Source organism: Brachybacterium hainanense, assembly GCF_042434575.1.
GTDB lineage: Bacteria > Actinomycetota > Actinomycetes > Actinomycetales > Dermabacteraceae > Brachybacterium > Brachybacterium hainanense.
The window spans coordinates 55,693-109,371 of record NZ_JBHLSV010000003.1 but is presented as its reverse complement, the minus strand read 5'-3'; the positions used below and the strand labels follow the sequence as shown (position 1 = coordinate 109,371).

Genomic DNA, 53,679 nt, shown 5'->3' with positions numbered 1-53,679 from the left:
GCCGCAGCCCCGAGGACGAGGCCGGTCGGCCGTACCCGATCCTCCACCTCCGACGGAACCCGGGAGCGAAGCCGTGAGCACCAGAGGGCAGAACATCGAAGCCATCGAGCGCGCGCTCGGGGAGCCCTGGGCGAGGACGCGGCAGCGGCTCGAAGAAGCCGGCGGCGCGACAGCGACCCACACGGAGCTCGCTGAGGCGCTGTACCCGCAGCTCGCGCAGACGGTGACGAACCACGGCTGGTGGGTGCAGGGCGCCGTGGTCGCCTACGAGCAGGAGATCGGCCGTCGACTGCCCGGCCAGAGGGCCGACGGCACGTTCACCGTCGCCGCCCGACGTCTCCTGCCCGGGCGGCGCAGCGCCGTCATCGAGCGCTTCGCCGCCCTTCTCTCCGGCGGCGCGATCGGATCGATCGTCCTGGCGGGACCGCCGCGCCGCTCCGAGACGCCGAAGCGCTCGTACTGGCGGGCGGAGACGGTCGAGGGCACCCGTCTCGAAGCGGCCGCAGAGCCGACCGAGGACGACCGTGCGCTGCTGGTGCTCACCGTCGCGAAGCTCCCCAGCCCGGAGGCTCTCGAGGAATGGCGCACGCGCGCCAAGGAGCTGCTCGCCCGTCTGTGAACAGCCCGGCCGCGCGGCCGGGGAGGCGCTGCGGCACCGCTCCGCCGTCGATGCCCGGCCTGGGCCCGGCCGCGCAGCCGATGACGGGTCCGGGCGCGGAGCGCGGGCAGGGTCCCCTCAGGCGGCGCCGTCGGCGGCGGGCCATGCGTTGGGCACGCATCCGCCCAGGTCCATGGACTGCTGCAGCATGACCGGGGCGGCGCGTCCCGCCCCCGGGCAGGCCTCGTGCCGGTGCCCCAGGAAATGGCCGACCTCATGGTTGACCATGTAGGCGCGGTAGGTGGACAGATCCGTGTAGGTCGGGGTCATGAGCGTCCATCGGTCCGAGTTCAGGACCACGTCCGGACCGACCCGACAGCTCCAGGTGCCCTGCGTCCTCGCGGGCGCGCAGAGGGCATCGGTCGTCGGCGGGGACGCGAGGGAGATCGTGAACTCCGCCGTCCCCGGATCCGCGACCTGCGTGAAGGCCACGTCCTCGAGCGGTCCCCAGCCGCGCTCGTCCGCGAGGATCCCCGCGATCTCCGCGGCGACCTCCTCGGGCACGAGGCCCGTCCCGTCCTCGATCCGCAGGGCATAGGTGTGCACGGTCCCGGCCGACCCCGGGGTGCCCGCCGGGGCGGCGAGGGTCCAGGTGCCCGCGCCGACCAGCCCGGAACGCGGCATCTCTCCCGGATCGGTCCCCGTGCCCTCTGTCCCCGTGCTCTGCGTCGTCGTTGCCGTCCCCGCATCCGTCGTCGCGGCGACCGACGACGGCGACGCGACGGACGGGGACCCCGAGACCGGAGCGGAGCTCTCCAGGCTCCGCACGCCCAGCACCCCGAGGCAGACCAGGGCGAGGAGCGCGAGAAGCCCTGCCGCAGAGCGGAGGAGGCGTCCCCGCCGCGTGAGGACGAGGCGAGGACGGGGCGCGGAACCGTGGGGCACAGGGACACGGTAGAGCGCCGTGAGCCCTCCGGGGGCCGATGCCCGAGAACCGGGGCGCCCTCGGCCGCCGGGCTCGGCACGCCCCGGCATCATCGTCGTCGGACTCTCCGCGAGCCTCGCCGTCCACCCGGGGCATCCGCCCGGGAACCCGGGCGCCGCGCCCTGGTGCCCGGGACGCCGGTCCGGGGAACCTCGAGGTCATCGCCCCGCCGATGTGGCCGGGGCACGACCCAGGAGGAGCGCACATGTCCATCCCACCGATCGAATCCGCCGCTCTGGCGCCCGCGCCGACGCGGGTCGCCGCGCGCCGACCGCGCGCCTGGGCATGGGCCGGGGTCGCCGCCGGCGGGCTCGGGATCGCCACCATCCAGGCGAGCATGCTCACCTCGGTGAACTGGGAGCTCACCGCCGGGGACGCCGAGGCGATGCTCGCCGACGCCGCGGAGAACCAGCCGGCCTTCCTCGCCTTCCACCTCCTGGCCGTGCTGACGATGCTCGTCCTGCCCGTCTTCGGCGCCGGGCTGGGGCGGCGCCTGGACGCGCAGAGCCCCGCGGGCTCCCTGCACGGGCCGGTGGCCCAGGCGGGCATCCTGCTCACCGCGGTGGCGCTGCTGCTGGGCAGCGGCCTGGACACGCAGTTCGCCCTCGGACTCTCGGAGCCCGATCTCTTCGTCCCGGAGTCGGCGGCCTTCTACACCGACTGGGTCGCGACGATCCCCTGGCTGTGGGTCGGCGTCGGGCTCTCCGCCCTGGCTCTCGCGGTCTCCTCGCTGAGGCACCGGTCGGCGCCGCGCTGGCTGGGCGTCGTCTCCCTCGTCCTCGGCCTGCTCGTGCTGCTCACGGGCGCCTCCCCGCTGCAGTACCTGGCCGGCTTCATCGGCCCGGTCTGGGTCCTCGTCGTGTCGCTGGGCTTCGCCCTGGGCGACCGTCGCTGACGCCGTCCCGCAGGCGTCGCGTGCGCATCGCCCCGGAGCTCCCCGCCCCGTCGCGGGGAGCTCCCCAGCATCGGCACGCGGGTTATCTTCTGTCCATGACAACGCCGTCGGACCGGTTCCCGGCCCGTCCCCGCATCGCGGTCCTGGTCGTCGTGCTCGCCGCGCTGCCGGCCCTGGCCGGAGTGCTCTGGCAGGTGGCCAGCCGGGTCGAGCTGACGCCGGACGCCCTGTTCCTCGTCGTGGATGCCATGGTCGGGCTCGTCTACGGGGCGGTAGCGGCCGTCGTCCTCTCCCGTCGCAGCCATCCCGTCGTCTGGCTCATCGCGCTCGCGGCGCTCGGCGGCGGGCTCTCCGCGCTGGGCGGCGGCTGGGCGCAGTTCGCCGCCTCCCGCTCCCTGCCGATGGGCGAGGCGGCCATCAGCGCCTTCGGCACGGCCTGGGTGCCGGGAACCCTGGGCCTGTTCCTCGTCCTGCCGTGGCTGGTGCGCGAGACCCCGCTCCCGGCGCGCTCGCGGGTCGGCCTCGTCGTGGGTGTGCTCGTCACGGCCGCCTTCACGATCCAGCGGCTCGCCTTTCCGATGGCCGACAACCAGGCGCTGCTGCTCCTCGTGGTCGTCTGGGGCCTGGTCGCCGGTGCTGACGTCGCCTGGCGGGCCCGGTGCGGTCCCGAGGCCGAGCGTCCGGGTCTCGGGCTGCTCGCGGCGGGGACCGCGGTGATGGCGCTGTCGTTCCTGCCGCTCCTGCTCGTGCCGTACACGTCGGCAGGGGTCGTGCTGCTCGTCCCCGTCCTGCACCTGGTCTGCCAGGCCCTGTTCCCCGGCGCGCTGCTGGTGACCCTGCTGCGCAACCGCCTGTGGGGGATCGACCTCGCGGTGAGCCGCGCCGTGCTGGGCGGCCTGCTCGTCCTCGGCATCGCCCTGGTCTATGCCGCGCTGGTGTGGGCGGTGACCGTGACCGTAGGCAGCGCCGCGATCGCGCAGCTGGTCGCCGCGGTCGGGGTCGTGATCGTGGTGCAGCCTCTGCGGAGCGTCCTGGAGCGGCGGGTGCGCCGGATGGTGTGGGGCGAGGCCGCCTCGCCGGGGCGGGCCGCGTTACGCGTCGGGGAGTCGTTGGCCTCGGTCCAGGACGCGCACCTGCTGCTGGACCGCCTGGCCGCGGCGATCGGCGAGTCCCTGCGTCTCGAATCGGTCTCCCTCGCCCTCGCCGAGGCCCCCGACATCCCGCTCGGACGCTGGGGCGAGGCGACGAGCATCCCGATCGAGCAGGCCGTCCGGGAAGGCGGCGCGGGACCTGCCGTGCTCGGGATCCTCGCGGTCACCCCGAGGCCGGGGGAACGCCTGGACCGCCGCTCCCTGGAGACGCTCGATGGGCTCCAGCCGATCCTGGCCGCGGGATTCGCCCTCGTGCGCTCGGCGCGGGAGGTCGGGCGGGCCCGTGATGCTGCCACCGGGGCACGGCTGGCGGAGCGGCGGCTCATCCGCCGGGAGCTCCATGACGGGATCGGCCCCTGGCTCTCGGGCCTGCGGCTCGGACTCCAGGGCGCGCGCAACCTCCTGCGCACCGATCCGGCGGCGGCGGACAGGGTCCTCGAGGCCCTGCAGGACGAGGCCGCCCGGCGGGTGCAGGACGTCCGGATGCTCTCCCGCAGCCTGCTCCCCCCGATCCTCGAGGAGCAGGGGCTGGGCGCGGCCCTGGCCGAGCTGGTCCGCGGGCATGCCGAGCGCGGCTTCGCGGTGGAGGTGACGACGGCGCCCGGACCCGACCCCGACGGGGCCGAGCCCGCTGCGGCATGGCTGCGCGGGCTCGACCCCCGCGTCGCGGCCGCCGCCTATGCGGTGATCTCCGAGTCCGTGCTCAACGCCGCCCGGCATTCGGGCGCGCGGCGATGCCGTGTCGAGGTGTCCCTGGCCGGGGACACCGCGACGCTCCCGGAGGCGCGGCTGATCCTCCGCTGCTCGGACGCCGGTTCCGGCAGACCCGACGACGTCGCCGACGGCGTCGGCACCGCCTCGATGCGCGAGCGTGTCCACGAGCTCGAGGGAACCCTCGAGATCGCCGCCGGGGATCGCGGGAGCGGGACCATGGTGCACGCCGAGCTGCCCCTGCATCCCGCCGAGGTGCGGGGATGAGCGCGGCGAGCGTCCATGCCGCGGAGCCGGGGCGCCCGGGCACGGTCCGGGTCGTGCTCGTCGATGACCATCCGGTGTTCCGGATCGGCATGGCGGCCCTGCTCGGATCCCTCGACGGGATCGCGCTGGTGGGAGAGGTGGAGAGCGCCCGGGCGGCCCGGGGGCTGTTCGCCGGTCCGCTGGCCGCGGACGTCGTGCTCATGGACATCGACCTCGGCGACGGCTCGGGCATCGACCTGACCCGGGACCTGCTGCGGGACCGTCCCGGGCTGCGGGTTCTCATGGTCTCCATGCATGAGGACGACGACTCCGTGGTCGCAGCCGTGCGGGCGGGGGCCCGCGGCTTCCTCGTGAAGTCCGCGCCGCCGGACGCGGTCGAACGGGCCCTGCGGGCGGTGGCCGCGGGAGAGATGATCCTCTCGCCGGCCGTCGCCGAACGGGCCATGGCCTATCTCGTCGGCGGAGCCCCGGCCGTGCGTCTGCCGTTCCCGCAGCTCACGCCTCGGGAGCGCGAGGTGCTCGACCTCGTCGCCCGCGGCCTGGACAACGCGAGGATCGCGCACAGGCTCTCGCTCAGCCCCAAGACGGTGCGCAACACGGTCGCCACGGTGCTCGCCAAGCTCTCCCTGCGCGACCGGGCGGATGCCATCGTCAGCGCCCGGGCGGAGGGGCTGGGCGGGGGAGCGGACGGGCCCGCTGGATGAGGACCGGTCCGAGGCTCGCTGCTCCCGGGGCCCGGGTCCTGAGCGGTGCTGACCGGATCACGGTCCCGGCAGGCACGGTCCCGTCACCGCCGTCCGGCGGATGCCGATGGATGTCAGTCGATCGGCAGGGCGGTGATGACGAGCAGCGCGATCACCAGCACACCGAGGAGCACCGAGGACGCGCACCCCAGGCCCAGAAGGGTGTTCCCGCCCTGGTGGGAGGAGCGGCGGGGATCTGCCGGATCGACCCGGACCTCGAGCGGGGATCCCGGGACCGGCAGGGTCCGCACCGGCAGGTCCGAGGTCCCGGCGTGCACGGGGCCGTCCGGGCGGGTGCGGTAGGCGTAGGTGGCGAAGTACCGGCGGCGGTTGATCCTGTTGAGCGACCCGAGCAGGCGCCTCTCGCTGCCGGTCACGACGGCGCGGACGATCGGCCAGCCGACGGTGATCCGGTCGTGCCGCCACGTCCTCCACAGCGTCGACCCGGTCGCGGAGACCACGGCGAGCGCGAGGCCCGCCCAGATGATGACCAGCACGAGCTTCACGAGTCCTCCAGGATGATGCGGGCCGCCATGGATCCGCTGCCGCGTCCACGTCCGGCGCCAGCATAGGGCGTCCGCGAGCGCACCGCGCAGGGCCCTCCGGGTAGGGTCGGTCCTCGGAACTCAGGCAGCGGGCACCGGCCCCGGAGGGGAGCGGACCATGACGGCGACGCTGGTGGCATCGGCCCTGGCCGGAGGGCACGGCCATCGCACCCTGTTCGAGGGTCTCGACCTGACCGTCGCCCCGGGCGAGGTGATCGGCGTGGTCGGGGCGAACGGGGCGGGGAAGTCGACGCTGCTGCGCCTGCTGGCCGGGGTCGAGGCCCCGCTCTCGGGCCGCGTCTCCCTCGCCCCGTCCGACGCCTTCGTCGGCTTCCTCCCTCAGGAGCACGAGCGGATCTCCGGGGAGAGCGTGGCCGCGTTCATCGGCCGGCGCACCGGATGCGCCGCCGCGACCGCGGCGATGGACGCGGCCGCCGCTGCGCTCGCGGATCCCTCCGCTCCCGCCGCGGCGGCCGACGCCTACTCCCTCGCCCTGGACCGCTGGCTCGCGAGCGGCGCCGCGGACCTCGAGGACCGCATCCCCCGGGTGCTCGCGGAGCTCGACCTCGACCTCGGGAACGCGCCCGAGGCCGTCATGATGACCTCCCTGTCCGGAGGCCGGGCCGCCCGGATCGCTCTCGCCGCCCTGCTGCTGTCCCGCGTCGACCTCGTGCTGCTGGACGAGCCCACCAACGACCTCGACCTCGACGGCCTCGTCCGCCTCGAATCCTTCGTCCGGGGCCTGCGCGGCGGGGTCGTGCTGGTCAGCCACGACCGCGAGTTCCTGGCCCGCTGCGCCACGAGCATCCTCGAGCTCGACCTCGTCCAGCGCTCCCACCGTCTCTACGGCGGCGGCTACGAGTCCTATCTCGAGGAGCGCGCCACCGTACGCCGGCATCGCCGCGAGCAGTACGAGGAGTTCGCCGCGCAGAAGGCGGACCTCGTCGCCCGCGCCCGCACCCAGCGCGAATGGTCCAGCCAGGGCGTCCGCAACGCGATGCGCAAGAACCCGGACAACGACAGGATCCGCCGCCGCGCGCAGAGCGAGTCCAGCGAGAAGCAGGCCCAGAAGGTCCGGCAGATGGAGAGCCGCATCGCCCGGCTCGAGGAGGTCGAGGAACCGCGCAAGGAATGGCGTCTGGAGTTCACCATCGGCGCCGCGCCCCGCTCGAGCACCATCGTCGCGACCCTCGACGCCGCCGAGCTGCGCCAGGGCGACTTCACCCTGGGCCCCGTCTCCGTGCAGGTCGAGGCCGGGGACCGGATCGGGATCACCGGCCCCAACGGTGCCGGCAAGTCGACCCTGCTGCGCGTCCTGCTGGGAGCTCAGCTGCCTGACGCAGGACGGGCGAGCCTTGGAGCGAGCGTGCGGATCGGCGAGATCGACCAGGCCCGCTCCGCGCTTGCGGAGGGGCTCCCGCTCGCCGAGGCCTTCGAGGCCGTCGTGCCCGAGATGACCGCGGCCGAGGTCCGCACCCTGCTCGCGAAGTTCGCGCTCACGGCGGATCACGTCGCGCGCCCCGTCGGGCAGCTGTCCGCGGGGGAGCGGACCCGCGCGGGCATGGCGCTGCTGCAGGCCCGCGGCGTGAACCTGCTTGTCCTGGACGAACCCACCAACCACCTCGACCTGGAGGCCATCGAACAGCTCGAGCAGGCCCTCGACTCCTACACGGGCACGCTCCTGCTGGTCACCCACGACCGGCGCATGCTCGAGACGGTGCGCCTGGACCGCCGCTGGCACGTCGAGGCGGGGACGGTGCAGGAGCGATGACCTGGCGCGAGGATCGGGTCGGCGCCGCGCTCGCCGGCACCAACCCGACCGTGCTCGCGGAGCTCGACGCCGCCTTCGCGGTGATCGGCGACGTCCAGTTCCTGCCCGGCTACACCCTCGCGCTGACGAGGACGCCCGGTGCGGACCGGCTCACCGACCTGCCCCGAGCGGAACGCCTGCAGTACCTCTCCGATGTCGAGCTGATCGCCGCCGCCGTCGAGGCGGTCTGCGCCGGGCGCGACCCGGCCTTCCGGAGGGTGAACATCGAGATCCTCGGCAATGCCGACGCATTCCTGCACGCGCACATCTGGCCCCGCTACGACTGGGAGCCGGCGGAGCTCGTCCGCCGCCCGGTGTGGCTGTACCCGCGGGAGCGCTGGGCGGACCCTGCGCAGATGCTCGGTCCCCGGCACGAGGACGTGCGATGCTCGCTCGCCGCAGAGATCGGGCGGCTCAGCGGGCGGGACGAGCGAGGCCCGTCCGATGCGCCCACACGGCGACCTGCAGACGGTCCCGCAGACCCAGCTTCGCGAGCACCCGCCCCACATGGGTCTTGACCGTCGCCTCCGAGAGATGGACGCTGGCGCCGATCTCCGCATTGCTGAGCCCGTCGGCGAGCAGCCGCACGATCTCGATCTCACGCTCGGTCAAGGACGTGGCCGCCTCCGGGACGGTGTCGGCGGCAGCGGGCGGAGGGGCGGCGAGCAGCTGCTCCACGAGCCGGGCGGTGATCGCGGGGGAGAGCACGGAGTCGCCGCGCGCGGCGGCCCGCACCGCCCCGACGAGCTCGGCGACGGGAGCGTCCTTGACCAGGTAGCCGCAGGCGCCGGCCCGCAGCGCCGCGTGCACGAGCTCGTCCGCGTCGAAGGTGGTCAGCACCAGGATGCGGGTGCGGGGCGCAGCCTGGAGGATGCGGTGCGTCGCGGCGATGCCGTCGAGGACCGGCATCCGCACGTCCAGCAGCACCACGTCCGGTTGCGTGCGAGCGGAGGCCCGCACCGCCTGGGCACCGTCGGCCGCCTCGCCCACCACCTGCAGGTCCTCCTGCGTCGCGAGCGTCGCCACGACCCCGGCCCGCACCAGATCCTGGTCATCGACCACGAGCACCCGGATCATCGCACGCTCCTCTCCCGGACCGGGGCCGGGACCCGCAGATGGAGCGTGAAGCCGTCGTCGGCGTCGATGCTGAGCGCGCCGCCGATCGCGGCCAGACGCTCCCGCATGCCGGGCAGCCCTGCGCCCGTCCCGGCGGTCGATCCCGCGGAGGCGGGGATGTCGTTGCTCAGACGGATCACCAGCTGATCCTCTCCCCAGACCTCCGTCCACAGGAGCACCCCGCCGCCGTGTCGCAGCGCATTGGTGAGCGCCTCCTGGAGGACCCGGTGCACGGCGAGCTCCGTCGCGGTCCCCAGGGCACGCGGCGCGCCCTGCACGTGTCGATCCACGACCAGCCCCAGACCGCGCATCCGGCCGAGCAGGTCGTCCACCTCGGCGAGACCCGGCGGGGGGATGCGCGCGTCCTCGGCGGAGCGCAGGGTCCGCAGCGTCCCGCGCAGATCGCGCAGAGCGTCCCGGGCCGTCTCCTCGACCCGGTCGAGGGCGGTCTCCGCCTCGGGGCGTGCGGCGGCGAAGCGGGCCACCCGCGCCTGCGCGACGACCACCGTGAGCGCGTGGGCGAGCACGTCGTGCAGGTCACGGGCGATGCGCGCCCGCTCCGCCGCCTCCGCCTGCTCGATGCGCAGCTGTCGTCCCCGTCGTTCGAGACCGAGCGCCTCCGCGGTCAGGCGCGCGCTGCGCAGCTCCGCCCGGCGCTGCAGCCCCATCGCCACGGCCGCGCTGCACAGCGCGAGGAGCAGGAGGGCGAGCATCCACGCAGACGGGCCGAAGGCGGAGCGCGCGATCATGGGATCGCGCCCGTAGAGCAGCGCCGCACCGCACGGGGCCAGCACCGCCACCACCAGGGCGAGGCGCCGGTCGCCCTGCGCGGCGGCGGCCTGCAGCGCCACCAGGAGCAGCAGGGCGGACGGCACCAGCACGGCGAGCCCGCTCATCGCCGCGGCTCCGGCCAGACAGGCCAGCACGACCGGCAGGACGACCCCCGGACGCGTCGAGCGCCAGCACAGCGCCACGTGCGCGGCCGATGCCAGAGCCACGATCACGGGGCCCGCCGGAGAGGAGAGCGGCAGCAGCATCATCACCGCCGTCGGCGGGAGCAGGACGCCCGCGAGCGCGGCGGCCAGGGCGACGTCCCGCCGGGTGGGACGCGGGATCCGATGAGGCATGGGGGCTCCTTCAGCGGGCGAGGGCCGCCGCATCGGGCTCCGCGGCCGAGGGGTCGGACTCCTCGTAGAGCACGGTAGCCGCTGCGACGATCACGCCGAGGGCAAGCCACGTCGTGTACACGCCGAGGACGATGCCGGTGCGCCCGCCGCCCTCGAAGGCGACCGGGGCCGCCGCGACCCCGGTGACCTGGGCGAGGAGCCCGAAGACCATCAGGGCTCCCATGCTCAGCAGGGCGAGGGAGCCGATCCATCCGCATGCGGCGACGAGGCGCGCGGGCCGTGCCCCGTCCCGCGCCGCGGTCAGGACGAGCACGCCGCCCGCCGCGATCCCGAACAGGAGCAGCTCCATGAGCGGGGCCCCTGCCTCGCCGCTCGCCCACCAGACGAGCTTGAGCAGCGGGTACGGCACGCAGGCCAGGAGACCCGCTGCGCGCAGGAGCCTCATCGCCCGCCGATGACCGGCCCCTCGCGCATCGGAGGTGCGGCGCGCGCGACGCAGGGCACGACCGAGCCCGATCGCGCAGAAGACCGCCGCGAGCGATGCCGTCCGGGCGATCGCCCCGGAGACGTCCAGGAGCGCGAAGGATCCGGCGGGGATGCCGGTCACGGCGAAGAATCCGCGGAAGGCGTCGAGCACCGCTCCGCCGGAGCCGCCCAGCAGCAGCACGGCGGCGGTCCACGCCGCTGCGGAGGCCAGGGGTCGCCGCCGCCGGGACAGGAGGACGGCGGCCGCGAGCACGAGGGAGCCGATGCCGGCGAGCCAGGGCGGAGGGAAGACCAGCGCGTAGTCGGCGCCGGGCCCGGCCAGCTGGGCGAGCAGGGAGGCGGTGCCGGCGAGGACGGCACCCCCGGCGGCGAGGGCGCCGGACCGGCGGAGCGCCGGAGCCGGGGCGACGGAGGACGAGGACGGGATGGGGGCTGTGCGAGGAGTCATGGTCCCAGCCTGGGCCCGCGCGGTGGCGGGGGGATCGCTCTCAGGTCGCGGGCGTCGAGACCTGGGTCGCGGGCGTGGCGGGGCCCGTCCGGTCCCCGGTCAGTCCCGGTCGGGGCGTCGGCGCCCCTGCTTGACCTCTCCCCGTCGTTTCTTCGCGGCGAGGCGCCGACGCTGGGAACCGCGGGTCGGCCTGGTCGCCCGGCGCACGGGGGCGGGCATGACCGCCTCGCGCAGCAGGGCCGCGAGCCGCTCCCGGGCGGCGATGCGGTTGCGGCGCTGGGAGCGGTGCTCGGCCGCGGCGACCGCGAGGACGGTGCCGTCCAGACGACGGCCCAGCGCCGCGAGAGCCCGCTCGCGCTGGGTCGCGTCCAGGGCCGTGGTGGTCGCGAGGTCGAGGCGCAGCTGCACGCGGGAGTCGCTCGTGTTCACTCCCTGTCCTCCTGGGCCGGAGGCGTGGGAGAAGGTCTCCTCCAGCTCCGCGGCGGGGATCCGCATGCCGTGCGGGGCGCCGGGACCCGGAGAGACAATCAGATCATCCACGGTCCCATCATGCCGGGAGGCGGTTCCACAGCTGGTGGGTGAGGCCGCTGGGGGAGGCGATCGTCTCCACCTCGAAGCGGTCCTGCACGTTTCCGAGCCCCTCCCACAGGGACGTCCCCTCGCCCAGCACGATCGGCACGATGATCAGGTGCATCATGTCGATGAGGTCCGCGGCCAGGAACTGCCGCACTGTCGTGGGCCCGCCGCCGATGCGGACGTCGAGCCTGCCCGCGGCCTCCTGCGCGAGGGCGAGAGCCTCGGCAGGGGAGGCGTCCACGAAGCGGAAGCTGGTGCCGTTCGCGAACTCCATCGGCGGGCGCGGATGATGCGTGAGCACGTAGACCGGGGTCCGGAACGGCGGCTCCTCGCCCCACCAGCCGCGCCAGCCGTCCTCCGGCCAGGGACCCGTCTGGGGCCCGAACTTGCGCCGCCCCATGATCTCCGCGCCCACGCCCTGCCCCCACAGACTGGTCAGCGCCCGGTCGAGGGTGATCGGGGCATCGGCATGCTGGACGCCGTGGATGACGCGGCCGTCGAACTGGCCGAACAGGGCCCGGGCAGCGCCGATGGGCTCCTCGAGGGTCACGGTCGTCCCCGCGGCGTAGCCGTCGAGGGAGACCATCATGTTGTGAACGCGGGTGCGGGTCATGGGGCGCAGTCTGGCAGGTTCGATGCGCTCGGCACCAGGTCCTGCCAGCGACGTCAGCGGGCGAGCGTCTCGTAGGGCTCCTGCAGGGCAGGGAAGAAGGCGTCCCAGCGCACGGCGTCGGGGTCGGTGCCGGCGAGCGCCCGGGCGAGGCGCTCGAGGTAGTACTCCCATCCGGGGCCGATGCTGCCGAGGGGGTCTTCGCCGACCTCCTGGGCGAACAGCAGATCGGTCCCCTCTCCTGACGGGGTCAGCGCGATCCGCAGGTGCCAGGCGCCGTCCCCCGTGCTCGTGTCCAGGGCGAAGGACCGCTCCGGCACGCAGTCGCGGATCACGCAGTGCTCGGGCTCGACGTCCTCGCCCTCGGCGGTCATGAAGAAGGTGACCTGCCCGGAGGCGGGATCGCCCTCGATGCGGCCGATCCATCGCTCGAGCCGGTCCGAGACGGTCAGCGCCTCCCAGAGCGTGCGGACGTCGACCGGATAGGAGCGGATCAGCTGCAGCTCGGGGCCGCGGGGCCCGTCCTCCAGCTGTCCGTGCAGGGGCGGGGTGCTCGTCATGAGCCGTCCTCCTCGTGATCGTGCTTCCGGGACGCGGTCCGCCGGTGCCGCGCCGCTCGGGCGTCGGCCTGGCGGATCCTCTCCCGCAGCGCCATCCGCTGCTCCTCGGGCCAGGGACCGGACTCGGCGAGCGGGATCTCGGTCATATGGCGACGCTCCTGCTCGGGGATCCGGGCGACCAGCAGATCGGGGTCGCGCTCCGCCGTCGCGTACAGGTCCGGTCCGTCGGCGTAGTACGGATCGGCGAGCACCAGGATCCCGTCGGCGCGGCGCATGACGTTGCTGGGATTGGTGTCCAGGGGGCCGCACCAGGGGAGCGCCGCACGGGCGAGGGCATGCACCCGGTCCACGACGGCCAGCAGCGCCGGATGCTCCCGCGGGAGGGCGGCGAGGAAGGCCGCCGCCTCCCGCGCCGGGACCGGCAGCAGGAGCTCCATGATCTGCAGATCCGCGCCTCCGCGGAGCCGCTCGTGCGTGACCAGGTGCGGCACCCGTCCGCTCGCCGCGGCCTCCCGGTACAGGCGCGCGGTGAAGGGACCCACCGGGTCGAAGGGGCTGATGCGCGCCGCGCGCGTGCCGTCGGGCGAGGCCAGGGCGTATGCCCAGTCGCCCTTGCCGCACGGCGTCCAGCCCTCGGCGCGCAGCTGGGCGTCGACGTCGTGGTGCGTCCGGAACGGTTCCATCGGACCATTGTGTCCCTCGCGGGCGCCGGGCCGACGCGGGATCCCGCGTCCTCGACGGGGCGGGACCCTCAGCCTCGTGCGGCGATGAGGACGAGGAAGTCGGAGTCCTCCCCGAAGGGGCGCAGGTCCCAGGAGGAGAACCGGGCCTGGACCGCGAGCCCCGCGGCCTCCAGGTCCTCCTCGTACCGGGCGAAGGAATATCCGCGTCCGGCACCGAATCCGGTGACCAGGCGCCCGTCCGCGGCGAGCGCGCCGGCGAGGTTCGATGCGACGGCGGGCCGCGAAGCCGGGTCGAGGAAGGTGAGCACCTGGCCCGCGCACACCACCAGGTCGTACCCGGTGCCGAGGTCAGCGGTCGCGAGGTCGCCCACCCGCCATCGCCCAGCCGGATGATCCGACCGGGCGACCTCGATGAGGACCTCGTCGAGGTCGACGCCCGTGACATCGTGCCCGCGGCCGAGCAGGTACCCGCCCACGCGTCCCGTCCCGCAGCCGGCGTCGAGGATCCTCGCGGCGCGTCCCGCCATCGCGTCGACCAGGCGCGCCTCCCCGTCGAGATCGCGGCCCTCCGCCGCCATCCGGACCCAGCGCTCGGCGTAGGCCCGGGAATGCCCGGGATTCGCGCGACGGACCTCGTCCCACAGATGCGAGTAGCTCATGGATCCATTGTGGACCTCGTGCGCGGACTCGGTCCGTCCCGCCCCTGTGGCACGCTGGAGGGCATGAGCATCCTCGACACCGAGCTCCGTCTCCTCGACGGCACCCCCACCACCCTGCGCGAGCTGACCGGCGGTCGCCCGGCTCTGCTCGTGAACGTCGCCAGCCGCTGCGGGCTCACGCCCCAGTACGCCCAGCTCGAGGAGCTCGCCCGCAGCCGCGGCAGCGAGCTCGCCGTCCTCGGCCTGCCCTGCAACCAGTTCATGGGACAGGAGCCGGGCACACCGGAGGAGATCGCGGACTTCTGCAGCACCACCTACGGCGTGACCTTCCCGCTGACCGAGAAGATCGAGGTCAACGGCGAGGGGCGCCACCCGCTGTACGCGGCGCTCACGCGGACGGCGGACGCGGACGGCGAGGCCGGGGACGTGCAGTGGAACTTCGAGAAGTTCCTGCTCGCCGCCGATGGAGAGGTCACGGCGCGCTTCCGTCCGCAGACCACGCCGGACGACCCCGCGGTCACCGCCGCGATCGACGCTTTCACCCCCTGATCCTCGTCGGCGCGAGGCCGGCTGCTCAGAGCATGCGGCGCAGCGTGCGGATGTTCCGGTTGGTGGTCGTGGACCGGAAGCGGGCCGCGGCCAGGCGCCGGGCGAACGGCGTCGTCGTGCTCGTCCCCTTCGTCCCCCGCCAGTACAGGACGCCCTCGCCCGCCGCGACGGGATCGGTCGCATCGGCCGGATCCGTCCCCTCGAGGAGCTCGTCGAGCGAGGACGCGGCGGAGGAGAAGATGACGTACGCGTGATGCTCCGCGTCCTCCGCGAAGGGATAGCCTGCGACGATCGCGGCGAGATCGGCGTGGCGCAGCAGCACGATCCAGGCCTCGTAGCCGAAGCGCTCGGAGAGCGCCTGCTCGATGCGGGCCTTGAGAGCGGCGGGCTGTCCCGCATCGGTCTCGAAGACGACGTTGCCGGAGGCGAGCACGGTGCGGACCTCGGCGAAGCCGAGCTCGCGGAACAGGGCGGCGAGCTCCGCGCTGCGGATGCTCACGCCGCCCACGTTGATGCCCCGCAGCAGGGCGATCCATCGAGTCATGCGACGATGCTACGGTCCCCGGCAGTCCCGGCGAAGGAGCCCCCATGACCCGTGTCACCCTCACCGGGCGTCTGATCTGCGCCGATGCCGCGGAGGCCGGGGCCGTGGCCCGACACCTCCCGCAGCATGTGCAGCTGACCCGCGCAGAGCCCGGCTGCCTCTCCTTCCGCGTCGAGCAGACCGCGGATCCGCTCGTCTGGCAGGTCGACGAGCTCTTCTCCGACGAGGCGTCCTTCCGCGCCCACCAGCAGCGCGTCGCGGCGAGCGACTGGGGCGGCGCGACCGCCGGGATCGTCCGCGAGTACCGGATCGACCCGCCGCAGGACTGACGACGAGCCGCCGGTGGATCCGTCTCGGCAGCGCAGGGACCGCGGGGATGGGGCGCCGGCCGCGCTGTCGACGAAAGTCGCTCGCCCTCCCGGTCCCCTGCATGGTCGGATCGATCCATGGACCATCACGAGGCACCCTCGCCCCGCTCCCTGCCCGCCGCGGCCGGCGCCGTGCTGGGGGGCATCCTCTCCGCCAACAGCATCCCCCACCTGGCGACGGCCGCGGCCGGACGGCGGATGCTGACACCGCTCGCCGGGAAGGACTCGTCCCCCGCGGTCAACGCGCTCTGGGGCGCCGCGAACCTCGCCGCCGGGCTGCTGGTCATCCGCGCCGCGACCGCGAAGGGCGCCCGGTGGGCTCCCCAGCTGCCCCGCATCGCCGCGGGCGCCGCCGCGTTCTCCCTGTGGGCGGTCGTGGGGGAGAAGGTGTTCGGGTTCACCGAGAAGACGGAGGCTTCTGCACCGCGGACCTGACGGCGACGGCGGGAGCCGCGGCGATGGAGCCCCCGATGCCCGGGGCGCCGACCGCGCCGCCGTCCACCTGGCTGTCACCTGGACGTCCCCGCAGGTACGTCTGTGCCACACGATCGTGTCAAACGTTCTGGCTAGCGTCAGCGAGGTCCCTCCCTGCCGACTCCAGGAGTCATCATGTCCCGCCTCCCACGGACCGCCGCGCCCTCCCGATCCACCCTGCGGCGCATCCCGATCGCGCTCGCTCTCGCCGCCGCCGTCGGCCTCACGCCGGCGCTCGCCGCGGCCGGGCCCCTGCCCCGCACTGCCCCCGTCGAGCTGCCGGCCGGGCCGACGGCCCCGCTCGAGCGGACCCCGCTGCCGACCCCGAGCGTCGAGGCTCCCGCCCCCGATGTGCTGGACGTGGACGTCGACGCGAGCGGCCTCGTCGAGCAGACCTCGACGCGGACCATGACCGAGTTCGGGGCCGCCCCGCGCATCGTCGAGGATCCTGCGCTGGGCCGGGAGGTCGTCTCCTACGACGGCACCACCGCGACCCGCTACGACTTCGCCGACGGCTTCACGCGCACCCAGGAGGCCGTCACCCTCGAATGCACCGTCCGCTTCGACGACGGCCTGGGCCCGGGCGACGACGAGGGCCGCGGCAACTTCTGCGGCGCCAAGGAGGGTGGCGGCTACTCGCTGACCGTCTACGGCTCCACGCTGAAGATGATGGTCAACGTCGACGGGACCTATTACGGCGCCGGCACCGAGATCCGGCAGGGAGTCTGGTACCACGTCACCGGCACCTGGGACGGCGAGACCGTCGCCCTGTACCTGAACGGCGAGAAGGCAGCGCAGACCCCGACCAGCGGATCCTCGGTGAAGGCGCCGCCCAGCACCGCCGCCCACCAGTTCTTCCTCGGCGCCGACACCAACAAGAGCGGGGACCCCCAGTTCCACGGCACCGTCTCCGTCGCCGGCGCCGGCATCTTCTCCCGCGCCCTCGGCGCCGAGGAGGTCACCGCCCGCTACGCGCAGGCCCTCGCCGACCGCACGGAGGACCGGCCCTCCTTCGCCCTCGCCGCGCCCGCGGAGGGAGGCCGGCTGTCCGCGCCGACGACCCTCGCCGGGAGCATCGACCACGAGGAGCTGCTCGCGTCGCCGCTGAGCTTCACCCTCGACGGGAAGCCGGTCGGCCTCGGCGACCCGATCGGCCCCGGCCTCGCCGCAGGGGAGCACACGATCGCCTGGAGCGGCCGCGACCAGCTGGGCGAGGAGATCGCCGGGAGCGCCGTCTTCACCTCCGCCGAGCTTCCCGTCCCCGGAGGGATCGCGCAGAGCAGCGGGCGGAAGACCGCTCACCTCACCGCCCGCGCGACCAGCCCCTCCGGCGGCGACCTGCGCACCACCTTCCGCGAGGGCGACGTCTCCGCGGCGCGGTCCGCGCAGCAGGGCGTGCTGGACCCGACCGACCTCGCCGACGACGGATCGATCGCCGCCGATGTCGTCCTCCAGGAGCCGCAGGAGGTCCGCGACGCCCTCGCCCCCGGCGACGGCGCCGACCAGGACTCCCCGGTCACCGCGAAGATCCCCGCGCTGCGCGCGGACATCCCCGCGACCGGCGCCGGCCAGGAGGTGCGGTGGAGCGGCCAGGTCGACCCGGCCCGCTCCGTCAGCCTGCTCCTGCTGGATGAGGAGACCGGCCGCTACGAGGTCGTCGACACCGCCCGCGGCACCTCCGAGGGCGTCACCCGGCTGCGCGCGACCGCGGCGGCCCGTCACGGCTCCGGCGGGAGCATCGACACCCTCGTGATCGGCACCGACCCCTTCGCCGACGACCTCGACAAGCCTGTCGAGGACGGGTTCGAGGACCCCGAGGACTACGACTTCTCCCTCATGCACATCACCGACACCCAGTACCTCAGCCAGGGGGCGACGCAGAAGAAGACCCCGGAGGAGCGCGCCGAATGGGCGAGCGCCTACGAGGAGTCCTACCGCTGGGCCGCGGAGAACGCGGAGGATCGCAAGATCGCCTATGTCGCCCACACCGGCGACATCATCGAGGACTGGAACGGGGGCGCGAAGAACCGCGACAGGGCGGAGACGGAGATGCAGTTCGCCTCCCGCACCCAGAAGATCCTCGAGGACACGGGGCTGGTGCACTCGGTGCTCCCCGGAAACCACGACAACCTCGCCGGCGACGACACCGGCAGCGACAGCCTCTACAACGAGTACTTCGGTCCGCAGCGCTACGAGACGCTCGCGCAGCAGGACTCCTGGAAGCAGGCCGGCGCCGAGTACCACCCCTGGAAGCCGGGCGACAACGACAACAGCTACACGATCTTCACCGCGGGGGGCCAGGACTTCGTGGCCCTCAGCCTGGGGTACTCGGTCACGCAGGAGGAGACCGACTGGGCCAGCGGCGTGCTCGACCAGTACGCGGGCCGCGACGCCATCATCCTCACCCACGCCTACGCCAAGCCCAGCTCCTCCCCGGACGGCCGCGGCGCCCCGTTCTCGCAGGACGGCGCGATCATCCACGACCAGCTGCTGGAGAAGCACCCCAACGTGGCGATGGTGCTGTCCGGGCATGAGCACGGCGTGAGCATCGGTGTGCGCAGGGACGTCGGGCAGAAGGGGAACAACGTCGTCGAGCTGCTGGCCGACTACCAGTTCTACGAGGTCGGCTCCGATCAGCTGGGCCTCGCGGGCGTGGGCGGCTACGACGGCGACACGGGGCTCCGCTTCGGCGCCGCCTTCTTCCGGCTGCTCCAGGTCGACCTGGACCGCGGCGAGGTCTCCGTGGACACGTACTCGGCATACCTCGACGAGTTCGGGGCCACCGAGTACGACACCAAGCACCGCTACGACGGACGCGAGGACGACTTCCGCCTCCCCGTCCAGTTCCAGGGCCGCTCGACGGCGTTCTCCACGGAGTCGCTGCTGGGCCTGACTCCGACCGACCGGGTGATCGGCGAGGTCGTCCACCCCTCGGGCGAGGACGCCGCGGTGGACTGGACGGGGCTGAAGAACAAGCGGGTGTACGGCTGGTTCGCGACGACGCAGGACGCGGCCGCCACGGATCCGCGCGAGGGGATCGTCCAGAGCGGCGCTCTGACCGCCTACGCGAAGCCGCTCGCGCCCGGGAAGCCGGACACGGCGGGCTGATCCCGGTTCCCGGCGCGACGACGCCGGCCCGCCCGGTCACCCGACAGGGCGGGCCGGTCTCGTTCCGGGGCCGATCTCGCGTGCTCTCACCGCCGCGAGGAGGGGGCCGCGTCGTCGTCCGAGGGCGCCGAGGCCCCGTCGGGGAGCTCCAGGCGCTGCAGCCGCGCAGGATCCAGGATCGAGGTGAGCGCTCGGATGCGGCCGCCGGACACGGTGCAGGCCATGAGGGCGAGGGGGCGGCCGGAGGCTTCGGACACGAGGATCCCGGGCTCGCCGTCGACGCCGATGCGCCGCGCGCGCACCTGCGGACCGGGGTCGCGGCCGATCGCCGCGAGCACCTCCTCGCGGCCCGTCCCGGTCGCGGTCCCGCGGCGTGTGATCCGGGTCCACGACACGTCCGGGGCCAGCAGGGAGAGGAGCTCCGTGAACTCTCCGCGGCGCGAGGCCCGGAGGAAGGCGTCGACGACCTCGCGCCGCTGCGCGGGGGGACCGTCGGGCGCGGGCTGCTCGCGGACCCGGCGACGGGCGCGGCTCGCCATCGCCCGCGCGGTCCCTTCCGTGGTGCCGGCGATCGGGGCGACCTCCGCGAAGGGCAGCGCGAACACGTCATGGAGGACGAAGGCGAGGCGCTCGGGCGGGCGCAGCTCCTCGAGCACGACGAGCAGGGCGAGCCCGAGGCCGTCCGCGTTCTCCGCGGCCTGCGCCGGGTCCTCGGCGCGCACCGCGTCCGGCGAGTCGAGGGTGAGCAGCGGATCCCGGGCGATGTCGAGGACCGTGCTCTCCCGGACCGCGCGGCGCCGCAGCACGTCGACGCACAGGCGCCCGACGACGCGGCTCAGCCAGGCCCCCAGGTCCTCGATTGGCGGGCCGTCGTGGCGATCCAGGCGCAGCCAGGCGTCCTGGACCACGTCCTCCGCATCGGCGCGGGAGCCGAGCGTGCGCGCGGCGATCGCGAGCAGACGGGGGCGATGCCTCTCGAACTCCTCAGCCTCCCGAGCAGCGACCTGCGGAGACGTGTCGCGTGTCACACTCCTGCCTCCTGCTGCTGCGTTCTCATCGCCCCGGACATCTCCCTGGTGAACGCCACGATGAAAGGACATGATCATGACCGCTCTCGAATGGTTCCTCTGGATCCTGACCTGGGCCCTCGGGCTCGCCTTCGCCGCCGGGGCCCTCGGCCAGCTGCTCCTGCCCAAGGAACGCTACCGTGCAGTCGGGAAGAGCCAGGAATGGACGGACGACTTCAGCACCGCGCAGCTGCGCGGGATCGGTGCGATCAAGATGCTCGGGGCGATCGGCCTGCTCCTCCCCGCGGTGACCGGGATCCTCCCGATCCTCTCGCCGCTGGCGGCCTGCGGGCTGGCCCTGTTCATGGCCGGCGCCGCGACCGAGCGGTACCGCCGCGGCGAAGGGGCCTTCATGGCCGGGGACGTCGCCTTCGTCCTCGCCTTCGCATTCCTCGCCTGGGGCCGGTTCGTCCTCGCACCCCACGGCGCCTGAGAGGCGCGGTGCGCCGAGGCGCCGTCAGCCGGTGAGCCCGTCCGATTCCGCGAGCAGGCGAGCGAGGGTGCTGCGGCCCAGCTCCGCCATCGGCGGATTCGTGACCTCGTAGTACCAGACCAGCCCCATCGCCTGCGCGAAGGCCCACGCCGCCCCGCGCCGCCACTCCAGCTCCGGGCAGTCCAGGTGCTCCCGCAGCATCGCCCGCGCCGGGGCCTCCAGCAGATGCCAGGCGCAGACCAGGTCGAGAGCGGGATCCGCGGCAGCGAAGCCCCCGGTGTCCAGGACGCCGACCAGGCGGCCGTCCGCGACCAGCAGGTTCGCGGGGATCAGGTCGGCGTGGCTCATGACATCGGGGTCCTCGCGCGGCAGGGCTCGCAGGCTCGACCACAGCGTGCGCAGCTCCGACATCGCCAGCATCCCCTCGCTGCGCTCGAAGCACTGCGTCATCCACGCGTCCTGTCCGGTGAGGTCCCCGCCGCGACCGGTCCCGCCGAAGCTGCGGCCGAGGGTGCCCGCCTCCCGCAGCGCGCCGATCAGCCGCGCCAGATCGTCGGCGAAGCCTGCGGAGCCGGCGACGGAGGTGGGGGTCGCGACCTCGCCGGGGACCCAGGTCTGCACCGAGAACGGCAGCGGATACCCCCCGTCCCCCTCGCCGATGGTGACGGGGCGCGCGGAAGGGAACGGGCTGACCCGTGCGAACTCGGTCATGGCCGTGTGCTCCGCGGCGATCGCGGCGCGCACCTGCGCCGGGTCCCGGCCCTGCATCGGGAAGCGGGCCAGCAGATCCTCGCCCACGCGCAGCACGTAGCTGGTGGTGCCCGCACCGGACAGGAGCCGGATGTCCCGGTCGCCCGGAAGGCCCGCGACCAGGAGCGCCCGGCCGATGAGCCGCCGCGCGACCTCGGGCCGGAGGGACAGCTGGTCCTGGTGCATCTGCATGAGGACCACGGTAGAGGAGCGCGGCCGCGCATCGATAGGCTGAGGCGCCGCGCACGCGCGGCTCTCCGACCGAGGACGTTCCGATGAGCCCGACCACCGACCCGCCTCCACCCTCCGGCCCCCACGTGCTCCTCCTGGTCACCGACGACCAGGGCGCCTGGGCGCTCGGCTCGCGGATGCCGGAGCTGCATACCCCTGTCCTGGACCGCCTGCAGCGCGAGGGCATGACCTTCGAGCGGTTCTTCTGCGCCTCCCCCGTCTGCTCGCCGGCCCGGGCCAGCATCGCCACCGGTCGCATGCCCTCGGCGCACGGCGTGCACGACTGGCTGCACCCGGATGCCCTGGCCCGCGCCGGACAACCGCGCGACGCGGCGACGCCCGCCTTCCTCGAGCAGCTGGACGGCGCGGACACGATCGCAGGGATGCTCTCCCGCGGCGGCTACCGCTGCGGGCTCGCCGGGAAGTGGCACGTCGGCTCCTCGGACCGTCCGGCCGAGGGCTTCGAGTACTGGTACGCGCATCAGCTGGGCGGCGGCCCGTACTACGACGCGCCCATCTGGGAGCAGGACCCCGTCACCGGCGTCCCGCACGACCCGGCCCGCGCTGCGACCGAGCCGCGGTACCTGACCGAGGCGATCACGGAGCGCGCACTGGACTTCCTGCGCCGCGGCCAGGACGATCCCCGCCCCTTCTTCCTGCAGATGACCTGGACCGCCCCGCACGACCCCTGGTTCGACGGCAATCATCCGCGCGAGCTCCTGGACCTGTACGCGGACACCGACTTCCCCTCCGTGCCGCGCCCGGAGCGGCATCCCTGGTTCCCGGCGGGATCCTTCCCGCGCGCCGGAGCGGACCGCCGCGGCGCGCTCGCCGGCTACTGCGCGGCGATCAGTGGCGTGGACCGCAGCATCGGCGCGATCCTGGACCGCCTCGAGGAGACGGGCCAGCTGGAGGACACGATCGTCGTGTTCGTGGCGGACAACGGCTTCTCCTGCGGGCATCACGGGTACTGGGGAAAGGGCAACGGCACCTGGCCGCTGAACTTCTGGGAGCCCTCGATCCGCGTGCCGTGCATCGTCCGCTGGCCCGGGCACGTGCCCGCGGGAACGGTCGACCGCATCCCGACCTCCGCGACCAGCCTGCTGGAGACGATCGCCGAGCTCACCGGTGCACCTCCGATCGCGGACCGCTGGCGAGCAGGACGATCCTTCGCCTCCCGTGCCCTCGGCCTCGCCGGGGACGAGGATGCGGAGCCGGTCGTGATCCACGACGAGTACGGAGCGCACCGCATGCTCCGCACCGAGGACTGGAAGCTCGTCGTGCGCCGCGACGGACCCACGGAGCTGTACGACCTGCGGGCCGATCCTGAGGAGGAGAGGAACCTCGCCGCGGACCCGGACCGCGCGGACCGCGTCCGTGGGATGACCCAGGAGCTCGCGGCCTGGTACGACGCCCACACCGTGCCGGCGCTGGACGGCTGGGCGACCGATGTCGACGGCTCCGGACAGCGCGGTCCCCTCGGCAGCGGCTGAGGGGCGGGCCCTGTCCGTGGGGCTCTGCGCGGTGTACCGTCGGCACCCCGAGCAAGGAGGCTCTCATGCCGACACAGGAGCTGCTGGTCGACTACATCCTGTCCCTGGACGGCTGCGCCGCGGCCGAGGGCTGGCCCGGCTGGTGGGGCCTGCAGAGCACCGAGTACCTCGAGTGGCTCGCCTCCGAGCCCGAACGGATCCAGCTCATGGGGGCGAGGACCTACCGCCTCATGTCGCAGATGGCGCGCGAAGCCCGGGAGATCGACATCTCCGCTGAGGAGAAGGCGAGCTTCGAGCAGATGGCGCAGGTCGAGAAGATCGTGTTCTCCTCCACGCTCGAGGCCCCGTTGGACTGGCCGAACAGCCGTCTCATCAGCACCGACGCGATCGAGGCGGTGCGGGAGCTGAAGCAGACCGCGGACAGGCCGCTCACCACCACCGGCAGCATCAGCCTCGCGCATTCCCTCCTGCGGGAAGGCCTCGTGGACCGCTTCCGGGTCGTGCTGTTCCCGGTCATCACGGGGCGCACGGGCCTCGAACGCATCTGGGAGAGCTACGAGGACTACGCGCTCGAGCTCGTGTCCTCCCGTGCCTTCGAGGGCGGGCTCCAGCTGCTCGAGTACGTGCCGGCGCATCTGTCCGCCCCGCCCGGCACCGCCTGGGTGCGCTGACCGGGCCGCTCCCTCACAGCACCCGCAGCCGGTGCTCGCCCTCCAGCGGATCGATGAGCACGCGCGCCCCCTCCCGCAGGATCGAGGCCCGGGCCCCGTCGATGATCAGCTCGACGTCCCGTTCCGGCGGCACCCAGAACTCCGTCGGCGCCGCGCAGGCCCGTCCCGTCCACGCGGCCTTCCAGGAGCCGCCCGCGGAATGTCCGGCGCGCAGCTCGCGTCCGGCGACGGCCACGGGGTGCGGTCGGCGCAGATGCCCGGCTGCCTCGCTGTGCGGGAAGGAGCTCTCCCACGTCCAGTAGAACCAGCTCCAGGACCGCTCGTCGAACATCTCCAGCTGCGTCTCGGCATGCGCGCCGATGCCCACCAGGTCCCCGAAGGCTCCCCATTCCCCGACGACCACGGGGGCCCCGAGGCGCTGCGCGGTCTCCGCGGCCCGGGCGAAGATGGTGCTGATCCGCTGATCGGAGGCGAGGACCATCGCCTCGGTGTCCACGACGAGGTCGTAGCCGTGCGGCGAGTACGCCCAGGGACCCTCGAGCGGCGCGATCGCGGCCGGGACGCCCAGATTGCTGAAGTACCCGTGCTCGCGCAGGATCAGCATGCCGGGCCGCACCTCCCGGATCGCGGCGGCGGCCTGCACGAACAGATCCTGGACGGGGCCCGACTCGAAGGGGGCCAGCAGCCCCGCCACATCGTCGGTCACCGCCCGGTGCAGCGCCGGGTCCTCGAGGCGCGCGAGCTGCGAGAGCCGCCGCCCCGGATCGGCGAGCTCCTCGGCGACGACCCCGGGCTCCTGGCCCGTGCGGGCGGCGAGCGAGCCGAGGAGCGCCTCGAAGGCCTGACCCGCCAGCGCCCCGGGGGCGGGCTCGTTGAGCACGTCGACGGCGATGACCGCCGGGTGCCCTACCAGGCGCCGCGCCACATGCGCCCACATGGCCACGAAGCGGCTGCGGATCCCGACACCGCCCGGGCCGGGGGCATCGGCCCAGAACGCGTCGAGCGACTCCTGCACCGCGGAGGAGGAGAGGTACGCCTCCGACCAGAGCCCCGCGGGCTCGTAGGCGTGCGTCGTGAGCGTCGCCCAGGCGGGCGCGCCGTCGCCGAAGGACTGGGAGAACAGGTCCTGATGCGCATCGAGCACGACCGCGAGACCCGCCCGATGGAGCATGTCCAGCTGCTCCTCGAGATGCGCCAGATGCTCCTCGTCGTAGAGGCCGGGCTCCGGCTCCACCGCCGCCCACATCACCCCCAGCCGGACCGCATCGAGACCCATGTCGACCAGCTGCGCGAGGTCCTCCGCGTCCCAGGCGGCCTGGAACGGCGCCTCCTTCTGGACCAGGTTGATCCCGTGCAGGACCCGCTGGCGGCCGTGCTCGTCGACCAGGACCGCACCCTCGGTGCTCAGCTTCATCGCTCACTCCGCTCCGTCGTTGCGACGAACCTAGCAGCGATCAGGACGTCCGCGGCAGCACATGGCCGAGGAGCCCTTCGAGCACGCGGATCCCGTCGCGGGACAGCACCGATTCGAGGTGCCCCTGCACGGAGGCGAAGCCGTCCCCGCGCAGCGCATGCACCTGCCCGGTGACCGGATCCGCGGCGACCTGCGCAGGTCCGATGTGCCGGATCCCCGGACGCACGTGCGCGGCGAAGGTGTTGTAGAAGCCGATCCTCGCCGGCGTCCCGAACAGGTCCACCTCCAGCGGCACGCCCTGATGGGGAGCGGGCAGAGGCGCGAGCTCGAGCCCCAGGGCGAGGCTCAGCAGCTGGTGGCTCAGACAGACCGCGAGCAGCGGGCCGCCGCTTCCCAGCCGGTCGGACACGAGCTGTCGCATCCGGGCGATCCGCGGATCCGAGGCATGGCGCGGGTCTCCGGGGCCGGGGCCCGCGACCAGCAGCTGCGCGGCCGCCGCGCGGGCATCGGTGACCTCGTCCCAGGGCATGACCTCGACCCCGAGCCCCAGCCGGCGCAGCTGATGGGCGAGCATCGTGGTGAAGCGGTCCTCCGCGTCCACGATCAGGGCCGATGCCCCCGCGAACGGAGCCGCTCCCGGTCCCTGCTCCTCGAGCCAGAAGGCGGCGAGCGTCGCATTGCGGGCCTCCAGCAGCTCGCGCGCGCCCGGGACGGCTGCCAGGTCGGGAGCGGCCCCGGCGGCGATCCCGGTCCGCGGCAGCGCGCCGATCGCGCCGAGCACCCCCGCGGACTTCGCATGCGTCTCCGCGACCTCGCCGTCGGGATCCGAATGCCGCACGAGCGTCGCTCCGACCGGGACGCGCAGCCGTCCCCGCTCGAGGTACGCGGTGCGGATGAGGATCGGCGCATCCAGGTCGTGGCCGCCCTCGCCGTTCGGGGTGAACAGGGCGGCGACCCCGGAGTAGTAGCCGCGCGCGCCCTGCTCGTGCCGGGCGATCACCGCGGTCGCGTTCTGCATCGGCGATCCGGTGACGGTGGGCGCGAACATGGTCTCCCGCAGCACCTGGCGCGGGTCCAGGCCGCTGCGTCCGCGCAGCACGTACTCGGTGTGCGTCAGGCGCGACATCTGCTTCAGGTGCGGTCCGGTGATGCGCCCGCCGTCGGCGCAGACGGCGCTCATCATCTTCATCTCCTCGTCGACGACCATGAACAGCTCCTCGGTCTCCTTCTGTGAGGCGAGGAAGTCGAGGAACGCGGCGGGGGAGGGGGCGCCGTCCCCGTGCCGGAAGGTGCCCGAGATCGGGTTCATCATGACCTCGCCGCCGCGCACCACCACATGGGCCTCCGGGCTCGCGCCCACGAGGATCCGGTCGCCCGCGACGATCGCGAAGGTCCAGTACGCCCCGCGCTCCCGCTCCAGCAGCGCCCGGAACCATGCGAGCGCGGCCCCTCGCGCGCCGGGCTCGTCCCCGGCGCCCTCGACGTCGGCGAGGTAGTCGCGGCGGATCACGAAGTTCGCGCCCTCCCCGCGGCCGATCTCCTCCTCGATCACGGTGCGGACCGTGCGGGCGTACTCCTCGTCGGGCACGTCGAAGCCGCCGCCGGACAGGCCCGGGACCTGCGCGGGGAGCTCCGCGAGGACCTGCCGGCGATCCCGCAGCTCGCGCTCGCGCACGCGCAGGCAGCGCAGGGGCGTGCCGTCGTCGGCCACGGGGTACCCGCGCTCGCGGATCTGCGCGTAGGGGACGAGGGCGAGGACCTCGCCGTCGAGCGGGATGTCCGCGAGCGCGGCGACGTCGAGCACGTCCCCGCGCAGGAGCTCCACCGAGGATCCGGTCGCACCGGGGCGGGAGAGCAGGGCGAAGGGCTCGGTGCTCCGGGCGAGCTGGTCGAGGGGGAGGGTCATGGCGTCTCCTGGGGGTGAGCCCGGGACGGCTGCATCGGCGCGCATACGCGAAGACCGCCCCGGAAGGCGGTCTGAGAGTGGGATGCACGAGTCAGCGGCCGCCTAGGAGGCGAGCCACCAGCTCAGGGTCTCGTGCATCGGATGCATGGGGGCAGAGTACACCGCGCGCGGCGTCACTGCCCCACACGTCCGTCCACGCACTCCCGCAGCAGGTCCGCGTGCCCGCAATGCCGCGCGTACTCCTCGATCAGGTGCACGCGGATCTCCCGGATCGAGCTGCCCGAGGGCTCCAGGCGCGTGCCGAGATCGGGGTACCGGGCGAGCGCCGCATCCGTCTGCGCCTGCTCCCGCGCGAGCGCCTCGCGGGCCTCGCGCACGAGCCCCTCCTCGGGCCGGGCGCCGTCGAAGTCCCCGTCGGGATGTCCGTACAGGGTCGGATGATCGAGGTCCGGCTCGAGCCAGCCCTGCCAGTCCTGCTCGACCTCGGCGAGATGCCGCAGGAGCCCCAGCAGCGACATCGTCGAGGGCGGGACCGAGCGGCGGGCCAGCTGCTCCGCATCGAGCCCCTCGCACTTCATGAGCAGGGTCGCACGGTAGTCGCGCAGATACTCCTCGAGGGTGGCGAGCTCGCCCTCCGGGGCGGGACCCTCGCTGTTGCGGGGGTCCTGGTCCGGATCGGTCCACATGTCGGGGTAGACCGTCGCGGCGGTCCAACGGGCGGGGGAGGGAACGACGTCGTCCATGGCCGCCATTGTGCTCCGTCCCACGAGATCTGCCCAGCGGATCGTCCGTCCGTCCCGATAGCCTCGAGGCGGGCGTCCTCAGCGCCGCGACCCCACGTCCCCGAACCCCCGGAGTGATCCCATGTCCCAGTCCCCGCAGAACCCGTACGAGCAGAACGCCTGGGGCAGCCCGGAGCCCGCCGCGTCGCCTGCACCCGCCTCGGCACCTGCTCCCGCTCCCGGGCCCGTCCCCGCGACGGGAGCGCCGGAGCATCCCGTCTATGGCAGCGCCTCGCCGGTGCCGGGCTACGGCAGCGCTTCTCCGACCCCGGCCCACGGCGGTGCGTCGCCGACCCCGGGCTACGGGAGCACGTCGCCGACCCCGGATCCGGCGGCCTGGAGCGGCGGCACTCTGGGCGCGAGCACCCGCAAGGACGGCGCCGGCTTCTTCCGCGCCATGGTCGACTTCCGCTTCGAGCACTTCGTCACGGTGAAGTTCTCCTCCTTCCTGTACGCGATCGCCTGGATCGTCGCGATCCTCCTCTGGGGCTGGAACATCCTCAGCAGCATCGTCTTCGGGGTCATGATCGGCAGTGCCGGATCGTTCTACTCCGACGAGCCCAGCTTCTCGGTATGGCCCCTGGTCATCGCCGTCCTCCTGGGCTGGATCCCGTCGGTGATCGCGATCATCCTCTTCCGCCTGGGCCTCGAGTTCTCGGTCGCGGTGGTCCGCACCGCGCAGAACACCGGAGCCCTCGTCGAGCACAGCGAGCAGAGCTGACCTCCGCGCGCTCCCACAGCCGTTAGGGTGGCACTCCCCGGCATCGTCGCCCTGGAACCTCCTGCGTGCGGGATCTCTGCGATGCCCGTATGACAGGAGCCGCCGATGCATCCGCCGCCCTCGCCTCCGTCCGCCGCCCCCGAGCCGGCGCGACGCCGAGTCCTCACCGGGCTCGGGCTGCTCGTCTCCGCCGGCGCGGTGGGCACCGCGGCCTATGGGTCCATCACCTCCGCCTCCGCCGGCGGGGACCTCCGCTCCTCCCTGACGGTCATCGCGCCGGCCGCCGCCGGGGGCGGCTGGGACACCTGCGCGCGCGAGCTGCAGGCGGCTCAGCGGGCGCAGAGCATCGTCAACAACACCCAGGTCCTCAACATTCCCGGTGCCGGCGGGACGATCGCCCTGGGCAACCTCACGACCCTCGCCGGGCGCCCGGAGACGATCATGGTCGGCGGCACCGGGCAGCTCGCGGCGACCATCCAGTACGACACCGACGTGACGCTCGCGGATGTCACCCATCTGGCGACGATCGTCGCGGAGATCGGCGTGGTCGTCGTCAAGGCCGATGCTCCCTACGCCACGCTCGAGGACCTCGCGGAGGCCTGGCGCGCCGATCCCGGAGCGGTGCCGTGGACGGGCGGGGGATCCTTCGACCAGCTGGTCGTCACCTCCCTGGCGATCGCCTCCGGGGTCGACCCCATTGACATGACGTACATCTCCTCCGACGGCGGGGGCGAGGCCACGCAGGCCGTCCTCAACGGCACGGCCGTCGCCGCGACCGGGGGATATCCCGACAACAAGGACCTCATCGCATCGGGTCGGTTCAAGGCTCTCGCCCTCGTGGCCGAGGAGCCGCATCCCACGATCGACATCCCCACGACGGTGGAGCAGGGCTTCGACGTGACGCTCACCAACTGGCGCTCCCTCCACGCCCCTCCCGGGATCGCGGAGGAGGCCCGCGCCGAGCTGGTCGGGATCATCCAGGAGACCGTCGCGACGCCGGAATGGAAGGACGCCATCGACCGCTTCAGCTGGATGCCCGTCGAACGCTACGGCGAGGAGCTGCAGGAGTTCCTCGACGCCCAGAAGACCGAGATCACGGCCCTGTACGAGGAGCTGGGAGCATGAGCGCACCGCAGATCGACGCGGTCCCCTCCGAGGGACCCGCCGGAGGCGGGGAGCCGCGCCTGTCCGGCCCCGGCATGGCAGCGGAGCTCGCCATGCCGATCGTGCTCGCGGCCTTCGCGATCTACCTCGGCATCGGCCTGGTGACGATGCGGGTCCCGGAGGGGACCAGCTTCCCCGGACCCCGGTTCTTCCCCGGCATCATCGCCGGCGCCCTCGTCGTGCTCGTGATCGCGCAGGTCGTCGTGGTGCTGCAGCGCCACACTCCGCTCGCTGCCGACCGGCGCCTGCCCGCGGGCCGCGACGAGGCCGAGGGCATCGCAGGCACCGTGACGCGCCGCGCGGGCCTGCACCTGCCGTCCTTCGCCTGGGCCGTGGGCGGCTTCCTCCTGTTCGCCCTCCTGCTCGAGGTGCTGGGATGGGTGATCGGTGCCGCGATGCTCTTCTGGTGCGTCGCCCGCGCCTTCGGGTCCCCTCGCGTCCTGATGGACGTCGTGGTGGGGCTGACCCTCTCCTCGCTCGCGTACATCGTCTTCGACATGATGCTGGGGCTCTCGCTGCCCTCCGGCATCCTCGGATGGGGGTTCTGACATGGACATGCTCACCAGCCTGATGGGCGGTTTCGGCGACGTCCTGCATCCGATCAACCTCATCTGGGTGCTGATCGGCTGCTTCCTGGGCACCGCCGTCGGCGTCATGCCGGGCCTTGGCTCCTCGATGGCCGTCGCGCTCCTGCTGCCGGTCACCTTCGCCCTCGAGCCCACGGCCGCGTTCATCATGTTCGCCGGCATCTACTTCGGCGGCCTGTTCGGCGACTCGACCATGGCGATCCTCATGAACACGCCAGGTCAGGCCTCCGCGATCGCCTCGACCTTCGAAGGACACGCCATGGCGCGGTCGGGCCGTGCGCCGCAGGCGCTCGCGACCGCGGCCATCGGCGCCTTCATCGGCGGGTTCACCGCGTCGGTGATCGTCGTCTTCCTCGCCCCCTGGCTCGCCGAGTTCTCCTCGAGCTTCGGGCCCGCCGAGTACTTCGCCCTCGCCCTGTTCGCCTTCGTCTCCACCAGCTCGATGCTCGCCGAGTCCGCGATCAAGGGCCTCATGTCGCTTGCGCTCGGCCTGGGCATCGCCGTCATCGGGATCGACGGCGTCAGCGGTGCTCCGCGCTTCACCATGGACAGCCCGCTGCTGTTCGACGGCATCAGCCTGGTCACCGTGACCGTCGGCATGCTCGCCCTGGCCGAGGTCATCTACGTCGCCTGCCGGGAGCGCTTCGACCCCACGGTCCAGCCGATCCGCCCCTCCGGCCGGGCCTGGCTGAGCAGGGGCGAGCTGAAGGAGGCCGCTCCTGCCTGGGCGCGCGGCACCGCGATCGGCCTGCCTTTCGGCGTCATCCCCGCCGGCGGTTCGGAGCTTCCCACGTTCCTGTCCTTCGGGCTCGAGAAGAAGCTGGACGCGCGACGGGCTCAGCCCCGCTTCGGCACCGGCGCGATCCGCGGGCTCGCGGCGCCGGAGGCGGCCGGCAACGCCACCACCGGCATGTCGATGGGAGCTCTGCTCTCCCTGGGTCTGCCGGTCTCCGCGACCGCTGCGATCATGCTGGCCGCCTTCCAGCAGTACGGCATCCAGCCGGGCCCGCTCATGTTCGAGCGCTCCGCGGACCTCGTGTGGACCCTGCTGGCGAGCTTCTTCGTCGCCATGGTCGTGCTGCTCGCGATCAACCTGCCCTTCGCGGCGCTGTGGGCGAAGCTGCTGCTGATCCCCAAACCGTACCTGTACGCCGGGATCAGCGTGTTCTGCGGCCTGGGCATCTACGCGACCTCCTCCTCGACCGCGGACCTCCTGATCCTGCTGGGCATCGGCCTGATCGGCTTCGTGATGCGGGTGGCCGACTATCCGCTGGCCCCGCTGATCATCGGCATGGTGCTGGGTCCGCTCGCGGAGACCAGCGTCCGCGACGCGCTCATGAGCGCCGACGGCGACGCGACGGCTCTCGTGGACGGGCCCATCGTGATGCTCATCTACGCCCTGATGCTCGCGGCGATCGGCTTCACCGTGGTCACCCGGGTCCGGGAGATCGCGGCCGCCCGTCGAGCACGTCGTCTGGCTGACGAGGACGGGGCCGTGTGAGGCTCCGGCGGGTGCGGGGACGGGACGAGACCTTCCCCGCATCCGCCGGTTCCTCCCTCGACGCGGCCCGTCGTCCAGCACGCGGCCGGTAGCATCGACGTCACCGCCAGCACCCAGGACCCGAGGACCACGATGAATCTCGCCCACCACGCCGACTCCCGCGACCTTCCGACGAAGGAGGTCCTGGACTGGGAGCTGTTCGGCACCGCCTCTCGCGAGCTCGCGCAGCAGATCGTCGACAGCGACTACCAGCCGGAGATCGTCATCGCCGTTGCGCGCGGCGGCCTGCTGCCCGCCGGCTCCCTGTCCTACGCGCTGGGTCTCAAGCTGGCCGATGCGATCAATGTGGAGTTCTACACCGACGTCCACGAGACCCTCCCGGACCCGGTGCTGCTGGCACCGATGCTGGACGTCGAGGCGATCTCCGGCAAGCGGCTCCTCGTGGTCGATGACGTCGCCGATTCCGGACGGACCCTCGCCCTGGTCCTCGAGCTGCTGCGCGGCCAGGGGGCCGAGGCTCGCAGCGCCGTGCTGTACTCGAAGTCCGCGTCCGTGGTCGCCCCCGATTTCGTGTGGCGGCGCACCGACGAGTGGATCGTCTTCCCGTGGTCGGCCGAGCCGCCGGTCACCCCGTCCGTGCAGGGCTGAGAGGCCCGATCATGCGCAGGCCGTCCCGGTGGAGGAAGCTCGCCGGGGCGGCCTTCGTCGTCGTGGCGGCGACGCATGTGGCCGCCAAGGCGGTCGCGCCGGACAGCGCCGTCTGCACGTTCACCCAGGCGCTGCTCATGCCGGCGCTCGCCGGCGTGCTGCTCGCGCCGCCGGGCCCTGTTCTGTGGGGGACGGACCCGCTGCCTCGCCGGGTGCTCGCGGCTCTCGCCCTGTCGTGGCTGGGCGACACCCTCCCACGCCTCTCCGCCGACCCGGACCGGGCCTTCCTGCTCATGCTCGGTCCGTTCCTCCTGGCCCAGGGCGCCTACATCTCCGCCTTCTGGCCCCATCGCCGCACCGGGATCCCGGGTCTTCGCAGGGGGCGGCGCGTTCTCGCGCTCGCGCCGTATGGAGCGGCGCTGACCGCCATCGTCGCGCTGTGCGCCCCGCGCTCGGGGCCGATGCTGCCCGCGATCCTCGTCTACGGCGGTGCGCTCGTCTCGATGGCCGTGCTGTCCACGGGCCTGGGACCGGTGGCCGGTGCCGGCGGTGCGGTGTTCCTGGCCTCCGACTCGCTGATCGGCCTCGAGGCCTTCGCCGACCTCCGCCTCCCGATGCATGGGGCCTGGGTGATGACCACCTATCTCGCCGGACAGGGGCTCCTGGTCCTCGCCGTACGCCGGCGGTGCCCCCGCGCGGAGTGACCGAGAGGGACCTCGCGGACGAGGCACCGTCGCGCGGAGGGCACGACCGCGCGCCTGGGTGCCGAGGGAGCGCTGGATGAGGACATGGGACATGAGCGGGATTCTTGCACGGCGCGGAGCGGTGGCGACGCGAGGCCGCGCGAAATGTGGATGACTGCGATATGGGGAGGAGGGATCGAGATGGGGAGGACCAGCACTGAGATGTTCATCTATGCAGGTGAAAGGGTGAATTTACCCGGTGTCCACGGGCGATCGGGGTGGCCCTGAAGAAATTTTCCACAGGCCACCGAGGGCCCTTGATGGGAGGGCTCCTCTTCGGTAATCTAGGTTTCGAACGAGCATTCGAAATCGAGTCGATCCCGGGAGGAGGTGACCGTCGTGGCGCAGGCGTACCTTCCAGGGCTCGCGGGCGAGGCGCTGTGCGATGATGCCTCGGCCGCGCGGCGGTCGCGTCGCCTCGGCCTGGTGGGTCCGCAGGGCGCGGCCGCCGGGAACTCGTCCGCTGCTCCGGAGTCCTCATGGGCCTCGGAGGTTTCGGAGGCATCGCAGATCTCGGAGGCATCGCAGGTCCGCCATTCCGCGGCGGCGGAGCTCGGCGTCCTCGCGATCGCGGCAGGAGTCGGCGCGGGGCCGGCCCGGAAGCCGGCGGCCGGGCCGCGGGACCCGCAGGTCGCCGAGGACGTCGCGGCGGTTCTCGAGCGGGTCCCGGATCGGCTCGCGGGCGGTGGACGGCGCGTGCGCAGGACCGTGGACCGCGACAGCCTCCCGGAGGAGGCGGACGTGATGCACCGGCCGGTGCTGTCCGAGGCCCTGCGGGGCCTCTGGGACGTGAGCGTGCTGGAGAGCATCCTGCTGAGCTGGCGGCTGCGGGCCCTGTCCAGGCTGTGGGACGGGGACGAGGAGGCTCCGTTCCCGGATCCGGACGGCGACATCCACGCGCTCGCGGCCGCGGCAGGGCTCCGGGTACCCACAGGGCGCGCGGATCACGCCATCCGGGACGCCTCCCGAGCCGTCTCCACCCTGTCGGCATGCCTGAGCCTGCTGGAGGAGGGTATCTTCCCTGCGCCGTGGTTCACACATCTCCTGCGCCGCTCGCGTCACCTCTCGGACGTCTCGCGCCGGGCGATGGACGAGGTCGTGGCCGGCTGGAACCTGTCGATGACCCCGGAGTCCTTCTTCACGAGGACCAGTGCGCTCGCCGCATGGCTCGAGGAGGCGGAGCGGCTGGTCCGCGAGGAACAGCCACCGGTGCGCCGGGACGTGCATCTCGCGGCGACCGACCAGGGGATGGCACGGCTCGAGGTGTTCGGTCCCGCACCGGAGGTGCTGCAGTGCGCGCACCGCCTCGACGTGGCAGCGCGGGCGGTGCAGGCCGCGCAGAAGTCCGCCCTCGCCGCCGGCTCCGAGATCCCGTGGGACGTGGACGGGAGCGTCTCCGCCTCGGGGAAGCCCTCCCGGCTGGATGCTCTGCGCTTCCTGCTGCTGACCCGATCGGCCCTCGACACCGATGGCGCCGACGTGCCGGCGGAGCGGTTCCGGATCAATCTGACCGTCCCCGCGCTGACCCTCCTGGGCGTCGTGGACGCACCGGGGATGCTGGACGGGACCATGCCTGTCCCGGCGGATCTCGCCCGGGAGCTCGCGGCAGGGGAGTCGACCTGGTATCGGGTGCTGACCGATCCGCGCAGCGGCGCCTTCCTCCCGCTTCCCGCTGACGCGTACCGGCCGACGCGGGCGATGCAGGAGCACCTGCGCCTGCGGGGAGGAGTGTGCGCGGTGCCGGGATGCGAACGGCCCGTGCGGGCCGCGGTCGAGTGCGATCACATCCAGGAGTGGCTCTCCGGCGGCATGACCAGCACCGAGAACCTCCACTGGCTGTGCCGCTTCCACCATCGGGAGAAGACGGAGGGGCGCATCGACCCGGTGAGGCTGCACGGCCCGCGCCGCGAGCCGGATGGGACCCGTGCACCCGGTCGGACCCGATGGCGGATCCGCACCATCCACGGCGACGAGGCGGTCCTCGATGTGGAGGACCAGACCGACCTCGTCGGCACCCTCGCCGTGGATCTGCTCTCCGATCACTACCGGAACCACCTCCGGGACCTCTGCGATGCCGACTGCCGGCACTTCGGCAGGAATCTTCCGCCGTCTCGACCCGACCATGACGACGATCCGGACCCGGACGATCCGGATCCGAGCAGACCCAGGCCCGGGGTCCCCAGAGCGATCAGACGGCGCAGGGAGATGCGAGCGCGGAGAGACGGGCCGGGAACTGCCCCTCCGGATGTCCCGGATCCCGATCCCGGCTCATACGGCGATCCTCCCTTCTGACCTCCGACCGCAGGCCCGGCCGGAGCAGGGGCGGCCGCCGAGGCGACCTGCCGACAGGCGGCGCCGTCATGCCCGGACGACACGGCGCCCCGAGGCGGGAAGCCTCGAGGCGCCGTGTCAGGAAAGGCCGATGTCAGGAGAACCCGACGTGAGGAGAACCCGACGGTCAGATCGCGTGCTCCCGACGGGCATCGCCGGTCATCGAGCCGAGCCCGTTCGACGGGGTCGCCCCGTCGCGCCAGCGCAGCAGCGCACCGACGCCCTCGGGAATCGCGACCACGCCGTCCGCAAGGGCGCTGATCCCGGCATCGGTGCGGATCGCGGTCGTGAGCAGGTCCTCGATCCCGACGGGCTCCTGCCCCGTGACGAAGATCAGCTCCTCGACCTGGCCGCGGCCCAGAGCCTGCCGGACCTCGTCAGCACCCGCGACCGAGGTCCCGCCGCGACCCTGCTCCTCGGTGAAGCGGGCCGCGAGGTCCCGCTGCGTCCGCGCGATGTGTGCGCGGGTCGCCTCGAGCACCGCCTCCCGGAACGAGGGCCGCTCCAGGCTCTGCCCCCGAGTGCCGCCCGGGATCTCCGTGAGCAGCCCCAGCACCTCCGGCCCCAGCTCGTCCTTCAGCAGGGAGAGCGCGCGCACGTCCCCCGTCGCGAGGACCATCTGCGGCCGATGCCGCACCACGAGCCGGCGCACCGTCTCCGCGACGGCCTCCGCATTGCGCTCCCAGGAGTCCTCGACGCGGGCCTCGAAGTTGTCGGAGCGCCAGCCGTGCTGAGAGCCTCCGCCCCGACCGGTCTTGTGCAGCTCGTCGTGGCCGCCGTCGACCCGCGCGTCACCGTCCAGCACGTTCTCGGACTGCGGGATCGAGGGGTTCTCCGGGGCTCGCAGATGCAGATCCGCCCCGGACCGGTCCGCCTCGATGAGCAGCTGCGAGACCGCGAACTGCGTCAGCTGCATCAGCGGCAGCAGGAGGGGACGCTCGGACCAGGTCGCGGACTCCGCCAGCGGCGGTGCCGGCAGCACCCGATCCAGCACGATCCCCTGGTCCGCCGTTGCCAGGACGGCCCGTCCATGGCGGCCCCCGACCCGAGACGGGGACAGCACGGTCTCCTCGACCTCCGCCAGCAGGGCCTCGGGAGCGCCCGCGGATCGGAGGGAACCACGCTGCTGGGCCCAGCGGCTGGCCAGCTCATCGGCCGCTCGCTGATCGGTGCGCGTGGTATCGAGGTACACGGAGAGGTAGGGGCCGTCGGGCTCGAGGGCGGGGGTGAGCCACGGAAGTTTCACGAAGGACCTCCTGCTTGATCGCGAAGTGGCGACGGCGCACCGTCGGCGCCGTCGCCGGGTGGAGGCCCACGATTCCACGGCCCCCGCGGACCTGCAAGCGATATGGAGGATCAGGCGCGGGAGGCCGGGACCTGCTCGCCCGCCTCGACCGCTACCGGGAGCCGGTTCTCCGCGGGCGGCAGCGGGCAGGTCGCATGGTCGGTGTACGCGCAGGGCAGGTTGACGGCGCGGTTGAAGTCGAGCACCGTCGCCCCGTCCTCGTCCGGAGCGGGGACCGCGAGTGAGCGGCTCGCCGCATACGTGGTGACGCCGCTGGTTCCGTCGCGGAATAGGACCTGGAGCGCTCCCTGGTCGCCGGCGGCGAAGGCTGTCAGCCGGTGCAGGGCGCCATCGATCTCGAACTCGAGCGATCCGGGCGAGGAGAACACGTGCTCGAGGCCGTCGACGACGGAGCCGACCGTCGCCGAGCGGGGCGCCTCCTGCGCGATGAACCGGGCGGGCACCCGCCAGCGGGCATCGGCCGGATAGGCGGGCGTGCCCTCGTACGCGACCAGGTAGGGCGCATCGGAGCGGCGCGGACGCAGGATGATCCGCCCGCCGCGATCGGCGATCTCGACCGAGCCCTGGACCTCGCCGTCCCCGAACGCGACGGCGATGCCGGCTCCGGACGTGATCGGGCCGAAGGCGTGACGACCCGAGAGGACCTTCTCGCCCAGCACCAGCTGCTCCCCGGGAGCCAGATCGACCTCGGGCCCGTGCGCGCCCAGACGCCATACCCCGGGTGCCCCGGGCAGATCCAGAGGCTCGGGCCCGAGCCAGAACAGGCCGGTGACGGCGAGGAAGCCGAGGGGATCGGACCGGCGCGCCTCATGCGCTTCGTGCCAGGCGTGCCAGTCGCGGGCGAAGTCGTCGGTGGTGCTCACGGGGTGTCCTTCCGCCAGGGGGAGATGCCCCGCGAGGCTATCGGCCCCGGCGGGCAGCAGCCGAGCCTGCGCGCCACACGGGGACACACGGCCCCGCTCCGGCCGCGCTCACCGCGGCGGCGGGGACGGGAACCACGCGACCTCGGGGATGACCACGCCGTCGGCCGCGGGCTGCGCGGGGATGCCGTGCTCGGCGAGGACGTCCCGGAGGATCTGCGCGGTCTCCGAGACCGGGGAGCCGGGCAGGGCGCCGACATGCAGGCGCAGCGCATCGGAGCCGTCCACGAGACCGAGGGTGTCCTCACGGGAGAAGAACACATAGCCGCGCGGCGGGGCGTCGAGCTCGTCCATGAGCTCGCGGGCGGCCTCCTGCATCTCGGCACGGCCGTCCTCCGCGTCCCGGCCGATGTCCTCGCCCAGGAGGATGCCCTGCTCGAGGAGGTCCTCGAAGGCGGCGCGGATCACCGCGGAGTGCTCCAGGTCCGCGTTCTCGCGGGCCAGGTAGCGGCGCTCCCGCCAGGCGGAGTCGAGGATCTCGTCCGCCTCGGCGGCGCTCGCCCCCTTCTCGAGGCCCTGTTCCCGCAGGATCTCGCGGATCTCGGGGAGCTCGTCCTGGCCGATCGCGAGCTCCGCAAGGGCATGCAGACGCAGCTCCGCGAGCATCTCCTGATGTTCGATGTCCGCGAGCCGCTTGGCGGCCTTGCGCTCGGCCCGGGCGGCGAGGATCGCGGCCCTCTCCTCGTCCTCGGTCATGTCCTGATCATCCCAGGGATCCCGAGCCCTCGGCAACCGAGCCTTCGGCAACCGAGGCCCCGGCCCGCGGCGGCGGGTTGCGACGGGCCCGCAGGGTGAGCTGCGGAATCGCCGGCGCAGGGATCCGGGCGGGTCCGCGATAGCCGCTCACCTCGCCGAACCTCGCCGCCCGCACGGCCGCGTCCTCCCAGTCCTGCCGGGCTCGATGAACCTCTTCGCTCGTGCGGCCCACGAAGTTCCACCACATGATGATGTCCTCCTCGAAGGGGGCGCCGCCCAGCAGGATCATGCGGGCCGCATGCCCGCCGACGTTGCGCACGTGCAGGGTCCGGGCGCCGATGCCGGTGTACCCGAGGGCGCCGCGCGGCACCGGCGTCCCCTCGAGGTCGATCTCCCCGCAGTCCACGAGCAGGCCGTGCTCGAACGCCGGGTCGACGGGGAGCTCCACCTGCGCGCCCGGATCCAGGCGCAGCTCCGCGCCCACGAGCGGGGTGTGCACGGCGACCGGGGAGACCTCGCCCAGCAGGGAGCCGATGAACACGAGCGCGCTGCCGCCCTCGAACAGGGTCTCCGGCGGGGCGTGGTGCTCGAAGGCCCGAGGCGCGCTGCGGCGGTGCTGCTCGGGCAGGGCGAGCCACAGCTGAACCCCATGCAGGATGCGGGTGTCGGCGCTCGAGGTCTCGGAGTGGGCGATGCCCTCCCCGGCCGTCATCAGGTTGATCTCCCCCGGAAGGACGGCCCCGCGGTGTCCGCCGGAGTCGATGTGCGCGATCTCCCCCTCGAAGAGCCAGCTCACCGTCTGCAGGCCGATGTGCGGATGCGGCGGCACATCCATGCCGCCGGTGACCGCGACGTCGTCGGGCCCGTAGTGGTCGGCGAAGCACCAGGCGCCGATGAGGGACCGCCGCATCTGGGGGATCGTGCGGCGCACCGTCATCGCGCGGATCCCGCCGAGCGGCACCTCCCGTGCGGTGAGGATCTCGACATCCATGTCAGACCTCGTCCTCTCCCCACACCTCGCGCCACCGGTCCGCGAGCGAGTCGATCGTCTCGTGGGCGTTGAGCCCGCTCGGCTGGGGGAGCACCCACAGCGCGGTGCCGTCGGGCCAGCCGGGCAGCTCCTGCCGTCCCATGCTCGCGCGCGGGACCCGATAGGCGATGCGGAACGCCGTGATCCCCAGGATCGAGACGGTCCGGGGCGGGCGCTCCTGCACCATCCGGCGCAGGCGCTCGCCGCCCTCGCGCAGCTCCTCCCGGCTCAGCTCGTCGGCGCGGGCCGTGGGACGCGCGACGAGGTTCGTCATGCCGATGCCGCGGTCGACGAGCGCCTGCTCGTCGGCCGGGTCCAGTCCCCGGGAGGCGTCGACGGCGCGGTCGATGATCCCGGCCCGATGCAGGGAGGGCCAGAAGCGGTTGCCCGGGTGGGCGAAGGGCGCGTTCACGGCCGCGGTCCACAGCCCCGGGTTGATCCCGACGATCAGCAGCCGCAGCGCGGCGCCGCCGGGCGGCATGACGTCCTGCAGCGGCGGCGGATCGGCGGCGAAGCGAGCCAGATCCTCCCGGCTCGGGCGGGCACCGGACAGGGGAGACACGCGCATGACCGCACTGTAGCCCGGCTCCGCGGGCCGCGGACGGGCATGACTTCCGTCATGTCCGGGCAAAGCCTTGCGCGCAGGGCGGGTGCGGTGGAGAACGCTTTCAATCCACCCGCTAGGCTCGCCGCATGCTCGTGACCGCCAAGACCCAGCCTCAGGGCGCGACCGGCCCCGTCGGATCGCCCACCAGCAAGGACGGGGCCGGCTTTCTGGCCGCCACCGCCGTGCGCTACGCCTTCGTCCCCGGGGCGCCCGCCCATGCGGCCCTCCCGGACCAGGAGGGGATCATCGGCCGCACCGTCGGCGAGGGTGAGATGCTGCGCACCTACGTCTTCCCGGACCTGGACGCGGACCAGACCTGGGGTGCCACCGCGGTCGCCGTCGACCTCGTCTTCAGCGACGGCAGCTGCCTCGCCGACCTCTCCCCGCGCGATCAGCACGGCGTGGACGCGACCGCCGCCGGGCAGGGCGCGGGGAAGATCCTGTACGCCGACCAGTGGAACGACGTGCAGGTCAGCCTGGATGCCGCCGTGGGCCGGACCATCACGGGGGTGCGCCTGGTGGGCGACGCCCCGCAGACCCGCACCGCCGGAGGCGGGGAGCTGACCGGCTGGATCGACGGGCCGTACCTGGGCACGGTTCCTGCGGACCCGCAGATCTCCGATCCGGTCGCCTGGGTCGACACGCGCCGCGGCACCTACGCCTCCGGGGACTTCTCGCGCGGCAACAACCTGCCGCTGACCGCCTGGCCCAACGGCTTCGCCTTCTTCACCCCGATGACCGACGCCCGCACCCGGCGCTGGGTGTACGAGTACCACCGCCGGAACGGAGAGGACAACCGGCCCCGTCTCCAGGGCCTGGGGATCTCCCACCAGCCGAGCCCGTGGATGGGCGACCGCAACCAGTTCGTGCTGATGCCGCTCAGCGGCGAGCGCCCCGACGCCTCGCCCGAGGGACGTGCGGCCGGCTTCGACCATGCCCGGGAGGTCGCGCGCCCGGACGTGTACCAGGTCTCCCTCGACGGCGGCACGCACCTGCGCCTGGCCCCCACCGATCATGGCGCCTTCCTCGAGATCGGCTTCGACGACGCCGAGGCTCCTCATCACCTGCTGCTCGAGGGCGTCGACGAGCATGCCCGTGTCGACAGCTCCGGCGCCGTCCTGGACGGCACCGTGACCGCATGGGTCGACTCGGGTCTCGCCGAGGGGTACGCGCGTGCCGACGGCGCCACCCGCATGTTCGTCCACGCCCAGATCAGCCCGATCCCGGCCGCGGCCGACGGGGGAGTGCTCAGCTTCGCCCCCGGCACGAGCTCCGTCACGGTGCGGCTGGCGACGAGCTTCATCGGCCGCGAGCAGGCGCGACGGACCTTCGACCTCGAGCTCGCGGGCCGCCGCTTCGAGGAGATCCGCGAGGCCGCGCACGCCGCCTGGACGGAGCGTCTGTCCGTGATCGAGGTCGAGGGGGCAAGCGCCCCGCAGCGGCGCACCCTCGCCGGCAATCTGTATCGCCTGAACCTCTACCCCAACTCGCACTTCGAGAACGCCGGCACCGCCGAGGCTCCCGAGCACGTGCATGCCAGCCCGGTCCTGCCGGTGAGCGGCGAGGCCACCGCCGAGAGGACGAACGCCCAGATCGTCCCGGGCAGGCTGTTCGTCAACAACGGCTTCTGGGATACGTATCGCACCGCGTGGCCCGCCTACGCCCTGCTGTACCCAGAGCTCGCGGCGGAGCTCGCGGACGGATTCGTCCAGCAGTACCGCGAGGGCGGGTGGATCGCCCGCTGGTCCTCGCCCGGCTATGCCGACTGCATGACCGGCACGAGCTCCGACGTCGCCTTCGCCGATCTCGCCGTGAAGGGCGTGCCGCTGCCCGACGCGCTGTCCGCCTTCGAGTCGGGGCTGCGCAACGCCACCGTCGCCCCGCCGAGGACCGAGGTGGGCCGCAAGGGCAACGAGCGGGCGGTGTTCACCGGCTATGTCGACACCGCCACCCCCGAGTCGGTGTCCTGGACCCTCGAGGCCCATATCAACGATGCGGGACTCGCCGCCCTGGGCGAGCTGCTCGCCGAGGACCCGGGGATCGACGCGGCGCGCCGCGCGCGCATCGCGGAGGACGCCGCCTACCTGCGGGCCCGCTCCTCGAACTACACGCTGCTGTTCGACCCGGCCGTCGACTTCTTCCAGGGGCGCCGCCGCGACGGGCAGTTCGCGCAGAGCCCGGCCGAGTTCGACCCGCGCGTGTGGGGCGGGGATTTCACCGAGACGGACGGCTGGAACTTCGCGTTCCATGTCCCGCACGACGGGGAGGGCCTCGCCTCCCTGTACGGCGGCCGCGCGGGGCTGCGCGACAAGCTCGAGGAGTTCTTCGCGACGCCCGAGCGCGCCGACCTGCCCGGCACCTACGGCTCGAGCATCCACGAGATGGACGAGGCGCGGGCCGTGCGCATGGGACAGTTCGGGGTCTCGAACCAGCCCGCCCATCACATCCCCTTCCTCTTCCATCACGCCGGCGCCCCGCATCGGGCGATGGAGATCGTGCGCGAGGTGCATCGGCGGCTGTTCGTCGGCGAGCAGATCGGGCAGGGCTACCCGGGCGACGAGGACAACGGCGAGATGAGCGCCTGGTGGCTGCTGACCGCGCTCGGCATCTACCCGCTGCAGCTGGGCACCGGCCGTTACCACGTGGTGGCACCGCTGTTCGAGACGGCCCGGGTACGGCCGATGGGCGGCCCCGCGTTCACCGTCGTCGCCGAGGGCCAGGGTCCTGCGGCGCAGTACGTGACCGCGCTCGAGCACGACGGGGTCGCGGTGGAGGCGGCGGCGCTGGACCATGCCCAGCTGTGCGGTCAGCTGCGCTTCACCCTCGCCGAGGAGCCCGGCTCCTGGGGTGCCGTGCCGCCGTCGGCGACCCCGGAGGGCGGGGAGCCCCGGCCGCTCCTGGATCTGCTGCCGGCCGATGCCGAGGATCCGCTCGTCGATGACGACGCCCGCACCGAGCGCACCCTCGACCCGGGGCCGGACGGCGAGGTCATGATCCACCTCGCCGCCTTCGACGAGCCGCTCGCGCCCCGCTTCCTCACCCTCACCTCCGGGGCGGAGGAGGGCGGGGACCCCGTCGCCTGGCGGCTCGAGGCCTCCGTCGGGCCCGATGCCTGGACGGTGGTCGACGAGCGGGCGGGGCAGGAGTTCCCGTGGCGGCGGCAGACCCGGCCCTTCCGCCTCCCCGAGGACGCACCGCCCGCGACCCACTTCCGGCTGGCCGTCACGGCCTCGCACGGTCCGCTGGTGCTCGCCGGGATCGAGCTGCTCGCCTGAGCGTCCACGGGAGCGTCATCAGCGCCCAGACCGCGGCTGCGAGGACCGCCTCCGAGACGACGTACCAGGGCCATGGCCCCAGCACGTCCAGCAGGGAGGCGCCCTCGGGGGCGCGGCTGAGGTAGCCGTAGTTCGCGCCGGTCGCGGCGTTCACGCCGAGGGCGAGGCCCGCCCAGGCGAGCGCCGCCCCGTAGGCGACGGCGAAGCCTCGCCAGGTGGGTCGGTGCCCCATGCCCCAGACGAGCACGATGGGTGCGATGAGCGCGGTGCCGTGCGCGAACCAGTACTCGGCGAACTCGAGCGCCGGATGGCTCAGGTAGACCAGGTCCGGGGTCAGCAGCGACTGGGTGTTCAGCGTCAGCCCCCAGAAGTAGCAGATGTCGACCGCCCAGGAGGGGCGACGGATCAGCGCGATCGCCGTGACGTACCGCAGCGCGTCGGAGTAGTGCAGCGGAAGGGACTGATCCACGTCCCAGTTCGCGGGGAGGAGGGCCCACAGCGTCCAGGTCGCGGAGACGAGGAGGATCAGCCAGCCGGCGGCGCGCACGGACCGCTCGAGCCCCGGCGTGCCGCGATGCCGTCGGGCCAGGACCAGGCAGGCGGCCGCGAGCACCGCGATCACCGCGAGCGCGGACAGGTGCTGGAGGCCGTAGGCGGGCATGCTGCCGGGCATGGGGCGTCTCCTGGGGCGACGAGCGGGCGAGGGGCGGTGGTGAGCGGGCGGCCGGAGCGGATGCGGGCCGATCCGTGTCACATGATCTCGTCTGTGACACGGATCGGCCCACCCGTCGCGTGCGGTCCGGCGGTACGCGGTCCGGGCTCAGGCGGCGACGGCCTTCTTCCGCGCCCCCAGCTCCTTGAGCACGGTCACCAGGGCCGCGGCGACGAGGGTCCCGGCGAGGACGGCGATCACGAAGCCCCACAGCGGGCTGATCGCGAAGGCGACGAAGATGCCGCCGTGCGGGGCCTGCGAGCCGACGCCGAAGGCCATGATGAGCGCGCCCGTGACGGCTCCGCCCACCATCGAGGAGGGGATCACGCGCAGCGGGTCGGCGGCGCCGAAGGGGATCGCCCCCTCGGAGATGAACGCCGCGCCCAGCAGCCAGGCGGTCGCCCCGTTCTCGCGCTCGACCTCGGTGTAGAGCTTCCGCCGCACCACCGTGGACAGCGCCATCGCGAGCGGCGGGACCATGCCTGCGGCCATCACGGCGGCCATGATCTCGAAGGAGGCCTGCGTGCCCTGGGACAGCCCTGCGGTCGCGAAGAGGTAGGCCGCCTTGTTCACGGGGCCGCCCAGGTCGAAGCACATCATGAGGCCCAGGATCACGCCCAGCAGGATCGCCGAGGTGCCGGACATGCCGGTCAGCCCGTCCTGCAGCCAGGTCATGAGCGCGGCCAGCGGGCGGCCCAGGAACAGGAGCATGAGGCCGCCCACCACGAGGGTCGTCAGCAGCGGGATGATGACCACGGGCATGAGGCCCGCGAGCCAGCGCGGCGGGCGCAGCGTGGTCAGCCACAGGGCGACGAGCCCGGCGAGCAGGCCCGTGATGAGGCCGCCCAGGAAGCCGGCGCCGACCAGCACGGAGATCGCGCCGCCGATGAAGCCGGGGGCGATGCCGGGGCGTCCGGCGAGCCCGAAGGCGATGTAGCCCGAGAGCGCGGCGACCAGGAAGCCCATGCCGGTGCTGCCGAGGGCGAACAGCACGGCTCCGAGATACAGGGCGAGGCCCGAGCGATCCGTGAGGAGGGTGCCGGTCGCGGACTCGTACTCGATCTGTCCGGGCAGCGATGTGAGCGAATGGGTGAGCGCGACGTCGCTCGCGACGAAGGCGACGTCGAATCCGCCGATCAGGAAGCCGAGCGCCATGAGCAGCCCGCCCGCGGCGACGAAGGGGATCATGTAGGACACGCCGGTCATGACGGCGGCCTGGATCCGGCGCGGCCAGGACTTCCTGGCCTCGCCGGCCTCGCCGGAGTCCGGCGAGGCGCCGCCGGAGGGGACGCGGCGGGCGCTCGGGTCCGAGGCGGCCGCGACCGCCTCGTCGAGCATCTGCGGGCCGTGGGAGATGGCGCGCTTGACGGGGTGCTCGACCAGGGGCAGCCCGGCGAAGCGCTCACGGCCGGAGATGTTGACGTCGGCCGCGATGATGAGCGCCCCGGCGCTCGCGATCTGCTCGGCGGTGAAGGGGGTGATGCCGCCGGAGCCCTGGGTCTCCACGTGCAGGATCAGGCCCTTCTCCTTCGCCGCGTTCTCGAGGGACTCGGCGGCCATGTAGGTGTGGGCGATGCCGGTGGGGCACGAGGTGATCGCGAGCAGGACGGGACCGGATGCGGATGCCTCCGCGGGCGCTCCGGCGACCGGATCCGGAGCCGATGCCGCGGCGTCCGCGGTCGCGCCCTCCGGGGCGGGGTCGAGGACGCCCATGACGAGGTCGGAGATCTGCTCGGGAGTCGTGGCCGAGCGCAGGTCCGCGAGGAACTCGGGGCGGATCAGGGCCCGGGAGAGCTGGGCGAGCAGCTGGAGATGCTGGTCGTCCGTGCCGGCGGGCGCGGCGATGCCGATGATGAGGTCGGCGGGCCCGTCCGAGGAGCCGAAGTCGACGGGCTCGGCGAGGCGCAGGAAGCCGAGCGCCGCCTCGTGCACGGCCTCGCTCCGGCAGTGGGGGATCGCGAAGCCGCCGGGCATGCCGGTCGCGAAGGACTCCTCGCGCTTCAGCAGCCCCTTCTCGAGGCCGTCGCGCTCGGCGCGGCCGGCGGCGGCGATGACATCGGCCATGAGGCCGATGACGGCGAGCTTGTCTCCCGGCGGATCGACGCCGAGGCGGACGAGGTCCGGGGTCATGAGCGGGCTCGACATGATGTTCTCTCCTTCAGAGCTGCACGACGCGGTCGGCAGCGATGTCGACCTGGTCGGGGCGGGGGATGGTGGTGCCGGGAAGCGTCACGGCCGCGCTGCCGTAGGCGAGGGCGCGGGCGAGACGCAGGGGCGGCTGCTCGCCGAGGGCGAGGCCGATCAGGTAGCCGGCGCTCGCGGAGTCCCCGGCGCCGACGGTCGAGACGACCTCGACCCGGGCCGAGGGCGAGTACCAGACCTGTCCTTCGGCGGCGAGGACGCCGCCGGCGCCGCCCAGGGTCACGAGGACCGCGCCGACACCCTGCGCGTGCAGGGCCAGGGCGGCGCGGCGGATGGGGTCGAGCTCCCCGGCGGCGGCACGCTCCTCCAGCGTGTCGCCGGGGAGGCCGACGAGCTGTCCGAGCTCCTCCGCGTTGGGCTTGAGGAAGTCGGGAGCGGTGCCGGGGAGCGCGGCGGCGATCGCGGCGAGCGGCGCGTCGGAGGTGTCGACGCCGATGAACGCCCCGGTGCTGCGCAGCAGGCGGATCAGGCGCACGTACTCGTCGGCCGGGAGCCCGGGGGCGAGGGACCCGGAGAGCATGACGAGGTCCCCGGGGCCGACGGCGGCGGTCAGGAGGTCTTCGAGCGCCCGGGCCTCCTCGGCGCCGAGGGAGGCGCCGGGCTCGTTGATCTTCGTGGTGACCAGGGGCTCGCCGTCTGCGCCCGGGGAGAGGACGGTGAGGTTCGTGCGCACCCGTCCGGGGATCGAGGCGGCGCGGACGGGCAGGTGCTCCTGCGCGAGCAGCGGGAGCAGGGGGTCTCCGGCGCCGGCGGGCAGGATCGCGAGCGCCTCGAGACCCGCGCGCCGCACGCCGAGGGCGACGTTGATGCCCTTGCCGCCGGGCTGGATGCGGTCGGAGACGATGCGGTGCACGCCGCCGGGCGACAGGGGGCCGCCGAGCTCGACGGTGCGGTCCAGGGACGGGTTCGCGGTGAGGGTGATGATCATGCCCGCACCACCTCGATCCCCTGATCGCGCAGCGACCGCTCCGCCGGGTCGGAGAGGCCGTCGTCGGTCACGAGGACGTCGACGTCGGCGATCGCGGCGAAGGTGACCAGCTGGGTGACGCCTGCCTTCGACGAGTCCGCGAGCATGATCCGGTGGTCGGCGGCGGCGACCATCGCGGCCTTCACGGCGGCCTCGTCGACATCCGGGGTGGTGAAGCCGGCGGCGGTCATGCCGTTGCAGCCGAGCACCGCGACCTCCGGGTGGAGCCGGCGCAGAGCGTCCACGGTCGTGGAGCCGACAGCGGCCTGGGTCGTGGCGCGCAGCCTCCCCGGGAGGATCTGCACCTCGAGGTCGGGGTGCGACAGGGCCGCCTGCGCGATCGCGGGGGCGTTGGTCAGGAGCGGTCCGCGGCGGCCGGCGAGATGGGGGAGGAGGGCAGCGGTCGTCGTGCCGGCGTCCACGAGCAGAGCGGTCCGGGGGTCCGAGGGCAGGAGTCGGGCCGCGGCGGCGGCGATGCGCGCCTTCGCCGGGGTGTTGGTGGTGCTGCGGGTGGCGAGGTCGGGCTCGACGCTGTCGGTGCGTCGCGGCACCGCGCCGCCGTGGACGCGCTGCAGGAGGGCGGCGGAGGCGAGCTGGTCGAGGTCGCGGCGCACGGTCTCCGTCGTGACCTCGAAGCGCTCGGCGAGCTCCGTGACGGCGACGCTGCCGCTCTCCTCGAGCGCCGCGAGGATCTGGCGCTGTCGTTCCTGGGCGTACATGGCGGGACCACCTGCTTCATCGAAGGGGAGCGGATCCGGGGATCCTCTCGCGGTACCACAGAGACTACAACACCAAGCAACGCAAAACAACAGTTGGGTTTGTGTGGTTTCTGCATCGGTGGCAGGACCTGGCAGGCTGGGGGCATGAAGATCATGCTCATCGGAGGACACGGCAGGATCGCGCTCCTCGCGGCGCCCCTGCTCGTGCAGGCTGGGCACGAGGTCGGCGCGGCGATCCGCGATCCCGCCCACAGCGCGGACGTCGAGGCGACCGGGGCGCGCCCCGTCCTCCAGGACGTCCAGGACCTCGACCCGGCCGGATGGGACGCCCTGCTGCGCGGCGCCGAAGCCGTCGTCTGGTCCGCCGGGGCCGGAGGCGGGAACCCGGCGCGCACGCGGGCGATCGATCAGGAGGCGGCCATCGCCTCGATGGACGCCGCCCAGCGCATCGGCGTCCGGCGGTATCTCATGGTCAGCTACTTCGGGGCGAGCCGGGAGCACGGCGTCCCGCAGGACGACCCGTTCTTCGCCTACGCGGAGGCGAAGGCCGCGGCCGATGCGCACCTGCGCGGCACCGGCCTCGACTGGACGATCCTCGCCCCCTCCGCCCTCACCGTCGAGGAGCCGAGCGGGCGCATCGACCTCGGCGCCGCCGCCGCGGGCAGCATCTCCCGCGGGAACGTGGCGCGCATGATCGTGGAGACCCTCGCCCGCCCGGCCCTCGCCGGACGCTTCCTCGCCGCCAACGACGGCGAGCAGGAGATCGGCGCGGCCCTCGACGCCGTCAGCTGATCGATCGCGCCCGGGCCGGAGGCGCCGTGAGGAACGCGCGGCCCGAGCGCGATCGATCGGCCGTCCCGCCCGGACGATCGGCTGTCCCGCCCGGACGAGCGACCGCGCGGGAGCTCAGGCCTCGGCGGCCTCGGCGTGCGCCCTGCGCCGCGGCAGGACGTGCACGACCGCGGCGATGATCCCGCCCCAGAGGAGGCCCAGGATCATGGCGCAGACCGTGCCGCCGACCCAGCTGAGCGCGCCGCCGATGCCGGGGACGCCCGCGAGGGCCTCCTCGAGGTGATGCACCCAGCCGTAGGGCTGGGCGGCCCCCAGCTCGTGCACGCCCACCAGCAGGATGTGGCCACCCACCCACAGCATGGCGACCATCCCGACGTAGCTGATGACGGTCATGACCTTCGGCATCGCGGCGACCAGCGCATGGCCCAGGCGCTGCGCGCCCTCGGCGGGACGGCGCGTGAGCGCGAGGCCCGCATCGTCCATCTTCACCAGCAGCGCGACCGCGCCGTACACGATCAGGGTCATCGCCAGGCCCACCACGACGAGGATCGCGGCGCGCATCGCGAAGGACTGGTCCGCGACCTCGTTCAGGGAGATCACCATGATCTCCGCGGAGAGGATGAGGTCCGTGCGCACCGCGCCCGCGACGATCCGGTCCTCCGCCTCCGGGCCCTGCTCGGCGGCGGGGGTCTCGTGCCCGTGGCCGCCGCGGACCAGCTCCCAGATCTTCTCCGCCCCCTCGAAGCACAGGTAGGTCCCACCCAGCATGAGCAGCGGCGTCAGCAGCCAGGGCGCGATCCATGACAGCAGCAGCGCGACCGGCAGGATGATCGCGAGCTTGTTGATGACCGACCCCTTGGCGATCCGCCAGATGATGGGCAGCTCCCGCTTCGGGGAGAGCCCGCGCACGTACTGCGGGGTCACGGCGGCGTCGTCCACCACCACCCCGGCGGCCTTCGCGCTCGCCTTCGCGCTGGCGGCGGCGACGTCGTCCGCGCTCGCCGCGGCCAGGCGGGCCAGGGCCGCGACATCATCGAGCAGGGCAGCGAGGCCACCGGCCATCGGAGTGCCTTTCGTCCAAGGAGGGATCACCGCGGTGATCGGAGCCGGCTCAGGATACCCGGGCCGTGCCCGTCATCCGGTGATCGTGAACCCCGTCGCGCCGCGCGGGGCGCCCTCGCGCACGTCCAGGGAATCGACCCGGGCGGACGGCGGGCCGGAGGCGAGGTGCTCGAGCATGTCCGCCACCGCCTGCGGCGTCCCCTCCACATCGGCCTCGACGGTGCCGTCCCAGAGATTGCGGACCGTGCCCGTGACATGCAGCCTGCGTGCGGCATCGGCGGCGGACCAGCGGAAGCCGACCCCCTGCACGCGGCCGTGCACCCGGACGATCCTGCGGATCCTCTGCGCCATGGCTCCTCCTTCCGGTGAGGACGCGCACCCGTGCTCGACGCCGTCGGCATGCCCGTCCTACAGTTGTCCTCGCCCGGTCAGGCCGGTGCGCACCAGGATCCCCCACGAGCGGGCCGGGCGCATCCGTGAGCGCGGGCCGACCTCGCGCGGTGTCCCGACCGCGCCCCGGAAGGAACCCCGACCCATGCAGCCTGCCCCCGCCATGGTCGAGACGACAGCGCGCTCGCGTGCCGCCCAGACCGCCGCCGTGCTCAGCCTCGCCGCCGGCATCTTCATCCTCATCACCATCGAGGAGCTGCCCATCGGCGTGCTCACGGTCATGTCCGCGGATCTCGGCGTCAGCCCGGGCGTCGCCGGACTCGCCGTCACCCTGCCCGGTCTCCTCGCGGCGGTCGTCGCGGTGCTCGCCCCCGTCGCGATCGGCCGCCTCGACCGCCGGCTCTCGCTCGTGATCGGGCTCGCGAGCGTGGTGCTGTCCTGCCTGCTGAGCGTCTTCGCGCCCACCTTCGGATGGCTGCTGGCCGCGCGCGTGCTCACCGGCGTCGCGATCGGCATGTACTGGTCGGTGCTGCCGGTCGTCGCGATGCGTCAGGTCGCTCCCGAGCACCGCACCCGCGCGCTCACCCTGGCCATGTCGGGGACCGGCGCCGCGCTCGTCCTCGGGGTGCCGCTGACCAGCTGGCTCGGCAACACGTTCGGCTGGCGGGACTCCTTCGCCGTGGTCGGCGTGCTCGCCGCGCTCGTCATGGCGGCCCTGCTCGTGCTGGTGCGGCCCGTCCGCTCCGACGAGGCGATCAGCCTCTCGGCCATGGCCGGAGCGCTGCGCCACCGAGGCGTGCGCTACGCCGCCGCCATGACCGGCATCATCGTCACCGGCCAGTTCATCACCTACAGCTACGTGAGCCCGTTGCTGCAGGGGCGGGCGGGCGTGCCTGCGACTGGCGTCGGCGCGATGCTGCTCGTCTTCGGGATCGCCGGGCTGGTCGGCAACTTCGCCGTGGCGCCGCTGCTGCGCCGCCACCCCGTGCACGCCGTGCTCACCGTCGCCCTGGGCATCGCCGGCTCCCTGGGCGTGCTCTGGGCGGCGGTGCACGGGCCGCTCGCGGCCGCCCTCGTCATGCCCCTGTGGGGGCTGTTCGCGGGTGCCGCGAGCGTGTCGATCCAGTCCTTCGTCTCGCGGGCCGCGAGCGAGGTCGAGGAGCCCGGCACGGCGATCAACAGCGCCATGTTCAACATCGCGATCGCCACGGGCGCCGCGATCGGCGGACAGATCCTGGACGGACTGGGCCTCGGCGCGGTGGTCGCGACCACCGTCGGCCTCGCCCTCGTCGGCGCCCTGATCAGCCTGCGCTACCTGCTCCGGCACGTCCCGCGATGACCGGCCGGCCCGCCTCCGCGTCGTAGCGCAGCACCTCCCGGCCTGCGATCCACACCCGCAGCGCCCGGTTCCGGACGTCGAACGGGTCGCCCTCCCACAGGACCAGGTCCGCGTCCTTGCCCTCCTCGAGGGAGCCGATGCGATCGGCGAGGCCGAGGACCCGCGCCGGGTTCAGCGTGATCGCGCGCAGCGCGGCATCGGGCTCCATCCCCTCCTTCACCGCGAGCGCGGCCTGGTGGACGAGGAACTGGATCGGCACCACCGGATGGTCGGTGATGATCGAGACGTCCACTCCCGCCCGATCCAGGATCCCGGGGGCGCGCGGGGTCCGTGCGCGGGTCTCGACCTTCGAGCGGGAGACGATGAGCGGCCCGTAGAGGACGGGCACCCCGCGCCGGGCGATCCGGTCGGCGATCAGATAGGACTCGGTGCCGTGGTCGAGCACCAGGTCGAGGTCGAACTCCTCGGCGATCCGCAGGGCGGTGGCGATGTCGTCGGCCCGGTGGGAGTGCTGGCGCCAGGGGATCTCCCGGGCGAGCACGCGCGCGAGCGCGTCCGAGACCAGATCCGGCTCCCGATCGGCCTCGGCCTTCTGCATCCAGGCACGGGCGCGCGTCAGAGCCGCGCGGATGCTGAGCGCCACGCCCAGACGGGTGGAGGGGGTGCGTCCCTTGTCCCCGTGGACGCGCTTGGGGTTCTCGCCGAGCGCGGCCTTCAGGCCGGAGGGCGAGCGGAGCACCATGTCGTCGACGATGCGGCCGTGGGTCCGCAGCGCCACGGCGAGGCCGCCGATGGGGTTGCCGGAGCCGGGGTTCACGTTCACCGCGGTCACCCCGCCCGAGAGCGCATCGTCGAAGCCGGTGTCCATCGGATTGATCGCGTCGATCGCCCGGGCCGCGGCCATCACCGGATCGGTCATCTCGTTGGTGTCGTTCCCGGCCCAGCCCTCGCCCTCCTCGTGCACGCCGAGATGGACATGGGCGTCGACGAACCCCGGGAGCACCCAGCCCCCGCCCGCGTCCACGACCTCTGCCCCGGCGGGGAGGGCGACATCGGCCCCCAGCGCGAGGATCCGACCGTCCTGCAGGAGGACGGTCCCCTCGAAGGCGGGGGAGGAGACGGGATGGACATGGGCGTGCACGATGGCGGTGAGGGTCATGGCCTCCAGCATGCCGTGCCTGCGCTACTGTGCGGGGCATGTCGAGCGCACCGCGGGGATTCCGCATCGATCCGGGCTGGGACGGCGACGTCGCGGGACTGGACGCCGCCGCCGTCCCCGGCTTCCCGGGCGGGAAGCAGGAGGGCGCGGCGCATCTGGCCCGTTCCGATGCCGCCGTCGACGACCTCCAGGAACGGCTGTTCGCGGCCTTCCACGGGAAGGAGCAGGGCCGCAGCGTCCTGCTCGTCGTGCAGGGCATGGACACCTCCGGCAAGGGCGGCATCATGCGTCACGTGGTGGGCGCGGTGGACCCGCAGGGGGTGGACATCACGGCCTTCAAGGCCCCCACGGACGAGGAGAGGGCGCACGACTTCCTGTGGCGGATCCGCCCGCACGCCCCCGCCCCGGGGATCATCGGCGTCTTCGACCGCTCCCACTACGAGGACGTGCTGATCCATCGGGTCCATGGCTGGGCCGACGCCGAGGAGATCGCGCGCCGGTACGCGGCGATCATCGAGTTCGAGCGGGAGCTCGTCGAGGCCGGAACCGTGATCGTCAAGGTCATGCTGCACGTGTCCTACCGGGAGCAGGGGGAGAGGCTGCTGGAGCGGCTCGAGCGGCCCGACAAGCACTGGAAGTTCAACCCCGGCGACATCGACGAGCGCGAGCACTGGGACGCCTACCAGGACGCCTATACCGCGGCGCTGCGGGCGACGGCGACGGAGCATGCGCCCTGGCACGTCGTCCCGGCGGACCGGAAGTGGTACGCGCGTATCGCCGTGCAGCAGCTGCTGCGCGACGCTCTCGAGGCGATCGACCCGCAGTGGCCGGCCGCCGACTTCGACGTCGCCGAGCAGACGGCGCGTCTGCGCCGGACGATGGACGCGGGTTGAGGACGTGGGCTGAGATTGTCCCCGGCGGGCGGAAGGAGCAGGATGGGGGCATGGCTTCCATCACCTTCCAGAAGAACCCCGTCTCCACCGTCGGCGAGCTGCCCGCCGTGGGCTCCGCCGCCCCCGACGCCGAGCTGGTCGGCACCGACCTCGGC

General features: G+C 73.3%; 54 protein-coding genes (2 of these 54 cut by a window edge). 26 read left to right on the top strand and 28 right to left on the bottom strand.

Annotated features, from left to right (window positions below; genetic code table 11):
- Positions 1-77, top strand: the 3' portion of a protein-coding gene (locus ACFFF6_RS03305; protein WP_376978191.1) for a GNAT family N-acetyltransferase. The gene continues 388 nt to the left of window position 1, outside the view; 77 of the gene's 465 nt are visible here — the last part of the coding sequence; the start codon falls outside the window, past its left edge; it ends in the stop codon at positions 75-77.
- Positions 74-619 carry a hypothetical protein gene (locus tag ACFFF6_RS03300; RefSeq protein ID WP_376978189.1) on the top strand — a complete coding sequence of 182 codons (546 nt, stop codon included), beginning with the start codon at positions 74-76 and terminating at the stop codon, positions 617-619. Before ACFFF6_RS03305 ends, ACFFF6_RS03300 begins: the two co-directional genes overlap by 4 nt.
- A gap of 117 nt (positions 620-736) precedes the next feature.
- Here the strand turns inward: ACFFF6_RS03300 and ACFFF6_RS03295 are convergent, their stop codons facing one another.
- Positions 737-1,282, bottom strand: a complete 546-nt coding sequence (locus ACFFF6_RS03295) for a DUF3152 domain-containing protein (RefSeq protein ID WP_376978187.1) — start codon at positions 1,280-1,282, stop codon at positions 737-739.
- A gap of 506 nt (positions 1,283-1,788) precedes the next feature.
- Between ACFFF6_RS03295 and ACFFF6_RS03290 the strand changes: the two genes are divergently transcribed.
- The 3 genes from ACFFF6_RS03290 (at position 1,789) to ACFFF6_RS03280 (ending at position 5,311) form a co-directional block, all read left to right on the top strand.
- Positions 1,789-2,478 (top strand): hypothetical protein, encoded by a 690-nt coding sequence (locus ACFFF6_RS03290; RefSeq protein ID WP_376978185.1) that lies wholly within the window; start codon positions 1,789-1,791, stop codon positions 2,476-2,478.
- A 95-nt stretch (positions 2,479-2,573) separates the two neighbouring features.
- Positions 2,574-4,607: a sensor histidine kinase gene (locus ACFFF6_RS03285; protein ID WP_376978183.1), complete on the top strand. Its 2,034-nt coding sequence runs from the start codon at positions 2,574-2,576 to the stop codon at positions 4,605-4,607.
- On the top strand, positions 4,604-5,311 hold the full coding sequence (locus tag ACFFF6_RS03280; protein ID WP_376978181.1) for a response regulator: 708 nt from the start codon (positions 4,604-4,606) through the stop codon (positions 5,309-5,311). The genes ACFFF6_RS03285 and ACFFF6_RS03280 overlap by 4 nt, the downstream gene beginning before the upstream one ends.
- 113 nt (positions 5,312-5,424) lie before the next feature.
- Here ACFFF6_RS03280 and ACFFF6_RS03275 read toward each other — a convergent pair whose 3' ends face one another.
- Positions 5,425-5,856 (bottom strand): DUF3592 domain-containing protein, encoded by a 432-nt coding sequence (locus tag ACFFF6_RS03275; RefSeq protein ID WP_376978180.1) that lies wholly within the window; start codon positions 5,854-5,856, stop codon positions 5,425-5,427.
- A gap of 157 nt (positions 5,857-6,013) precedes the next feature.
- Here ACFFF6_RS03275 and ACFFF6_RS03270 point away from each other — a divergent pair, with 157 nt between their 5' ends.
- Both ACFFF6_RS03270 and ACFFF6_RS03265 read left to right on the top strand, forming a co-directional pair.
- Positions 6,014-7,666: an ABC-F family ATP-binding cassette domain-containing protein gene (locus ACFFF6_RS03270; RefSeq protein WP_376978178.1), complete on the top strand. Its 1,653-nt coding sequence runs from the start codon at positions 6,014-6,016 to the stop codon at positions 7,664-7,666.
- Entirely contained in the window at positions 7,663-8,223 is a 561-nt protein-coding gene (locus ACFFF6_RS03265) for an HIT family protein (protein ID WP_376978177.1), read from the top strand. Before ACFFF6_RS03270 ends, ACFFF6_RS03265 begins: the two co-directional genes overlap by 4 nt.
- Here ACFFF6_RS03265 and ACFFF6_RS03260 read toward each other — a convergent pair.
- The 8 genes from ACFFF6_RS03260 to ACFFF6_RS03225 form a co-directional block, all read right to left on the bottom strand.
- Entirely contained in the window at positions 8,120-8,782 is a 663-nt protein-coding gene (locus ACFFF6_RS03260; RefSeq protein ID WP_376978175.1) for a response regulator, read from the bottom strand. The two genes, ACFFF6_RS03265 and ACFFF6_RS03260, sit on opposite strands and share 104 nt — an antisense overlap.
- Positions 8,779-9,948 (bottom strand): sensor histidine kinase, encoded by a 1,170-nt coding sequence (locus ACFFF6_RS03255; RefSeq protein WP_376978174.1) that lies wholly within the window; start codon positions 9,946-9,948, stop codon positions 8,779-8,781. The genes ACFFF6_RS03260 and ACFFF6_RS03255 overlap by 4 nt, the downstream gene beginning before the upstream one ends.
- Positions 9,949-9,958: 10 nt before the next feature.
- Positions 9,959-10,882 (bottom strand): hypothetical protein, encoded by a 924-nt coding sequence (locus ACFFF6_RS03250; protein WP_376978172.1) that lies wholly within the window; start codon positions 10,880-10,882, stop codon positions 9,959-9,961.
- 99 nt (positions 10,883-10,981) lie between these two features.
- Entirely contained in the window at positions 10,982-11,422 is a 441-nt protein-coding gene (gene arfB, locus ACFFF6_RS03245) for an alternative ribosome rescue aminoacyl-tRNA hydrolase ArfB (RefSeq protein ID WP_376978171.1), read from the bottom strand.
- Positions 11,423-11,429: 7 nt separating this feature from the next.
- Positions 11,430-12,071 (bottom strand): dihydrofolate reductase family protein, encoded by a 642-nt coding sequence (locus ACFFF6_RS03240; RefSeq protein WP_376978169.1) that lies wholly within the window; start codon positions 12,069-12,071, stop codon positions 11,430-11,432.
- A gap of 53 nt (positions 12,072-12,124) precedes the next feature.
- Positions 12,125-12,628 (bottom strand): SRPBCC domain-containing protein, encoded by a 504-nt coding sequence (locus ACFFF6_RS03235; RefSeq protein ID WP_376978167.1) that lies wholly within the window; start codon positions 12,626-12,628, stop codon positions 12,125-12,127.
- Entirely contained in the window at positions 12,625-13,311 is a 687-nt protein-coding gene (locus tag ACFFF6_RS03230) for a hypothetical protein (RefSeq protein WP_376978165.1), read from the bottom strand. The genes ACFFF6_RS03235 and ACFFF6_RS03230 overlap by 4 nt, the downstream gene beginning before the upstream one ends.
- A gap of 68 nt (positions 13,312-13,379) precedes the next feature.
- Entirely contained in the window at positions 13,380-13,970 is a 591-nt protein-coding gene (locus ACFFF6_RS03225) for a class I SAM-dependent DNA methyltransferase (protein WP_376978163.1), read from the bottom strand.
- A gap of 63 nt (positions 13,971-14,033) precedes the next feature.
- On the opposite strand from ACFFF6_RS03225, the gene ACFFF6_RS03220 reads away from it, so the two are divergent.
- A complete protein-coding gene (locus ACFFF6_RS03220) occupies positions 14,034-14,519 on the top strand; it encodes a glutathione peroxidase (RefSeq protein ID WP_376978161.1) in 486 nt (161 codons plus the stop codon).
- Positions 14,520-14,544: 25 nt separating this feature from the next.
- Here ACFFF6_RS03220 and ACFFF6_RS03215 read toward each other — a convergent pair whose 3' ends face one another.
- A complete protein-coding gene (locus tag ACFFF6_RS03215) occupies positions 14,545-15,063 on the bottom strand; it encodes a DUF1697 domain-containing protein (protein ID WP_376978159.1) in 519 nt (172 codons plus the stop codon).
- Positions 15,064-15,107: 44 nt separating this feature from the next.
- Between ACFFF6_RS03215 and ACFFF6_RS03210 the strand changes: the two genes are divergently transcribed.
- The 3 genes from ACFFF6_RS03210 (at position 15,108) to ACFFF6_RS03200 (ending at position 19,013) form a co-directional block, all read left to right on the top strand.
- Complete coding sequence (locus ACFFF6_RS03210; RefSeq protein WP_376978158.1) at positions 15,108-15,392, top strand: putative quinol monooxygenase; 285 nt, start codon at positions 15,108-15,110, stop codon at positions 15,390-15,392.
- A 117-nt stretch (positions 15,393-15,509) separates the two neighbouring features.
- Complete coding sequence (locus tag ACFFF6_RS03205) at positions 15,510-15,866, top strand: hypothetical protein (protein WP_376978156.1); 357 nt, start codon at positions 15,510-15,512, stop codon at positions 15,864-15,866.
- Between the two features lie 174 nt (positions 15,867-16,040).
- Positions 16,041-19,013 carry a LamG-like jellyroll fold domain-containing protein gene (locus ACFFF6_RS03200; RefSeq protein ID WP_376978154.1) on the top strand — a complete coding sequence of 991 codons (2,973 nt, stop codon included), beginning with the start codon at positions 16,041-16,043 and terminating at the stop codon, positions 19,011-19,013.
- A gap of 86 nt (positions 19,014-19,099) precedes the next feature.
- Here the strand turns inward: ACFFF6_RS03200 and ACFFF6_RS03195 are convergent, their stop codons facing one another.
- Positions 19,100-20,041 (bottom strand): sigma-70 family RNA polymerase sigma factor, encoded by a 942-nt coding sequence (locus ACFFF6_RS03195; protein ID WP_376978153.1) that lies wholly within the window; start codon positions 20,039-20,041, stop codon positions 19,100-19,102.
- Positions 20,042-20,117: 76 nt separating this feature from the next.
- On the opposite strand from ACFFF6_RS03195, the gene ACFFF6_RS03190 reads away from it, so the two are divergent.
- A complete protein-coding gene (locus ACFFF6_RS03190) occupies positions 20,118-20,513 on the top strand; it encodes a DoxX family protein (RefSeq protein ID WP_376978151.1) in 396 nt (131 codons plus the stop codon).
- A gap of 24 nt (positions 20,514-20,537) precedes the next feature.
- On the opposite strand, the gene ACFFF6_RS03185 is transcribed toward ACFFF6_RS03190, so the two are convergent.
- The gene (locus ACFFF6_RS03185; protein WP_376978150.1) at positions 20,538-21,455 is read right to left on the bottom strand and encodes a phosphotransferase; all 918 of its coding nucleotides are present in this window, start codon (positions 21,453-21,455) and stop codon (positions 20,538-20,540) included.
- A gap of 83 nt (positions 21,456-21,538) precedes the next feature.
- On the opposite strand from ACFFF6_RS03185, the gene ACFFF6_RS03180 reads away from it, so the two are divergent.
- Positions 21,539-22,987, top strand: coding sequence for a sulfatase-like hydrolase/transferase (locus ACFFF6_RS03180; RefSeq protein WP_376978149.1), 1,449 nt, complete (start codon positions 21,539-21,541; stop codon positions 22,985-22,987).
- Between the two features lie 65 nt (positions 22,988-23,052).
- On the top strand, positions 23,053-23,658 hold the full coding sequence (locus ACFFF6_RS03175; protein WP_376978147.1) for a dihydrofolate reductase family protein: 606 nt from the start codon (positions 23,053-23,055) through the stop codon (positions 23,656-23,658).
- 13 nt (positions 23,659-23,671) lie between these two features.
- Here ACFFF6_RS03175 and ACFFF6_RS03170 read toward each other — a convergent pair whose 3' ends face one another.
- From ACFFF6_RS03170 to ACFFF6_RS03160, 3 genes are all read right to left on the bottom strand, one after another.
- Positions 23,672-25,072 (bottom strand): glycoside hydrolase family 5 protein, encoded by a 1,401-nt coding sequence (locus tag ACFFF6_RS03170; RefSeq protein ID WP_376978146.1) that lies wholly within the window; start codon positions 25,070-25,072, stop codon positions 23,672-23,674.
- A 40-nt stretch (positions 25,073-25,112) separates the two neighbouring features.
- Positions 25,113-26,978, bottom strand: coding sequence for a chorismate-binding protein (locus ACFFF6_RS03165; protein ID WP_376978144.1), 1,866 nt, complete (start codon positions 26,976-26,978; stop codon positions 25,113-25,115).
- Positions 26,979-27,151: 173 nt separating this feature from the next.
- Entirely contained in the window at positions 27,152-27,721 is a 570-nt protein-coding gene (locus tag ACFFF6_RS03160) for a DinB family protein (protein ID WP_376978142.1), read from the bottom strand.
- Positions 27,722-27,842: 121 nt separating this feature from the next.
- On the opposite strand from ACFFF6_RS03160, the gene ACFFF6_RS03155 reads away from it, so the two are divergent.
- From ACFFF6_RS03155 to ACFFF6_RS03125, 7 genes are all read left to right on the top strand, one after another.
- Complete coding sequence (locus ACFFF6_RS03155; protein ID WP_376978140.1) at positions 27,843-28,481, top strand: DUF4282 domain-containing protein; 639 nt, start codon at positions 27,843-27,845, stop codon at positions 28,479-28,481.
- A 105-nt stretch (positions 28,482-28,586) separates the two neighbouring features.
- Positions 28,587-29,606, top strand: coding sequence for a tripartite tricarboxylate transporter substrate binding protein (locus ACFFF6_RS03150; protein ID WP_376978138.1), 1,020 nt, complete (start codon positions 28,587-28,589; stop codon positions 29,604-29,606).
- The gene (locus ACFFF6_RS03145; RefSeq protein WP_376978137.1) at positions 29,603-30,193 is read left to right on the top strand and encodes a tripartite tricarboxylate transporter TctB family protein; all 591 of its coding nucleotides are present in this window, start codon (positions 29,603-29,605) and stop codon (positions 30,191-30,193) included. Before ACFFF6_RS03150 ends, ACFFF6_RS03145 begins: the two co-directional genes overlap by 4 nt.
- Position 30,194: 1 nt before the next feature.
- Positions 30,195-31,733 (top strand): tripartite tricarboxylate transporter permease, encoded by a 1,539-nt coding sequence (locus ACFFF6_RS03140; RefSeq protein WP_376978135.1) that lies wholly within the window; start codon positions 30,195-30,197, stop codon positions 31,731-31,733.
- A 132-nt stretch (positions 31,734-31,865) separates the two neighbouring features.
- The gene (locus ACFFF6_RS03135; protein WP_376978133.1) at positions 31,866-32,381 is read left to right on the top strand and encodes a phosphoribosyltransferase; all 516 of its coding nucleotides are present in this window, start codon (positions 31,866-31,868) and stop codon (positions 32,379-32,381) included.
- Positions 32,382-32,392: 11 nt separating this feature from the next.
- Positions 32,393-33,085: a lysoplasmalogenase gene (locus ACFFF6_RS03130; protein WP_376978131.1), complete on the top strand. Its 693-nt coding sequence runs from the start codon at positions 32,393-32,395 to the stop codon at positions 33,083-33,085.
- Between the two features lie 378 nt (positions 33,086-33,463).
- Entirely contained in the window at positions 33,464-35,416 is a 1,953-nt protein-coding gene (locus tag ACFFF6_RS03125) for an HNH endonuclease signature motif containing protein (RefSeq protein ID WP_376978129.1), read from the top strand.
- A gap of 166 nt (positions 35,417-35,582) precedes the next feature.
- Here ACFFF6_RS03125 and ACFFF6_RS03120 read toward each other — a convergent pair whose 3' ends face one another.
- The 5 genes from ACFFF6_RS03120 to ACFFF6_RS03100 form a co-directional block, all read right to left on the bottom strand.
- Positions 35,583-36,701, bottom strand: a complete 1,119-nt coding sequence (locus ACFFF6_RS03120) for a baeRF2 domain-containing protein (protein WP_376978127.1) — start codon at positions 36,699-36,701, stop codon at positions 35,583-35,585.
- Between the two features lie 110 nt (positions 36,702-36,811).
- On the bottom strand, positions 36,812-37,624 hold the full coding sequence (locus ACFFF6_RS03115; RefSeq protein WP_376978125.1) for a DUF1684 domain-containing protein: 813 nt from the start codon (positions 37,622-37,624) through the stop codon (positions 36,812-36,814).
- 108 nt (positions 37,625-37,732) lie between these two features.
- Complete coding sequence (locus ACFFF6_RS03110; RefSeq protein ID WP_376978123.1) at positions 37,733-38,377, bottom strand: DUF6891 domain-containing protein; 645 nt, start codon at positions 38,375-38,377, stop codon at positions 37,733-37,735.
- A gap of 7 nt (positions 38,378-38,384) precedes the next feature.
- Positions 38,385-39,368: a pirin family protein gene (locus tag ACFFF6_RS03105; RefSeq protein WP_376978121.1), complete on the bottom strand. Its 984-nt coding sequence runs from the start codon at positions 39,366-39,368 to the stop codon at positions 38,385-38,387.
- Position 39,369: 1 nt separating this feature from the next.
- Entirely contained in the window at positions 39,370-39,975 is a 606-nt protein-coding gene (locus ACFFF6_RS03100) for a mismatch-specific DNA-glycosylase (RefSeq protein ID WP_376978119.1), read from the bottom strand.
- Positions 39,976-40,100: 125 nt separating this feature from the next.
- Here ACFFF6_RS03100 and ACFFF6_RS03095 point away from each other — a divergent pair, with 125 nt between their 5' ends.
- A complete protein-coding gene (locus ACFFF6_RS03095) occupies positions 40,101-43,289 on the top strand; it encodes a GH92 family glycosyl hydrolase (RefSeq protein WP_376978117.1) in 3,189 nt (1,062 codons plus the stop codon).
- On the opposite strand, the gene ACFFF6_RS03090 is transcribed toward ACFFF6_RS03095, so the two are convergent.
- The 4 genes from ACFFF6_RS03090 to ACFFF6_RS03075 form a co-directional block, all read right to left on the bottom strand.
- On the bottom strand, positions 43,237-43,962 hold the full coding sequence (locus ACFFF6_RS03090; protein WP_376978115.1) for a YwaF family protein: 726 nt from the start codon (positions 43,960-43,962) through the stop codon (positions 43,237-43,239). The two genes, ACFFF6_RS03095 and ACFFF6_RS03090, sit on opposite strands and share 53 nt — an antisense overlap.
- A gap of 147 nt (positions 43,963-44,109) precedes the next feature.
- Positions 44,110-46,146 (bottom strand): PTS fructose transporter subunit IIABC, encoded by a 2,037-nt coding sequence (locus ACFFF6_RS03085; protein WP_376978113.1) that lies wholly within the window; start codon positions 46,144-46,146, stop codon positions 44,110-44,112.
- A gap of 13 nt (positions 46,147-46,159) precedes the next feature.
- Entirely contained in the window at positions 46,160-47,131 is a 972-nt protein-coding gene (locus ACFFF6_RS03080; RefSeq protein WP_376978111.1) for a 1-phosphofructokinase family hexose kinase, read from the bottom strand.
- Entirely contained in the window at positions 47,128-47,889 is a 762-nt protein-coding gene (locus ACFFF6_RS03075) for a DeoR/GlpR family DNA-binding transcription regulator (RefSeq protein ID WP_376978109.1), read from the bottom strand. The genes ACFFF6_RS03080 and ACFFF6_RS03075 overlap by 4 nt, the downstream gene beginning before the upstream one ends.
- 144 nt (positions 47,890-48,033) lie before the next feature.
- Here ACFFF6_RS03075 and ACFFF6_RS03070 point away from each other — a divergent pair, with 144 nt between their 5' ends.
- On the top strand, positions 48,034-48,681 hold the full coding sequence (locus ACFFF6_RS03070; protein ID WP_376978108.1) for an NAD(P)H-binding protein: 648 nt from the start codon (positions 48,034-48,036) through the stop codon (positions 48,679-48,681).
- Positions 48,682-48,795: 114 nt separating this feature from the next.
- Here the strand turns inward: ACFFF6_RS03070 and ACFFF6_RS03065 are convergent, their stop codons facing one another.
- Both ACFFF6_RS03065 and ACFFF6_RS03060 read right to left on the bottom strand, forming a co-directional pair.
- Complete coding sequence (locus tag ACFFF6_RS03065) at positions 48,796-49,743, bottom strand: DUF808 domain-containing protein (RefSeq protein ID WP_376978106.1); 948 nt, start codon at positions 49,741-49,743, stop codon at positions 48,796-48,798.
- Between the two features lie 72 nt (positions 49,744-49,815).
- Complete coding sequence (locus tag ACFFF6_RS03060; protein WP_376978104.1) at positions 49,816-50,094, bottom strand: acylphosphatase; 279 nt, start codon at positions 50,092-50,094, stop codon at positions 49,816-49,818.
- Between the two features lie 184 nt (positions 50,095-50,278).
- Here ACFFF6_RS03060 and ACFFF6_RS03055 point away from each other — a divergent pair, with 184 nt between their 5' ends.
- A complete protein-coding gene (locus tag ACFFF6_RS03055) occupies positions 50,279-51,472 on the top strand; it encodes an MFS transporter (RefSeq protein ID WP_376978102.1) in 1,194 nt (397 codons plus the stop codon).
- Here ACFFF6_RS03055 and ACFFF6_RS03050 read toward each other — a convergent pair.
- Complete coding sequence (locus ACFFF6_RS03050) at positions 51,435-52,631, bottom strand: amidohydrolase (protein ID WP_376978100.1); 1,197 nt, start codon at positions 52,629-52,631, stop codon at positions 51,435-51,437. The two genes, ACFFF6_RS03055 and ACFFF6_RS03050, sit on opposite strands and share 38 nt — an antisense overlap.
- Before the next feature lie 38 nt (positions 52,632-52,669).
- On the opposite strand from ACFFF6_RS03050, the gene ACFFF6_RS03045 reads away from it, so the two are divergent.
- Both ACFFF6_RS03045 and tpx read left to right on the top strand, forming a co-directional pair.
- Entirely contained in the window at positions 52,670-53,524 is an 855-nt protein-coding gene (locus tag ACFFF6_RS03045) for a PPK2 family polyphosphate kinase (protein WP_376978098.1), read from the top strand.
- Between the two features lie 50 nt (positions 53,525-53,574).
- Positions 53,575-53,679 carry the 5' portion of a thiol peroxidase gene (gene tpx / locus ACFFF6_RS03040; protein WP_376978096.1) on the top strand. It continues 393 nt past the right edge of the window, so the window shows 105 of its 498 coding nt (coding positions 1-105); its start codon is at positions 53,575-53,577; its stop codon lies beyond the right edge, outside the window.

What these genes read in the sequence shown, in the direction of transcription:
- ACFFF6_RS03095 (WP_376978117.1), top strand. Translation starts at nt 40,101, where the DNA reads ATGCTCGTGACCGCCAAGACCCAGCCTCAGGGCGCGACCGGCCCCGTC.
- ACFFF6_RS03060 (WP_376978104.1), bottom strand. Translation starts at nt 50,094, where the DNA reads ATGGCGCAGAGGATCCGCAGGATCGTCCGGGTGCACGGCCGCGTGCAG.
- ACFFF6_RS03240 (WP_376978169.1), bottom strand. Translation starts at nt 12,071, where the DNA reads ATGACCCGCACCCGCGTTCACAACATGATGGTCTCCCTCGACGGCTAC.
- ACFFF6_RS03270 (WP_376978178.1), top strand. Translation starts at nt 6,014, where the DNA reads ATGACGGCGACGCTGGTGGCATCGGCCCTGGCCGGAGGGCACGGCCAT.
- ACFFF6_RS03130 (WP_376978131.1), top strand. Translation starts at nt 32,393, where the DNA reads ATGCGCAGGCCGTCCCGGTGGAGGAAGCTCGCCGGGGCGGCCTTCGTC.
- ACFFF6_RS03165 (WP_376978144.1), bottom strand. Translation starts at nt 26,978, where the DNA reads ATGACCCTCCCCCTCGACCAGCTCGCCCGGAGCACCGAGCCCTTCGCC.
- ACFFF6_RS03145 (WP_376978137.1), top strand. Translation starts at nt 29,603, where the DNA reads ATGAGCGCACCGCAGATCGACGCGGTCCCCTCCGAGGGACCCGCCGGA.
- ACFFF6_RS03260 (WP_376978175.1), bottom strand. Translation starts at nt 8,782, where the DNA reads ATGATCCGGGTGCTCGTGGTCGATGACCAGGATCTGGTGCGGGCCGGG.
- ACFFF6_RS03190 (WP_376978151.1), top strand. Translation starts at nt 20,118, where the DNA reads ATGACCGCTCTCGAATGGTTCCTCTGGATCCTGACCTGGGCCCTCGGG.
- ACFFF6_RS03295 (WP_376978187.1), bottom strand. Translation starts at nt 1,282, where the DNA reads ATGCCGCGTTCCGGGCTGGTCGGCGCGGGCACCTGGACCCTCGCCGCC.
- ACFFF6_RS03055 (WP_376978102.1), top strand. Translation starts at nt 50,279, where the DNA reads ATGCAGCCTGCCCCCGCCATGGTCGAGACGACAGCGCGCTCGCGTGCC.
- ACFFF6_RS03065 (WP_376978106.1), bottom strand. Translation starts at nt 49,743, where the DNA reads ATGGCCGGTGGCCTCGCTGCCCTGCTCGATGATGTCGCGGCCCTGGCC.
- ACFFF6_RS03050 (WP_376978100.1), bottom strand. Translation starts at nt 52,631, where the DNA reads ATGACCCTCACCGCCATCGTGCACGCCCATGTCCATCCCGTCTCCTCC.
- ACFFF6_RS03045 (WP_376978098.1), top strand. Translation starts at nt 52,670, where the DNA reads ATGTCGAGCGCACCGCGGGGATTCCGCATCGATCCGGGCTGGGACGGC.
- ACFFF6_RS03285 (WP_376978183.1), top strand. Translation starts at nt 2,574, where the DNA reads ATGACAACGCCGTCGGACCGGTTCCCGGCCCGTCCCCGCATCGCGGTC.
- ACFFF6_RS03225 (WP_376978163.1), bottom strand. Translation starts at nt 13,970, where the DNA reads ATGAGCTACTCGCATCTGTGGGACGAGGTCCGTCGCGCGAATCCCGGG.
- ACFFF6_RS03070 (WP_376978108.1), top strand. Translation starts at nt 48,034, where the DNA reads ATGAAGATCATGCTCATCGGAGGACACGGCAGGATCGCGCTCCTCGCG.
- ACFFF6_RS03170 (WP_376978146.1), bottom strand. Translation starts at nt 25,072, where the DNA reads ATGAAGCTGAGCACCGAGGGTGCGGTCCTGGTCGACGAGCACGGCCGC.
- ACFFF6_RS03160 (WP_376978142.1), bottom strand. Translation starts at nt 27,721, where the DNA reads ATGGACGACGTCGTTCCCTCCCCCGCCCGTTGGACCGCCGCGACGGTC.
- ACFFF6_RS03215 (WP_376978159.1), bottom strand. Translation starts at nt 15,063, where the DNA reads ATGACTCGATGGATCGCCCTGCTGCGGGGCATCAACGTGGGCGGCGTG.
- ACFFF6_RS03135 (WP_376978133.1), top strand. Translation starts at nt 31,866, where the DNA reads ATGAATCTCGCCCACCACGCCGACTCCCGCGACCTTCCGACGAAGGAG.
- ACFFF6_RS03290 (WP_376978185.1), top strand. Translation starts at nt 1,789, where the DNA reads ATGTCCATCCCACCGATCGAATCCGCCGCTCTGGCGCCCGCGCCGACG.
- ACFFF6_RS03110 (WP_376978123.1), bottom strand. Translation starts at nt 38,377, where the DNA reads ATGACCGAGGACGAGGAGAGGGCCGCGATCCTCGCCGCCCGGGCCGAG.
- ACFFF6_RS03080 (WP_376978111.1), bottom strand. Translation starts at nt 47,131, where the DNA reads ATGATCATCACCCTCACCGCGAACCCGTCCCTGGACCGCACCGTCGAG.
- ACFFF6_RS03180 (WP_376978149.1), top strand. Translation starts at nt 21,539, where the DNA reads ATGAGCCCGACCACCGACCCGCCTCCACCCTCCGGCCCCCACGTGCTC.
- ACFFF6_RS03085 (WP_376978113.1), bottom strand. Translation starts at nt 46,146, where the DNA reads ATGTCGAGCCCGCTCATGACCCCGGACCTCGTCCGCCTCGGCGTCGAT.
- ACFFF6_RS03100 (WP_376978119.1), bottom strand. Translation starts at nt 39,975, where the DNA reads ATGCGCGTGTCTCCCCTGTCCGGTGCCCGCCCGAGCCGGGAGGATCTG.
- ACFFF6_RS03155 (WP_376978140.1), top strand. Translation starts at nt 27,843, where the DNA reads ATGTCCCAGTCCCCGCAGAACCCGTACGAGCAGAACGCCTGGGGCAGC.
- ACFFF6_RS03255 (WP_376978174.1), bottom strand. Translation starts at nt 9,948, where the DNA reads ATGCCTCATCGGATCCCGCGTCCCACCCGGCGGGACGTCGCCCTGGCC.
- ACFFF6_RS03250 (WP_376978172.1), bottom strand. Translation starts at nt 10,882, where the DNA reads ATGACTCCTCGCACAGCCCCCATCCCGTCCTCGTCCTCCGTCGCCCCG.
- ACFFF6_RS03200 (WP_376978154.1), top strand. Translation starts at nt 16,041, where the DNA reads ATGTCCCGCCTCCCACGGACCGCCGCGCCCTCCCGATCCACCCTGCGG.
- ACFFF6_RS03280 (WP_376978181.1), top strand. Translation starts at nt 4,604, where the DNA reads ATGAGCGCGGCGAGCGTCCATGCCGCGGAGCCGGGGCGCCCGGGCACG.
- ACFFF6_RS03075 (WP_376978109.1), bottom strand. Translation starts at nt 47,889, where the DNA reads ATGTACGCCCAGGAACGACAGCGCCAGATCCTCGCGGCGCTCGAGGAG.
- ACFFF6_RS03220 (WP_376978161.1), top strand. Translation starts at nt 14,034, where the DNA reads ATGAGCATCCTCGACACCGAGCTCCGTCTCCTCGACGGCACCCCCACC.
- ACFFF6_RS03175 (WP_376978147.1), top strand. Translation starts at nt 23,053, where the DNA reads ATGCCGACACAGGAGCTGCTGGTCGACTACATCCTGTCCCTGGACGGC.
- ACFFF6_RS03265 (WP_376978177.1), top strand. Translation starts at nt 7,663, where the DNA reads ATGACCTGGCGCGAGGATCGGGTCGGCGCCGCGCTCGCCGGCACCAAC.
- ACFFF6_RS03205 (WP_376978156.1), top strand. Translation starts at nt 15,510, where the DNA reads ATGGACCATCACGAGGCACCCTCGCCCCGCTCCCTGCCCGCCGCGGCC.
- ACFFF6_RS03150 (WP_376978138.1), top strand. Translation starts at nt 28,587, where the DNA reads ATGCATCCGCCGCCCTCGCCTCCGTCCGCCGCCCCCGAGCCGGCGCGA.
- ACFFF6_RS03235 (WP_376978167.1), bottom strand. Translation starts at nt 12,628, where the DNA reads ATGACGAGCACCCCGCCCCTGCACGGACAGCTGGAGGACGGGCCCCGC.
- ACFFF6_RS03140 (WP_376978135.1), top strand. Translation starts at nt 30,195, where the DNA reads ATGGACATGCTCACCAGCCTGATGGGCGGTTTCGGCGACGTCCTGCAT.
- ACFFF6_RS03090 (WP_376978115.1), bottom strand. Translation starts at nt 43,962, where the DNA reads ATGCCCGGCAGCATGCCCGCCTACGGCCTCCAGCACCTGTCCGCGCTC.
- ACFFF6_RS03230 (WP_376978165.1), bottom strand. Translation starts at nt 13,311, where the DNA reads ATGGAACCGTTCCGGACGCACCACGACGTCGACGCCCAGCTGCGCGCC.
- ACFFF6_RS03210 (WP_376978158.1), top strand. Translation starts at nt 15,108, where the DNA reads ATGACCCGTGTCACCCTCACCGGGCGTCTGATCTGCGCCGATGCCGCG.
- ACFFF6_RS03105 (WP_376978121.1), bottom strand. Translation starts at nt 39,368, where the DNA reads ATGGATGTCGAGATCCTCACCGCACGGGAGGTGCCGCTCGGCGGGATC.
- ACFFF6_RS03185 (WP_376978150.1), bottom strand. Translation starts at nt 21,455, where the DNA reads ATGCAGATGCACCAGGACCAGCTGTCCCTCCGGCCCGAGGTCGCGCGG.